The sequence below is a fragment of the Bifidobacterium parmae genome, from assembly GCF_002860365.1.
In the GTDB taxonomy this organism is placed as follows: domain Bacteria; phylum Actinomycetota; class Actinomycetes; order Actinomycetales; family Bifidobacteriaceae; genus Bifidobacterium; species Bifidobacterium parmae.
The window spans coordinates 1-44,966 of record NZ_NMWT01000006.1 but is presented as its reverse complement, the minus strand read 5'-3'; the positions used below and the strand labels follow the sequence as shown (position 1 = coordinate 44,966).

The window sequence follows — 44,966 nt, the reverse complement described above, 5'->3', positions numbered from 1 at the left end:
GGGGCTTGACTGCGAGACCGACGGGTCGAGCAGGGACGAAAGTCGGAACTAGTGATCCGGTGCCGGTGTACGGACGCGGCATCGCTCAACGGATAAAAGGTACCCCGGGGATAACAGGCTGATCATTCCCAAGAGTCCATATCGACGGGATGGTTTGGCACCTCGATGTCGGCTCGTCGCATCCTGGGGCTGGAGCAGGTCCCAAGGGTTCGGCTGTTCGCCGATCAAAGCGGCACGCGAGCTGGGTTCAGAACGTCGTGAGACAGTTTGGTCTCTATCCTCTGCGCTCGTCGGAATACTGAGGAGACCTGCCCATAGTACGAGAGGACCTGGGTGGACGAACCTCCGGTACGCCGGTTGTCACGCCAGTGGCACCGCCGGTTGGCTGCGTTCGGAAGGGATAACCGCTGAAAGCATCTAAGCGGGAAGCCCGCTCCAAGATAAGTATTCCCAAGGAGCCTGCGGGTTCCTGAGACCCCCCATGAAGAACACGTGGTCGATAGGCCGGACGTGGAAGCCCCGCAAGGGGTGGAGCCGACCGGTACTAACGGGGAAGCGCGACACACAACCCACACCCCCCAGGGGTGGGGAGAGCATCGGCGAAGACTGCGCGAAAACACGCGACACGGAACAACGGTCCGTGACCACAAAACAAACGACAGGCAAGCGTCCACCATCCGGTCCCCAAACCACCAGCCGGGGAACGACCCCCCCAAGCGGGGCGGGTCCCACAATCGAAGATTTGCGGCGGTCATGGCCCAGGGGAGACGCCCGGACCCATTCCGAACCCGGAAGCTAAGACCTGGCACGGCGATGGTACTGCACCCGACAGGGTGTGGGAGAGTAGCACGCCGCCGCACCACAACGAGAACAGGACCCCGGTCGAGCACACGCTCCCGGGGTCCACCCATACACGGACACCGGACAAGCCACACGGGGAGAACCACACCGGGAACCAGTCCCACGACACCCACAAGCCGTCCGGAGACCACCCCCGCGACCACCCACCGACGCTCACGCGCCACCACCCGCCAACGGGAGGAAAACGAGACACTATCGGACGGGGCGGGCGATGCGGCCCAGGGCGATCGCGGTGGTCAGCACGTAGGCCTCACGGGGATTTGGGGGAAACAGAGAGAGGGGACGCCGTTGTCCGATCCTGTTGGAGCATCTGATTGATCGACATGACCGTTGGGCGATCATGTTCGGCATCGAAGGCGATGCATCCTATCGATGCGCGACGTGCGGCAGGAAGACGGCTCATGCCATCCATGCCGCTGCTGTATCGTTCTTAGGCTGTTGCGGTTCAGCGGTTTTCGATGGCTTCGAATGCCTTGGTGGTGGCCTCGCTGTAGCCGGCTTGGGCGAGGGCGTTCATGCCGCTGGCCTCGAAACCACGCATAACCGCTGCCATGAACTTCTTCTTGCTCATCATGATGATGTCCTTTCGTTGGTGCGCCTGCGGCGCATGTGGGCGGTATCTCCGTCCATCGCCGCCTAGCATAACCCCATGCGCCGACTTTTGTAAAGTCACTTTGTAAAATGCGTGTTTCGTGGTTCTCCGCTCGACGTCCTGTGAGGTGGGGTATCCGCTCAAGGAATTGCTGAGCGTTCATAAGGTATGCAAAAAAGTATCAATTCTTGCCATCTAATGCGAGGAAACACCGGTGTTTCTCACGGGAGAATTGTATTAACGCTTCAACGAGGAGCGATAAAGACAACGAAGTTCAGGTAAGGAGACAACGTGGCTCGGGGATTGATGAGAACACTGCTGCCGGGGTTCCTGGCCATCGCGGTGTTCATGACGGGAGACGGCTTCGAGCTGACGTTCCTGTCGAAGTATGTCGTGGATCAGGGATTCAGCTCGTCGCAGGCATCGATGCTGTTCACCATGTATGGTCTGGTCGCGGCGTTGGCCGGATGGTCGTCCGGAGTGCTTGCGGAGATGTTCGGCGCCAAGCGCATCATGCTGGTCGGCGCGGTCTCGTGGATCGCTCTGCACCTGGTGTTCATCGGTGTGGCGTTGCCGAGCCACATCTATCCGCTGATGCTGGTGTCGTACATGCTGCGCGGCATGGGCTACCCGCTGTTCATCTACAGCTACGTGGTACTGCTCGCACAGACCGTGGACCCGAGCAAACTGGCCTCGGCCATGGGATGGTTCTGGACCTCGTACTCCTTCGGCATCGGCGTGTTCGGTGCTTACCTGCCCGCGTTCATCACGCCGGTGATCGGCGAATACTACTCGCTGTGGGTGTCGCTGCCGTTCTCGATTGCCGGTCTGCTCATTTGCCTGTGGTTCGTGCCGAAGACACGCAATGCCGATCTCGACGCGATGAGCACCGCCGACAAGCTGCGTGAACTCTCCCGCGGCGTCACCATCCTCAAGGAGAACCGCCAGATCGCCTTCGCCGCCGTGCTGCGCGTGATCTGCAACCTCACCCTCTACGGATTCCCGGTCATCATGCCGCTGTACCTCGCCACGCATACCAACGGCGGCGGCGCATGGTTCAAGGTCACCGAATGGTCCACCATCTGGGGGCTGCTCTTCGTCGTCACCGTGTTCGGCAACGTGTTCTGGGGTCGTATGGGCGACCGGTTCGGCTGGATGCGCCAGATGCGTTGGTGGGGATGCTGGCTCTCCGCCCTCGGCACGCTCGCCATGTACTACGTGCCCCAGTTCTTTGGCCGCAACCTGCCGCTCATGTACCTGTGCGCGGTGGTGCTCGGCATGGGCATCTCCGCCTTCGTGCCGATGGGTGCGGTGTTCCCCGCGCTGGAGCCCGAGCACAAGGGGGCCGCGGTCTCCGCGCACAACCTCGCCTCCGGTCTGACGACCTTCTGCGGTCCGTTCATCGCCACCGTGCTGCTGGAGACGGTCGGGTTCGCCGGCGTGTGCTGGGCGTACGCGATCTGCTACATCGGCGGATCGGTCGTCTCCCTGTGGATTCGACCGAAGCAACCCGGTTTCGATGAGAAAGGTCGTCGCATCGATCGGAGCGTGTCCACGGAGACGATGCCGGCGATGGCCTCGCAGTCCTCGGCCGTGGTCTGATCCGTCTTTCCCATCCATATCAACCAACAACCATCAACAACCATCCAATCAAAGGAGCATCATCATGAAGGCAGTCGTTCTCGAGAAGCAGGGCGTCATCAACGTGCGCGAGGTCCCGGACGTCCAGGCGCCCGGTCCCGGCGAACTGCGCATCGCGCCGCATACCGTGGGCGTGTGCGGCTCCGACCTGCACTACTACACGCACGGACGCGTCGGCAAGTACGTCGTCGAACAGCCGATGATTCTCGGTCATGAGGCCGCGGGCACCGTGCTCGAAGTCGGCCCCGGCGTCACCGATTTCAAGCCCGGCGACCGCGTCGCCCTCGAACCCGGCATCCCCGACATGACTTCGCGCGCCAGCCGACTGGGCATGTACAACGTCGACCCGGCCGTGCGCTTCTTCGCCACCCCGCCGATCGACGGTTGCCTGTGCGAAGAGGTCATCCACCCGGCCGCGTTCACCTACCACCTGCCCGACAACATGAGCTTCGGCGAGGGCGCGCTGCTCGAGCCTACCGCCGTGGGCATGTGGGCCGCCACCAAGGCGCGTATCAAGCCCGGCGACGTGTGCGTCGTGACCGGATCGGGCACGGTGGGCATGCTCACCGCTTCCGCCGCGCTCGCCGGCGGCGCCTCCAAGGTGCTCGTCTCCGACGTCTCCGCCGTCAAGCTTGGCATCATCGGCCAGATTCCGGGCGTCATCCCGGTCGATCTGACGAAGGAGGATCTCGTCGAGCGGGTCCGCGAGGAGACCGGCGGCTGGGGTGCCGACGTGGCGTTCGAATGCTCCGGCGCACCGAAGGCCTACGAGACGTTCTGGAAGCTCATCGCCCCCGGCGGCTGCGCGGTGCTCGTCGGCATCCCGGTCGATCCGGTGTCGATTGACATCACCGAGCTGCAGGCCACCGAAGTGCGTATCGAGAACGTCTTCCGCTACGCCAACGTGTACCAGAAGGCCATCGATTTGGTCGCCAGCGGCAGGCTCAACCTCAAGCCCTTCATCACCGACACCTTCGCGATGAAGGACGCCAAGGCAGCCTTCGACCGTATGGACGAGGGTCGTCCGGGTGACATCAAGCTGCAGATCACCGTCGACCGCGACTGATCGCGCGGTTGACAGGTGACCGTCCGACGGCGGCGTGACGGCCGTCCGAGGGGCGCCATGAATAATCGATGACGGGCCGGCGGGATTCCCTTTTTCCGCCGCCGGCGCGCATCGGCATTTCCGGTGTTCCTCGGACGGTCGTCACGTCGTTTTCCGATGCCCGGTGGTATCCGTCGACGGGAGCCGGTGAACGATCGGAGGCCGGACATCGGGCGGCGGACGGTGCGGTATCGTGGAGGAATCGACGAGGAGGTTGGCGATGGATGCGCGTGACGCCGGCATGATCCCATACTCGGATGCTGGATCGCTGGAGGTGATCGTCCCCGATGGGGACGCCGCCATACGCTGGTCGAGCCACGGGTATCCGAGCGCGTTGGCCCGATGGCACTACCATCCGCAGATCGAAATCCACCTGATCCGTGAGGGAAGCGGACAGCTCATGGCCGGGGACGGACTCATGCCGTTCGAGGCGGGGCATGTGGCGATGATCGGCTCGAACCTGCCTCATAACTGGCTGTCGGACATCATCCCCGGCGAACGGCTCGCCCATCGTGACGTGCTGTGCCATGTCCGCCCGCAGACGCTGCGATTGCTGGCGTCGGCGTTCCCCGAGACCGCCGGGTTCGAGCAGGTGGTGCGTCGCGCGTCGCATGCACTCGTCCTGTCGGGAGACTCCGCGCACGAGGCGGGAGGCCTGCTGGAGACGATGGGGGAGCATGACGCGGCGCGGCGCGTGGCCGACCTCATCGCCATCCTCACGGTGTTCCAACAGGCGCCGGCGGATGAGGTTCGCACCGTGGTGACCCCGGGATACAATCCGCAGGTCGCCTTCGGTGCCGAGGACGACGTCAACATCGCCATCGCCTATATTTCGTCGCATCTCGATACGGTCACGCTGTCGGATGCCGCCGAAGCGGCCTCGATGAGCGTATCGACCTTTTCCCGCTTCTTCAAACGGGTGGCCGGCATCGGTTTCGCCGATTTCGTCCGTCGCCTGCGCGTGGGGCGCGCCTGCCGCCTGCTGACCTGCACCGATCTGCCGATCGCACGTATCCAACGGATGAGCGGTTATGACAACGCCTCCAACTTCAATCGCAGATTCCGTGACGAGACCGGCATGACACCGTCGCAGTACCGTCACGCGCATGCATCCTGATGTGCGTCGCTCACGTCATCTCAGCAACGGGATCGTGCGCGTGGGTGAGCTGTTGAGGGGAAGTGTAATGCATGCACGCCGTTGTGTATGCAAGCGCTATGATAATCCAATCACGGCGGAAGCATATTGATATTCCGCAGAATGATATCGCAGTTTTCTTGAGCGTGGCTCATATTGTGCAAGCGCTATTATCGTAGATGTCAACCAATCGGACATCACGATACGCAGCACACGACAAAGGAGTTCACGTGGTAGACCGCAATCTCTTCTCGCTCGGTACGCTTGGCGCGCATCCGGCGATGGACCCGGACCGCATCATCCAGGGCGACCGGTGGCGCATCGGCGTCATCACCGAGTCGCTCATCCGCTTCGAATGGTCCGATTCCGGCCGGTTCGTCGACGACGCCACGCAGTCCGTGCTCAACCGCGACTTCGGCCCGGACGCCGCACCGGAGTTCACCGTCGTCGAACGCGACGGATGGCTGGAGATCGAAACCCCATCGCTTCACATCTCCTACAACCAGGCCCCGTTCAGCAAGGAGGGCCTGTATGCCACCATCAAGAACGTCAAGGCCATCGACAACACGTGGCATTACGGCGACGATCAGATGCGCAACCTCGGCGGCACGGCGCGCACCCTCGACTTCGCCAACGGCCGCATCCCCGTCGGTCCCGGCGTCAACGGCACCGACGGCTGGGCCGTCATCGACGATTCGGAGTCGAACATCATCCGCGAGACGCCGGAAGTCAACGGCAAGGCGAACCCGTTCGGCACGTGGGTGACGCCGAAGCCGGAGCCCACCACCGACTTCTACCTGTTCGCCTACGGGCACCGCTACCGCGAGGCCGTGCACGACCTCTACCGCCTGACCGGACCGACCCCGCTGCTGCCGCGTTTCACGCTCGGCAACTGGTGGAGCCGCTACCACCGCTACACCGAGGCCGAGTACATGACGCTCGTCGAACGGTTCGAGAAGGAGGGCATCCCGTTCACCACCGCCGTGGTCGACATGGACTGGCATCTCGTCGACGACGTCGACCCGAAGTACGGTTCCGGCTGGACCGGCTACACGTGGAACAAGGACTTCTTCCCCGATCCGAAGCGCTTCATGGCGTGGCTGCACGAGCAGGGCATGAAGATCACGCTCAACGTGCACCCGAAGGACGGCGTGCGCGCGTTCGAGGAACGTTACCCGGAACTCGCCGAGGCGATGGGCATCGACCCGAAGACCGAGGAGGCCGTGCAGTTCGACCTCACCGATCCGAAGTTCATGGAGGCCTACTTCGACAAGCTCCACCATCCGATGGAGGACGAGGGCGTCGACTTCTGGTGGCTCGACTGGCAGCAGGGCGGCACCACCCGCCAGCCCGGCCTCGACCCGCTGTGGGGCCTCAACCACCTGCACTACCTCGACTCGGCGCGCGCCGACGGCAGCGACTACGCCGCGCGCAACCCGCGCCCGCTCACCTTCTCCCGTTACGCCGGCCCCGGCTCGCACCGCTATCCGATCGGCTTCTCCGGCGATACGGTCGTCAACTGGGAGTCCCTGAAGTTCCAGCCCGAATTCACCGCCACCGCCTCCAACATCGGCTACGGCTGGTGGAGCCACGACATCGGCGGCCACATGTTCGGCTACCGTGACGAGGAGCTGGAGGCGCGCTGGTACCAGCTCGGCGCGTTCAGCCCGATCAACCGCCTGCACTCCACCGACTCGCCGTTCAACGGCAAGGAGCCGTGGAACTTCCACGGCGACGTGGCGCGCGCGATGACCGCCGCGCTGCGCCTGCGCCATGCGATGATCCCGTACCTGTACACGATGAACCGTAGTGCCGCCTACGAGGGTGAGCCGCTCGTCCAGCCGCTCTACTGGGACTGGCCGGAGATCCGCGACGCGTACAAGCTCGTCGACGAGTTCCTCTTCGGCACCGAACTGCTCGTTGCGCCGATCGTTGATCCGGCCGAGAAGAGCGTGCAGCGCGCGAAGGCCGACGTGTGGCTGCCGCAGGGCACGTGGTTCGACTTCTTCGACGGACGCCGCTACGAGTCGCGTCCGGCCGGTGGTCGCCGCATCGAGGCGTGGCGCGGCCTCGACCGCATCCCCGTGTTCGCGAAGGCCGGCGCCATCGTTCCGTTGCAGGAGGAGAGGGCCGGTGAACCGCTCAACTCGGTCGCGAACCCGCAGTCCCTGCGCGTGGTCGCCTTCCCGGGCGCGAGCGGGTCGTTCACGCTGTGGGAGGACGACGGTGCGCCCGAAACATCCGTGCGTTGGGCATCGACCGAACTGTCACTGCATCTGGGCGAGACGGACGGTGCCGCGACGGCAGCGACGTTCACCGTCGCGCCGGTCGCCGGCGCCGCCGACGTCGTGCCCGAGACGCGCGACTGGACGATCGTCCTTCGCGGCGTCGACGCGTCGGCGGTCGGTGACGGTGGCGCGAACGTGACCGTCACGTCCGACGGCCGCACGGTCGCCGCCGACGTCTCCTACGACGCGGCGACGCTGAGCGCGGTCGTGAAGGTCTCCGGCGTGGCTGCGACGGACGGTCTCACGGTGACGTTCGTCGCCGGTCTGCCGGTCGCCGGCGACACCGTGGTCGAGGACGCGTTCGCCGTACTCAAGGACGCGCAGATGCTCTACCTCACCAAGGAGACCGCCTACGCGATGGTCAAGGAGCTCGGGAAGGACGCGCTGCCGGCGTTGCACACCATCGAGGACCTGCACGGCGTGGACGAGAGCCGCGAGTTCGACTCGCACATGCCCCAGCCGGTGATCCAGGCGCTCGCCGAGGTCCTCACCCGGGCCTGACCGCCTATCGCATGAACAAGCCCCCGAACCGGACAAAACCGGCTCGGGGGCTTGTTCATCCGTTCGGGAAAGGCGTCGAGACCATTCGCCGGACGGTGGCCGTGCGGCCTCCAGCGGGATTCACTCGCCGCAGATCTCGGCCAGATAGGTCTCCACGTAGCGCAGGGCCGCGCCGATGATCGTCTGGTTCTCTGCCTGGTAGCTGCGGCGCAGTGTGAACCGTTCGGTGCCGAACGGGCTGCGTTCGATGACCCGGCGCTTCAGGTCCTCGATGTCGGAATCCTCCAGATACTGGGAGGCCTCGCCGCCGACGATCACGTCGCCGGCGATGACCGAACGTGCGTTGACGATCGCCTGCGCCACGTAGTCGAGCCACTCGTCCATGCGCTCGCGGTGGTGGCGCTCGCCCTGTTCGAGCACGCTGAAGAAGCCGGGGATGGACTCGTAGTCTTCGGGCAGCGATTCGGGCGAGCAATACGGGTCCATGCAGCCGCGGTTGCCGCAGTAGCATTCGCGGCCGTTCGGCACGAGCGTCATATGCTCGATGGCGCCGTTGCACATGTTCGGCCCTTGGTAGAGTTTGCCGTTCACGATCACGGCGCCGCCGGGGCGTCGTTCGAGATAGATGCACACGGCGTCGGTGAGCGAATGGTCGAACCAGAGTTCGGCCATCGCCGAGGCGTCGGAATCGTGGATCATCATGCACGGATGGTGCACGGATTGCGTGATTGTCTCGAGCGTGAGCCCCGTGTTGCGCATGACCTTGCCGAACGTGATCGTCCCGCCGTCGGGGGAGACGATGCCCTGGATGGAGAAGGAGACGCCGAGCACGGGCCCGTGCTTCTTGCCCACTTCTGCGGCGAAGTTGTCGATGATGGCGCCGATGCGCTGGTAGTAGACGTTGGCGTTGCGGTAGGGGAGCGTGCGTTCGAGGCGTTCGACGACGGCGCCGTTGAGGTCGACGGCGCACATGCGCACCTCGCTCGCGCGCATGGCCACGCCGATGGCGGTGCGGTGGTCCGGGTTGAACTCGTAGCCGCGCGCCTTGCGGCCGCCCGTGGACCGCTGGAGTTCGCCCTGGCGGATGATGTGGTCCTGTTCCAGCGCGCGCAGGTTCTGCGTGATGGTGGGCAGGCTCAGGCCGAGTTCCCGTTCGATCTCCTGCTTGGTGACGTGCTCGTGATGGTACAGGTACTGGGTCATGGCGATGCGGTTGTGCGCCTTCACCGCCGTCGATGGCATTGCCTTCATGCGAGACCTCCGTTGGGTGCAATACCGACAGGTGCGATACTATGCGATCGTGGATCGTGCGATCGCGCGATATCGACAGTGTACTTTTATAAAAGTGATTTCGCATATTGCCGGGCGTGCCGCGGCGGGAGCGGCGGAATGGCGCGGTTCGGGATGGGCGACTTTTGGCAATCATGTTTATATATGCGCATGTAGTGTGGCGGCTTTTAGAAAATAACTTTATGTAAGTCATAAGGTATGACTATTTGTTTGGGTGTGATATTCATCAGAAAATGAACAAAAAGTATCAAAATCCGTGGTTTTGAGTGGTTTTGTGTGGTAATTCTCACAGAATCGAACAAAAAAATTGCAGAAACGCTCGCGAAACGCCGTCGATTTTGTGCGCATGCAGGTTGTTTGCGGATTCGTTATATTGTGACCCAGGCCACAGGAAACAACGCAATGTTGAGTTGGCTGACCGATGTCCGCCCCAGCGGCGGGAGAACACAGAACACGAGTTTTGCTTAACGCACATCGAGGAGGATTCATGGCAGAAGCAAAGAAGACCGAGGCTCCCACCAAGCCGAGCCCGGAGGAGAAGCAGGCCGCCGCTCAGGCGGAGGTCGACGCGCTGGTCGCCAAGGGCCTCAAGGCCCTGAAGGAGTTCGAGAAGCTCGATCAGAAGCAGGTCGACCACATCGTGGCGAAGGCGTCCGTCGCCGCGCTGAACAAGCACCTCGTGCTGGCGAAGATGGCCGTGGACGAGACCGGCCGCGGTCTCGTGGAGGACAAGGCCACGAAGAACATCTTCGCGTGCGAGCACGTGACCAACTACCTGGCCGGCCAGAAGACCGTGGGGCTGATCCGCGAGGACGACGTGCTCGGCATCGACGAGGTCGCCGAGCCGGTCGGCGTGGTCGCCGGCGTCACCCCGGTCACCAACCCGACCTCCACCGCGATCTTCAAGTCCCTGATCGCCCTCAAGACCCGCTGCCCGATCATCTTCGGCTTCCACCCGGGCGCCCAGAAGTGCTCCATCGCCGCCGCGAAGATCGTGCGCGACGCCGCCATCGAGGCCGGCGCCCCCGCCGACTGCATCCAGTGGATCGAGCACCCGTCCATCGAGGCGACCGGCGCGCTGATGAAGCACGACGGCATCGCCACGATCCTCGCGACCGGCGGCCCGGGCATGGTCAAGGCCGCGTACTCCTCCGGCAAGCCGGCCCTCGGCGTCGGCGCCGGCAACGCCCCGGCCTACGTGGACGCGGACGTGGACATCGTGCGCGCCGCGAACGACCTGATCCTGTCCAAGCACTTCGACTACGGCATGATCTGCGCGACCGAGCAGGCCATCATCGCCCACAAGGACGTGTACGCGCCGCTCATCGCCGAGCTCAAGCGCCGCAAGGCCTACTTCGTGAACAAGGAGGAGAAGGCCAAGCTCGAGCAGTACATGTTCGGCTGCACCGCCGGCTCCGGCCAGACCCCGAAGCTCAACTCCGTGGTGCCGGGCAAGTCCCCGCAGTACATCGCCAAGGCCGCCGGCTTCGAGATCCCGGCCGACGCGACCATCCTCGCCGCCGAGTGCTCCGAGGTCTCCGACAACGAGCCGCTCACCCACGAGAAGCTCGCCCCGGTGCAGGCCGTCCTCAAGGCCGACACCAAGGAGCAGGCGTTCGAGATGTGCGAGGCGATGCTCAAGCTGGGCGCCGGCCACACCGCCGCCATCCACACCAACAACCAGGAGCTCGTGCGCGAGTACGGCCTGCGCATGCACGCCTGCCGCATCATCTGGAACCAGCCGAGCTCGCTGGGCGGCATCGGCGACATCTACAATGCGATCGCCCCGTCGCTGACCCTGGGCTGCGGCTCCTACGGCGGCAACTCGGTGTCCGGCAACGTGCAGGCCGTGAACCTGGTCAACATCAAGCGCATCGCTCGGAGGAACAACAACATGCAGTGGTTCAAGATCCCGGCCAAGACCTACTTCGAGCCGAACGCGATCAAGTACCTGCGCGACATGTACGGCATCGAGAAGGCCGTCATCGTGTGCGACAAGGTCATGGAGCAGCTCGGCATCGTCGACAAGATCATCGACCAGCTGCGCGCCCGTTCCAACCGCGTCACCTTCCGCATCATCGACTACGTCGAGCCGGAGCCCTCGGTCGAGACCGTCGAGAAGGGCGCCGAGATGATGCGCGAGGAGTTCGAGCCGGACACGATCATCGCGGTCGGCGGCGGCTCCCCGATGGACGCCTCCAAGATCATGTGGCTGCTCTACGAGCACCCGGAGATCAGCTTCTCCGACGTGCGCGAGAAGTTCTTCGACATCCGCAAGCGCGCGTTCAAGATCCCGCCGCTGGGCAAGAAGGCCAAGCTCGTGTGCATCCCGACCTCCTCCGGCACCGGCTCCGAGGTCACGCCGTTCGCGGTCATCACCGACCACAAGACCGGCTACAAGTACCCGATCACCGACTACGCGCTCACCCCGTCCGTCGCGATCGTGGACCCGGTCCTGGCCCGCACCCAGCCGCGCAAGCTCGCCTCCGACGCCGGCTTCGACGCCCTGACCCACAGCTTCGAGGCGTACGTGTCCGTGTATGCGAACGACTTCACCGACGGCATGGCCCTGCACGCCGCCAAGCTGATCTGGGACAACCTGGCCGAGTCGGTCAACGGCGAGCCGGGCCTGGAGAAGACCAACGCGCAGGAGAAGATGCACAACGCCGCCACGATGGCCGGCATGGCGTTCGGCTCCGCGTTCCTCGGCATGTGCCACGGCATGGCCCACACGATCGGCGCCCTGTGCCACATCGCGCACGGCCGCACCAACTCCATCCTGCTGCCGTACGTGATCCGCTACAACGGCCAGGTGCCGGAGGAGCCGACCTCGTGGCCGAAGTACAACAAGTACGTCGCCGACGAGCGCTACCGCGACATCGCCGTCAACCTCGGCATCGACCCGGGCAAGACCCCGGCCGAGGCCGTCGAGAACCTGGCGAAGGCCGTCGAGGACTACCGCGACAACAAGCTCGGCATGAACAAGAGCTTCCAGGAGTGCGGCGTGGACGAGGACTACTTCTGGAGCGTCCTCGACCAGATCGGCATGCGCGCCTACGAGGACCAGTGCACGCCGGCCAACCCGCGCATCCCGCTGATCAACGACATGAAGGACATCGCCGTGGCCGCCTACTACGGCGTCTCCCAGGCCGACGGCCACAAGATCCGCGTCGAGCGCGAAGGCGAAGCCGCCACCGAGGAAGCCTCCGAGCGCTGAACCCGCTAGGCTAGGCAACCTCCCGCAATGATGAAAGCCCCTTCCATTCTTGGAAGGGGCTTTCCTCATTGCCGTACATGCTGTTTCCGCCGATTCAGTCGCCAACTGATGCCGTCCCACGCGATCCTCCCGATAATGGCCCGTGAACAACGTGTCGAACGAGAGAACAAGGAGTACGAGACATGCGTATGGAACGGAAGATCGCGGGCGGCGTGGCCTGCGTGATGGCGGCGGCGATGATGCTGGCCGGTTGCGGCGGCCCGACGGGCACCGGGTCGAATGGCGCGTCCGGCGGCTCGACGTCGCCGGCGGCGAAGCCATTGGACCTCTCCAAGCTCGAGACGAGCGTCGCGTCGACGCCCGTCGACAACCAGCGGCAGGACATGATGTCGTTCACGAACGGCACGGACGTCACCATCGTCGCCGTCGAACTCGCCTACCGGCAGAAAAGCGACGTGACCGACGAGCAGCGGCAGGCGGCGTTCGCCGACCTGCGCCAGGCCGTGACGATGATCGAGGACTCCGACTATGAGGAGCTCAAGACCGAGCCGCTCAAATGCACGAGCAGCCTCGTCGTCAAGCCGGGCGCGACCAGCGAGAACGGGGAATGCACGATCGGCGGGTGGAAGGCCATCGGCGATTTCACATCGATCATGGAACCGGACACGATGTCCGTCGCCTACCTGAAGGGGACGGACAAGATCGGCAAGGCCACCTACGACTTCGTCAACAAGAAGACCACGCTCGACAAGGCCGAACGCAAGGCGAACCAGTGGGGCGACGACGAACTCACCAAGACCCTGCCCACGCCCGAATCGACGATCATCGGCGGCTCGGTGAGCGACACAAGCGTCGGATACAGCGTCTACGGCACCACGCACGACCAGTTCGCCGCCTATGTCGAACAGTGCAAGAAGAAGGGCTTCACCGCAGACGGCGAAGGCGACAACTACGCGTCGATGAAGGGCTCGGACGGTTCCGATCTGTCCGTACACTACTTCCCCAACGACGAGAAGATGACCATCAATCTCAGCACCGCAGACTGAGACGGGTCGTCCAATCGGCCTCCCGTCGTATGAGCAAGGTCACAGGCGATGGAAGTCGTCTGTGACCTATCGTCCTGTACAGTGGTCGGCAACGGACGATCATCGACGAAGGGGCGTGACATGGGACTGTTCGACGGCATCAGGAACATCGTGGGCGGCGTGCTGGGCGATACGGTCGGCGACGTCATCGGGAACGTGGCCGGCGATGCGGCGAACGGCGCCATCGGCAACATCGCCGAACAGTTCGCCGGCGGCGTCGACCTGAGTGCGATCGGCGACCTGCCGGCGGCGGTGACGGAACAGTTCGACGCCGGACAGCTCGGCGAGATCGCGCAGGTCGCAGGCGACCACCTCAACGCGGAACAGCTCGGCGACCTGACCGCACTGGCCGAGGAGCACATCTCCGCCGACCAGATCGGGAACGTGGCCGGCATGATCCAGGAGCAGGGCGCGAACCTCGACCTCGGTGCGATCGCCGAACAGGCCGGTCTGCCCGGCGACGTCATCGGCCAGATCTCCGGCCTGCTCGGCCGCTGAACCGCGGCGGACGCTCAGGCGGCGAGACGGCTGCGGATCGCCTCGGTGACGGTCACGCCGCCCAGCACGGCCATGATGCCCGCGGACACCAGACTCAGGATGCGGCGCGAACGGCCCGACTTGAGCCTGCCGGCGAAGAACGCGGCCATGCAGGCGAGCGTGACGAGCACCAGCATGCTCTCGACGAAATGGATGAGCCCCAGCGAGACGCCCATCCGCAGATGGTCGACGCCCGGCACGAGGAACTGCGGGATGACGGCGATGTAGAACACGCCGATCTTCGGGTTGAACAGATCGGTGAGGAACCCGCGCACGAACGAGGAGACGATGGGGGAGGCGAGCGGGCCGTGCCCGGTACCCACGGCCGAGACGGCCGCCGCCGGTGCCGCCGCGCCCGACTTCGCCGCCGGTTCGGCCGCGCTCTCCTCCGTTGCCTCGGTCCCGCCGTCCTTCGGCTTGCGGACGAGGCTGAACGCCAGATAGAACAGGTACAGGCCGCCGAGCAGCCTGATCGCGTCATAGGCGAGCGGGAACGCGTTGATGATCGCGGCGAGACCGACCGCCGCGGCCACCGCCCACGCGAGCACGCCGAACGAGATGCCGCACGCGGCGGCGATGCCGCGCCGACGCGTCGAATTGATGGTCTCGTTGACCACCATCATCATGTCCAATCCCGGCAGCAGGGCCATCGAACCGGCCACCAGCGCGAACCCCAGCAACGCCTGCACGTACGTCATGGCGCGTCTCCTCTCCCTGTCGGACATCCGCTTCCCGGACATCCCGCGAATCCGTCGGTTTCCGGACACTGTACCGCCCGTACGTTGCGGCGGACGTGTCGCGTCTCGCCGGACGGCGCGGGTGTACGGTGTCGCGTATGAGCGTTTCCCCCGTGAACCGTCCCGTGCGTCCCACGTATGACGACGTGATCTTCGATTTCTGCGACGTGCTGGTCGACTGGCGGCCGCGCGCCGCCGTCGACGGCGTCGTACCGGCCGACGTCGCCGACCGGCTGTTCGACCGCGACGATCCATACGGATTCTGGCATTACGACGAACTGTCCGACCTCGGATGGAGCGAGGAGCGCATCCTCGCCGACTACGCCGCGCATCACGCGGCGGAACGGCGAGGGATTACGCCGGACGCGGCTGATGCGGCTGATGCGGCCGACGCGGGCGAACCGGGCGAACCGGGCGAACCGGGCGAATCGTCGGAACTCGCGGCGTTCCGCACGTATTTCGCACGCCAGCGGCTCGCGCTCACCGGCATGCTGCCCGGCATGGCCGATCTGCTGTGTGACCTCGACGCGGCCGGCGTGCGCTGCTGGGGACTGACCAACTTCACCGTGACATACGTGGACGCCGCCTGCGAACTGTTCCCCGCGCTGGGACTGTTGCGCGACGTGGTCGTCTCCAGTGCCGAACGTATCCACAAGCCCGATGCGGCGATATACCGCCGCGCCGTCGCCCGGTTCGGCGTCGACCCGGCGCATGCGGCGTTCGTTGATGACAAACAGCGCAACGCCGACGCCGCGGCCGCCGCCGTCCCCGGCCTGACCGGCATCCGCTTCACCGACGCCGCCTCCCTGCGCGCGCGGTTGTTCGCGTAGCCTAGGCCGGAACATCGCAGCGGAACGATGCCATGGTGAGACGTTGCTCCGATAGGCGGGTTCAGGAAGATTGACGATGGGAGACAGGGAATGACACGGAAAATGGTGCTGGAGACACAACGGCTCGTCATGCGGCCGTTCACGCTTGATGATGAGGACATCATCTCCGAACTGTACGGTGATTCCGACATCATGATGTTCATGCCGTGCGGCCGGCTGACGGATGAGGAGATCAGGGCGCATACGAGGCAGGTGGTATCCGATTGGGACGCGCGCCCGCAAATGAATTATGAGATGGCGGTGATCGCCAAGGCCGATTCGAGGAAAATCGGACGGGCGAGAATCCACATGGATTATGGGAACGACACCGCGATGCTCGGATGGCTGCTCGTGCGATCCGAGTGGGGCAAGGGGTATGCTACGGAAATCACCAGATCTTTGCTCGGATACTGTTTTGACGTGATGCGGGTTCATCGCGTATGCGCGCTTTGTCATCCGGACAACATCGGCTCATGGAAGGTGATGGAGAAATGCGGTTTGCGTCGAGAGGCCCATTACGTCCGGAAAGTGAAATATCTGAGTGATGACGGAACGCATTGGGAGGATGAGTTGGAATACGCGATGCTGGACGAAGAGTTTCGACGGATGTGAGCCGACGGAACCCTTCGCCCAGTCCGGCACGCCGCTATGCCGCTACTGCAGACAGGCTTCGATGTTGTTGCCGTCCGGGTCGTGGATGAACGCGGCGTAGTAGGTCGGGCCGTAGTTCGGCCGCGGGCCGGGCTGGCCGTTGTCCGTGCCGCCGGCGGCGAGACCGGCCGCATGGAACGCCTTGACGGCGTCCTGATCGGCGGCGCGGAACGCCAGATGCGCCGGAACTATCGGGTTGCCGCCCTTCGGCGACTGAATCCACACGCTGTCGCCGTCCGCATCGTTCGCGAAGCACACGGCCCCCGGGAACTCGTGCTTCTTCGCATATCCCAGCGGCGCCAGCAGCTTCTCGTAGAATCCCGCGCGCTCGTTCGCGTCCTTGACGAACAATCCGACATGATCGATCATGACAGCCTCCTTATGACTACGACCGACGTTCGATGCGCGGAACCGCACAGGGTATCGTGCACAGGGTATCGTGCACAGGTTATCGTGCGCGTGCATCGCATCGACATATCCCACCCGGTTCCGTCCCCCCAGTGTAGTGCCGGAACGGCGAGGCGTCTCCTACGTATCGCGCATGGATATGAATCCTGGGAAAAGCTTGTGTTTCCAGCCGGTACGGAGAATGGTGACGATGCTTCTTGGGGCCAATGACAGGCCGGTGTCCGATAAGACACTGGCGGCGGTGGGGGAAGACGTAGGAATTCAGCGGGCGGGGAGAGCGTAAGGACAGCGGGCGAGGAGAGCGTAAGGATTCGAGACCATGTTGGTTACGCGATGGCGGGTGCCTGTGAAGAGTTGTGCCTTCGCACGGGGATGGGCGGCCGATATGCCTTCTATTGTTGACGGGAGCAAACCCGGCAGGCGGTGGAAACCAGCGATCATCAGGTGTTGCAACAATCACTAGAACCCGCCAACCCGCACCACCCAGACAACCCCCTCTCATATCCCGCATATGGAAGGCGCTGCAACAACCCCGAAGTCCGACTTTTCGCCGCACAGACTGGCGAAGACCCTTGTTCATCGATGCCATCGATGAACAAGGGCGCGATTGATGGCTGCTGAGTGGTCGTCGTCGCGTTTCAGGAGATGAACGGTGTTGTGTCTTATCGGACACTAGGTTGCCAGCGCTGTGACTTTGTTTTGTGACCTACCTACTAATCGCTATCCCTGTATCCGTATCCCGTATCGCAGGACACAGATCATTGGCATCAGACGGTATGAGCTGGAACACGACGACGTATGCAACGCGTAGTGTCCCGCCCGTGGCTTCCGTTCGTTCACTTTCCGACATGGTCCTTGAACAGGCCGACGATGATTCCGGTGATGGCGCACAGCAGGCCGCCGATCACCCACGACATCCAGAACAGCGACCCGGGGACGAGGAACAGCAACGTCAGACCGACGATCGTGGCGACGAGCATGATGATGCCACTCAATGCCCCGGACAGTTTCGCGGATCGCGGCACGTCACCGGAACGTTGACGCCGATTCCGCTCGATTTCCTTGTTGTAGCCGTCGATGTTCAACATGGCGCGCCGTATGCCGCAGTAGACGAATCCGAACACCGCGGCCGCGGACAGCAGCAGCATGACTGCGTTAGGCCATCCCGCGGTGACCTCCCGCACCTCGTCCATGTATACGACGACCGCGATGCCGATCAGAATCGCCGCCACGCCCACGACCACGCCACACGCCAGAAGACGTGATTCCCCGCGGCGGTCATCCTCGGTGTAGAAGTCCTTGACGTATGGGTGATTCCGCCTGAACTCGGCATGCATCATGGCACCCGGGACCAACAGAACCAGTCCAATGACCACGCCCACGCAGATGCAGACGAACATCAGGAAGTCATTGAGCGGATTGACGCCGATGATCGAATGTTCCGGGTCGAACAGGCTGGCGACGCCGACCGACGCGATGATCGCCGTCACACCGGATGCGATCAGCATCGAGAACCGGAGGCGGTGGGCATCGTATCCGGTGATATCCTTCGGCAGGGGCGCGGTCGGACCGCCTTCCCGTTGCTCGACCGCGTGAGGCTCGTCGGCGATGGTCGGGGCGGTCTCGGTCGTTCCCGTGGGGATTGTCGGTCGGTTCACGTCGCCAAGCACCAGATCGTCAAGCGTGCATCCGAACAGGTCGCAGATTGCCAGCAGCTTGTCCATTTCCGGATACGCCTTCTCGGATTCCCACTTCGAGATCGCCTGCCGGGAGACGCCGAGCAGCATGGCCAGCTGCTCCTGCGTCATGTTGCGCCTTGCACGCAGGGTCTGCAGATTGGTGCGGAAAGTCATCGTCATCATCCCCTTGGTCGGTGGTGTCGGCTCATCACGTCCGAACGATGATTCCACTGTGGCACGGTAGCGCCGCTTCCGCCACCATCTTGCGGTTGCCATGGCGAAACGCAACCGGACAATGCCTTGACCACGGCGCAACCGGTGGTTGCATGGGCGTTGTTCCGCCGTTTTCTCGCGAACCTCAAGTATGAGGAGAAGAACGGCGATTCACCGTTTGCCGCGCAGATTGTAGGGGTCGTAGGTGTCGTCCGTCTGTGCGCGGCGTTCCTCGCGAATCTCCTCGGCCGTCTCGCGGGTAATGCGCCTCAACTCTTCTCGTTGCCGGTCGATCGTCGTCTGGTCCTCGCTCCGCCATGGTCGCTCGAGACCGATGATCTCCGTCAGCCGCACCGCACCGGCAGCGATGCTCGTGGCCGAGACGATCGTCATGTCCGCGTGCCAGCGGGCGGCGATCCACGGCAGGGAGAACGGCAACACGATCCTGGCGGCGATCAGCGGCCATGGCATCGGCGAAATGATGCGGTTGGCGGCCCGGCGCAGTTCATAGTCGCAACGTGAATCAATCAGCGATATCCCGATCCATGTAATCGCCAGCATTGCGGCGAGCGTACCGCCATCGAACACGATGCGCGCGATGAAGCGCAGCCCCAGCCATGCAATGATCAGACTGATCGGGAACGATACGATGGCATCCAGCAACAGGTGGCCGACGAATGCGTGGGCGTATCGGGGCCTGTCTGAGCCGGTTGATCGGTTGTCGGTATCGTCGCCATTACGGCCGTCCATATCGAACCTTTCGCTATGGCGGATCGGAACGAAACGTCAGTTCCTGGTCGGGTCCTTCTGGAGGGTGAGGAAGACGAGGGCGACGGCGAGGAGGATCGCGATGGAGAGGACGCCGAGGCTCGCGTTGCCGGTGATCGACGTGGTCGTGGCGACGAGGAACGTGCCGATGATGCTCGCGGTCTTGCCGAAGATGTCGTACAGGCCGTAGTACTCGTTGGCGTGCTCCTTGGGGATGATCTTGCCGTAGTAGGAGCGCGACAGCGCCTGGATGCCGCCCTGGAACATGCCGACCAGGATCGCGAGGATCCAGAACTGCACGGCCGAGCGCAGGAAGAACGCGGCGAAGAACACGATGCACATGTACGCGATCACGGCCGCGACGATCATCGGCTTGCAGCCGAACCGGCCGGCCAGACGCCCGTAGAGGATCGCGCACGGGAACGCGACGAACTGGGTGACGAGCAGCGCCACCACCAGCTGCGTCGAATCGATGCCGAGCTCGGTGCCGTACGAGGTGCTCATCGAGATCACCGTGTTCACCGCGTCGATGTAGAAGAAGAACGCGACCATGAACATCCACAGCGGCTTGTTCCTCACGAGCTTGCGCAGCGTGCCGCCGAGTTCGGCGAACGTGCCGCGCACCGCCTCACGCGTATGGTCGCGGGTCGCGCGGTAGTGCACCTGCCGGTAGCTGGTCAGCAGCGGAATCGTGAACGCCACCCACCAGACGGCGGTGATGACGAACGTGGCGCGCGTGCATGCGGCCGTCGACCAGCCGAACAGCGCCGGACCGCCGAAGATCAGCGCGATGCACGCGATGAATGGCACGGTCGAACCCACGTAGCCCCAGCCGTAGCCGTGCGACGAGACCTTGTCCATGCGTTCGTTCGACGTGGTGTCGATGAGCATCGAATCATAGAAGGTGAGCGAACCGTTGAGGCCGATCGTCGCCAGCACGTACACGATGAGGAACGGCAGCCAAGTCAGCGGCAGCGCGAGCGCCGCGCACGTGACCACGCCGGTGCCGAAGAACCCGAGGAAGAACTTGATCTTCATGCCCTGCACGTCGGCGATCGAGCCGAGCAGCGGCATGAGCAGCGCGATCACCAGCGAGGCGATGGTCTGCGCGTAGCCCCACGCGGACACGATGTTGCCGTCCGCCGGCATCAGCGACTTCGCGTAGATCGGCACGACGGCGGTCGACAGCAGCACGAACGCGGAGTTGCCCACGTCGTAGACGATCCACTTCTTCTCGCGCGGCGTGAGCTTCGCCGTGGCGGACGGCGTCGCGTTCACTGATTGTTCGGACATGATGGGACTCTCCTCGACGATGGAAACTGCAATCCATCGTAGGGGAGTCCCCATGCCGCCCGGTGCGCACGCCGGTGAACGCAGAGTGAATTATCGCGCGTGTCCGTTGCCGTGCCGCTACCGCGCCGCGACGCCGGCCAGCGTCACCGCCTCCCTGTAGCCCGGGCAGACGGGCACGCCGGCCCGATGGCGTTGGATGGCGAGCGAGGCGGCCGCATTGGCGATGTTCACCGCGTCGGCCAGCGACCATCCCTTCGCGAGCATCGCGCACATGACGCCCGTGTGGCAGGAGCCGGCGGAACGCGTGTGCACGCCCTTCGTCGGATAGCCCTCCACGTGCTGCACCTCGCCGCCGGGCTCGCGCACCCATGCGCCGCGCGAGCCGGCGCGCACGACGAGCGGCGCCCGCAGCGTGTTGCCGAGCGCGTCGCACAACGCGTTCATCGCCTGGTCGAATCCGCCGCCGACGGTCAACGCCCCCGCCTCGCCGAGGTCGACGCCGAGACGTTCCGCCAACGTGTTCGCCTCCTGCCGGTTGCACGACCACGTGGGCCGCGCGAGAACGAGATCCTCGAGCAGATGGTCGTTGACGAGCTTCAGCGTGTTCGTCGGGTTGATGACGAGCCGGTAGGGGCGCGCCTTCGGATCGTCGCCGGCCCGGTGCATGAACTCGTCGATGCCGGCCGCCGTATGGTCGAGCAGTGTGTTGCCGCTGACATGCACGACGTCGCCCGCCTCCGGTTCGACCGCGTCGAACGTGTGCGCGTCGCCCTGCGCCTCCACGCCGTAGCGTGCGACGAACGTCTTGCGCCCGTCGCCGTCGTGGAAGACGAGACGGAACCCGGAATCCGCGTCGAGCCGGCTCGGCCCCACGTGCGCGATGCCGTCGTGTTCGTACGCTTCGCGGATCATCGTCGCCCACACGCCGTTGCCGACGACGCCGGCATGCTCGGCGGGCACGCCCATGCTGCTCACCGCGTCCAGCACGCGGTAGCTGCCGCCGACCACCGGGCGGGCGGCGTTGGAGACCGCGAAGCCGCCGGGCGCGGGCAGTTCGTCCACGTCCATCATGATGTCGACCCACACCTGCCCGAGCGAGATCACCGACGGGACGTGCCCGCCGTCCTGCGTCGATGCCGGCGCCGGCGCCGTCGAGGACGCCGAGACGGCCGCGGCGTCCTCGACGTCCGACTCAGCCACGGCCCGGTCGATGCGCCGCTCCTCCCGACGCTGTTCGATGAACTCGCCCAGCCTCGTTCCCTTCGTCTCCCCGTTGATGTGCTTCGACAACATGGCGTCCTCCTTGAGCGCTCGACTGCACGCGTCCGACGCGATGCACTGCCACCATTCTATGGCCGACATCCCGGCGTATGGTGGATTGTAGGCCGTCCGGGGCGTGGCGCAACGGGCATCGGAGGCGGCTCTGCCGCGTATCTGTGGCGTATCCGTGGCGTATCCGTGGCGTTCCCGCCATGCTTCCGGCCCGCGTCGGCCACGGTTCCGCCGTGCGCGGAACCGCATAGGATACCACGCGTGTTGCGTTTGTCAGGCCGGTGGGATATATTCGTGAAGTTGTGTGTTCGGCTAAGCGTGTTCGCATGCCCGGTCGAATCGCGAAAAAGACTTGATAGTCAAGGTTAAAGGGAGTCCATCATGGCAGCTCGTTGTGACGTGTGCGGCAAGGGTCCGCAGGTCGGATACACCGTGTCTCACTCGCATATCCGCAACAAGCGCACCTTCCGTCCGAACCTCCAGTCGGTCCGTACCACCGTCGAGGGCGAGAACGTTCGCCTGCGCGTGTGCGTCAAGTGCATCAAGGCCGGCAAGGTCCAGCGCGCGGTTGCGTGAGTGCGCGGATAGCGTCAACGTATCGAAGCCTCCATCGGTTCGCCGATGGAGGCTTTCGTTTTAACCGTCGCGCGGGTCATCGCGTGTGGGAGAATGGGACGTTATGAGCATCACCTGGGACACTCCGATCGCCGCGCTATTGGCGAACAAACGCCGCGCGTCCACGCTCAAGTCGTTCGGCATCGTCACCATCGGCGACGCGCTCACCTACTATCCGTTCCGCGTCGCCGACCCGGTGTCGGCGCGCGCGCTCGGCGAGGCGCGCGTCGGCGAGGCGATGGCGTTCGCCGGCACGGTACGCTCGGCGCGCACGTTCCACGGTTCGCGCAACATGCGTCTCGTCGTCAACGTCGATGATGACGGGTTCGCCGCCTCCCGCGGCATACTGCCGTCGGGCGCGCAGTTCGTCTTCTTCTCCGGCAAGAAGGGGTATCTCGACTGGATATCGCGCCGTCTCGCCCCCGGCACTATCGTGGTCGCCTCCGGCGCGCCCGGCGAATACATGGGACAGTTGCAGTTCAACCACCCGCAGGTGATCACCGTCGCGCCGGAACCGTCGACGCCGTGGGCGAACGGCTACGACGCGCCGAACGTCGCCGAGGCGATGGCGCGCGTCACCCGGCCGCGCCCCGTCTACCATGCGTCCGCGCGACTGTCCAGCGAACGCATCCACGAGACGATCCTGAGCCTCATGTGGGCGCTCGGCGGTCGCGACATGCCCGCGCCCGGCACCGACGACATCACCCTGCAATCCCACGACGACGAGGAACGCTTCTCCAGCACGCTCGCCGACGCCATCCCCGACGTGCTGCCCGAGACCATCCGTGCGGAACGCGGACTCATGCACCGCGCCGAGGCGTTCCGCGCGATCCACGAGCCGAAGACCGTCGCCGACTTCCACAAGGGCATCGCCACCCTGCGCTACGAGGAGGCGTTCGTCTGCCAGACCGCGCTGCTTGAGGCGCGTCGCAGCGCGCACAAGTCCGCGGCGCACCCATGCCCGCTGCCGGACGCGGATTCCCTGCGCGACCGGTTCGTCGAATCCCTGCCGTTCACGCTCACGAACGGACAACGCGAGGTCATCGACGACATCGCCGCCGACATGACGCGCGACACCCCGATGCAGCGCCTGCTGCAGGGCGAGGTCGGCTCCGGCAAGACCGTGGTCGCGCTCGCCGCCATGCTCCAGGCCGTCGGCGCCGGCTACCAGGCCGTGCTCGTCGCGCCCACGCAGGTGCTCGCCGAACAGCACGTCGCGACCATCACGCGCATGATCGCTGCGATGGACGACGCCGTTGGTGCCGGCGACAGTGGCGATGACGGCACGGACGGCGGCGACGCCGGTCCGTCCGTGCCGGTGACGCTGCTCACCGGCGGCATGAAGCTCGCGGCGCGGCGCAAGGCGCTCGCCCAAGCCGCGAGCGGCACGCCGGGCATCATCGTCGCCACGCACGCCGCCTTCTCGAAGACGTTCCAGGCGCCGAGGCTCGCGCTCGTCGTCATCGACGAGCAGCATCGCTTCGGCGTCGAACAGCGCGAATCGTTGAACGCGAAATCGACGGACGGCACCGCGCCGCACCTGCTCGTCATGACCGCCACGCCGATCCCGCGCACCGCCGCGATGACCTGGTTCGGCGACCTCGACATCTCGTGGCTCACCGAACTGCCCGGCGGGCGCAAGCCGATCCGCACGATCGTCGTCAACGAGGCGGACGGGCGCACGATGGCGCGCATGTTCGCGCACATCCGCGCGCGGATCGACGCGGGAGAACGAGCCTACATCGTGTGCGCGCGGATCGACGCGGATTCCGACGACGACGCGGAGGCATCCCGCGGCGGGCGCGGCTCCTCGCGCGGTGGACGGGGTTCGCGCGGCGATATGACGGTGCTGGACGGCATCGACGACGTGTATGAGACGCTCGACGAGAACGGCGAGACGATCGCGCGGCCGCCGCTGCACTCGGTGGCGGAGATCACGGCGCGGCTCAAGGCATTGCCGCAGTTCGCCGGCGTCCGGTTCGCGACGCTCACCGGACGCGACAAGGACGACGTGAAGGCCGAGGCCATGGCCGGCTTCGCCTCCGGCGAGACGCCGATCCTCGTCTCCACCACCGTGATCGAGGTCGGCGTGGACGTCAAGCAGGCGAGCTGCATCGTGATCTTCGACGCGGATTGCTACGGCCTGTCCCAGCTGCACCAGCTGCGCGGGCGCGTCGGCCGCGGAGGCACCGACAGCTGGGCGTTCCTCGTCTCGCGCGCCGAAGCGGGCACGACGGCCGAGGCGCGGCTTCAGGTCATCCACGATTCGTTGGACGGCGCCGAGATCGCGCAGGCCGACCTGGAGTTCCGCGGCGCCGGCGACGTGCTCGGCGACGCGCAGTCCGGCGCGAAATCGAGCCTCAAACTGCTGCGCGTCATCAAGGACGCGGATCTCATCACCGACGCGCGGGCGCGGGCCGAACGGCTGCTCGCCGACGACCCGACGCTCGACGGGCATACGCAGCTCGCCGGCGCGGTGCTCGACTTCACACGCGGCAACGAGACCTTCCTCACCTCCAACTGACGCGCTAAAGTCGATGACCATGCGAGTGATCTCAGGACGATTCAAGGGCGTGGCGCTGGCCACGCCGAAAACCGGCACCAGGCCGACCACCGACCGCACCAAGGAGGCGATCTTCTCGCGTCTCGACGCGTGGGGCGTGCTCGACGAGGCGCGCGTGCTCGACCTGTTCGCCGGCACCGGGGCGCTCGGCATCGAGGCGCTCTCGCGCGGGGCCCGCGAACTGATCGCCGTGGAGGCGTCGAAGCCGGCGGCTGCGCTCGTCGTCAAGACCATCGCGCAGCTCAAGCGCAACCGCTCATGGTCGTCGGACCTCGCGGCGCGCGTGCTCGTGCGCAAGGCGGAGGCGTATGCGGCCTCCGGCGCGGGCGCTGCCGGCGCGTTCGACGTGATCTTCATCGACCCGCCGTACGCGTTCGAGACGGAGGCGTGCGACCGGCTGCTCGCCGACCTCGCGGCGAACGGGTTCGCGGGGGAGGGGACCGTGATCGTGCTGGAGCGTTCCGCGCGGTCCGAACGTCCGACGCCGCCGGATGGCTGGGAGATCACGGACGATCGCGACTACGGCGAGACGGCCGTGTACTACATTGAACGGATCGCGGACTGAGGCCGGGGTGGGTCATCGGTCTGGGGCGCGCCACGCCGAAGATACCTCGAATCGTGACATGCATGTATAGTCATATCTCGAAACGAGATATTGTGGATGCCGCATGGGCATCCGGAACCACGAACGAAAAGAGGAATTTCATGTCCTTCGTCACCGCCCTTGAAACCCGTCGCTCCCAGTACGCGCTGACCGACGCCTCGCCGATCAGCGACCAGGAGATCGCCGACCTCGTCAAGAAGGTCGTCGTCGACGTGCCGAGCGCCTTCAACTCCCAGCCGCAGCGCGCCGTCGTCCTGTTCGGCGATGCCAGCCAGAAGCTGTGGGACATCGTCAAGGAGACCCTGCGCAAGGTCGTCAACGACGAAGAGGCCTTCAAGTCCACCGAGGCGAAGATCGACTCCTTCGCCGCCGGCCACGGCACCGTGCTCTTCTACGACGATGAGGACGTCACCAAGCAGCTGCAGGAGAACATCCCGGCCTACGCCGCCAACTTCCCGGGCTTCGCCCGCGACGCCGCCGGCATGCTCCAGCTCGCCGTGTGGACCGCCCTCGCCGAGAAGGGCCTGGGCGCCTCCCTGCAGCACTACAACCCGCTGATCGACGAGGCCGTCGCCGCCGAGTTCGGCCTGCCGAAGAGCTGGAAGCTCCAGGCCCAGATGCCGTTTGGCGTCGTCGCCCAGCCCGCCGGCCCGGTCGAGAAGCAGCCGGCCGACGATCGCGTCAAGGTCTTCGGCCTGTAAGATTTCCTCGCCCCCGCCGGCGGGGGCTGTCGGCCGGTGACGATGCCGTTACGGTACGTCACATTTCGTCGCCCCCGCTGGCGGGGGCTGGCGGCGAAGCCGACTGGGGGTGGGCGCCTAAGGTGCAAACCCATGGGACCACCCCCAGTCAGCCTACGGCTGACAGCTCCCGCCAGCGGGGGCGAGTCGTATCTGTGGGCGCCTTCAGTCGGTTGTATCTGTGGGCGCCTTCAGTCGGTTGTATCTGTGGGCGCCTTCAGTCGGTTGTATCTGTGGGCGCCTTCAGTCAGCTTATGGCTGACAGCCCCGCCGGCGGGGGCGAGGCGTATTTACTGTAGTTTGCGGGGGTGAGCGGCGGAGACCTCCCAGCCCAGAGCCATCAGGGTCTTGCGGTCGGCCTTGTCCAGGGCCTTGCAGTCCAGCTGTTCGATGAGATCGGGGCGGATCTCGTCCGTGCGCGCCAACGCCTCGTCACGGCGGTAGCGGTCCACCTTGCCGTGATCGCCGGAGAGCAGCACGTCCGGCACCTTCAAACCGCGCCATTCCGCCGGCTTCGTGTACTGGCGGTGTTCGAGCAGCGCGTTCGCGCCCGTGTAGGATTCCTCGACGATGGAGTCGGCGTTTCCCATGAACCCCGGAATCAGACGCGTGATCGCCTCCACCATCACCGAGGTGGCGACTTCGCCGCCGTTCAACACGTAGTCGCCGATTGAATACTCGCGCACGTCCACGCCGCGCGAACGGTAGTACTCGGGGATGCGCGCGTCATAGCCCTCATAGCGGCCGCAGCCGAACAGCAGATGCTCCGCGTGCGAAAGCTCCGTCGCGTCGCGCTGCGTGAACAGCGGTGCGGACGGATTCGGGAAGATCAGCACCGGCGTGTGTTCCTGCGACGACTGGCAAGCCGGTGTCCCATCGGACACCATAGGTGAGTCCTCAAGGGCGGATGATTCCGCGTTTCCGGCGGTCCTGGTTCTGGACTCACCAGCGGTTCCACACGTGGAAACACGTCGAATATCGGTATCTGCCGGTGTCTGAATATCGGTATCTGTCGGTGTCTCATCGGACACCGTCTTGCCAGTGATGGTATGCGTGGCCGTGGCCGTGGCCACGGCCACGGCCGTCGCCGTCGCGGCATCAGCGGGTGCATCGGCGTCTTCCTGCGGCTCCAGCCCCAGCAGTTCGTCGAGACATTCGGCCCAGACCGCCGGCTTCATCACCATGCCGGCGCCGCCTCCCACCGGGGTGTCGTCCACCGAATGATGCACGTCATGCGTCCAGTCGCGCAGGTTGTGCGCGGTGATGGTCAGCAGGCCCTTCTCCTGGGCCTTGCCCATCAGACTCAATCCCATCACGTCGAAGTATTCGGGGAACACGCTCACGATATCGATCTTCATAAGCAACCACCCTATCGTGCGGTGCGGAACCACACGATAGGGTGGGACGGGTCGGAGACCGGGGAGGAATCCGCTATGGTCGGGACGGTGTATGAGACGGAGAATGCAGAGTCTAGAGTCCCGGAATCAGTCCGCCGGGCGGGTCGAGCGTGAGGTAGCCCTCCTCCACGTCGATGTCCGGCACGAGCTCGTCGACGAACGGCACGAGCGCGGTCTTCTCCATGACCGGCGTGCCGTCCTTCGCCGTGCCGACCTGCACCGGCTCGGCGAGCCTGATCTTGAGCAGCGACTGGGCGGGCGAGTCGAGCACGTCGACCACCTTGCCGACCACGCGGCCTTCCTCCGCGCCGAGGCCGTTGCCTTCGGCCATGCGGGCTTCGAGTCCGATGAGGTCCTTCGGGTACCATTCGTCCGCTTCGAGCATCTCGTCCGGATCGTCGGCCTCGCCGTACAGTTCGGTGCCGTTCAACGCCTCGGAGGCGTCGCGGTCGTCGCAGCCCTCCAGTTTGATGATCCAGCGCTTCTTGAACGTGCGCGAGGACTCCACCACGTATTCGGTTTCGCCGTCTTTCGAATAGAGCACGGAACCGGGTTCGAAGCGCCATTCCGGTTCGTCGGTGAACACCTGGACGGTGACCTCGCCCTTCATGCCCTGGGCGCGCCCGATACGACAGACCCTCAGCAGTTCGAGCTGCTGAGGGTCGTCATGCATATTCTGATCTGCCATGCCAAGCAGTGTACCCCATCGAGTACCTAGTCGTCCGTCGACCTCGCCTGTCGGCTCAGTGGCGCACATCCATGATGTCGACGCGCACCTTGTGGTCGGACAGCGCCTGGATCACGGTGCGGATCGCGTTGGCGGTGCGTCCGGAACGTCCGATGACGCGGCCGATGTCCTCCGGGTTCACGCGCACGCGAAGCAGTTCGCCGCGCGCGTTCTCATGGGATTTGACGGACACGTCGTCCGGGAAATCGACGATGTTCTTGATGAGATGTTCCACTGCCTGTGCGAGCATTTCGATCAGCCTTTCTATGCAGCATTGCCTTCGACCACGGGTCGCTGATTACTCAGCCTACCGCGTCGAAGGCAATGTCGTCGTCAGTACGCCTTGCGGCGTGGCTCACTCGGCGTCGGCCGGAGCAGCTTCCTCAGCCGGGGCCTCTTCGGCGGCGGCAGCGGCCTCAGCCTCGGCCTTGGCCTTCGCCTCGGCTTCGGACTTGGCAGCCTTGAGCTTCTGGGCCTCGGCCTCGACGGCCTCGACGCGGGCGGCGGCATCCGGGCCGGCCTCAACGGTCTTCAGGGTGCCCTCGGCACCGTCGAGACCCTTGAACTTCTGCCAGTCGCCGGTGATGTTCAGCAGCTTGTAGACCTGCTCGGTCGGCTGGGCGCCGACGCCGAGCCAGTACTGGGCGCGCTCGGAGTTGATCTTGATCGTGGAAGGCTGGGTGTTCGGATCGTAGGTGCCGATCTCCTCGATGGCGCGGCCATCGCGCTTGGTACGGGAATCCATGACGACCACGCGGTAGAACGCGTAGAACTTCTTACCCATGCGCTTCAGACGAATCTTGGTTGCCAAAGTGGCTCTCCTTAAAAATATCAGGGTGTGTGTTCGGTTCGCATTGTGGGGCGCAGCTCGCCGAGCCCACGTGTTCCTCGCGGCACGGGGTGTAGAGGGCGCCACGCACCAGCGAATAACCGATTCATTATAGCGCCGTGCCCCGGACGCGCGACACGCCTACGCGTGTGCGCTCGGACGGGTGTCTCCGAGTGCGTGCCTACGCGCGCACCGTGATTCGGGCGGTCAGCGCGAGATGGTCGGTTTCGGGGATCTCGAACGATGCGACGTCCGTGAAATCCGCCCCGCGCGTGGCGAGGATGTGGTCGAGTTCGATGCGCGGCCACTTGAGCCAGCGGGGGAACGTGAGGTTCGGTCCCTGCGCCTGGGTGAGGCTCGCATCACGGAATCCGGCCTTGAGCAGCGCGCGGAAGCTCGGATGCTCGGTGGAGGAGTTGAGGTCGCCGAGCACGACGGCGACGGCATGGTCCTCCTTGCTCGCGGCCTTGGCGAGCCCGCCGAGACCGATGATGCCCGCCGACCATTCGCGGCATCCGCGCATCGGCGACTTCGGGTGCGCGGACGCGAACGTCACGTCGCGTCCGCCCGCCATCGGCAGGGTGATCGACGGCACGTCGGCCGCAGGGATGTCGATGGCGCGGGGGACCGCGGCATCCGGCTCGATGTGGGAGAGAATCACGTTGAACCCGCCGTTGTCGGTCGCCTTCGATTCGCCGGACTGGCGGTAGGGGAGCAGGTCGGCGATGCCGGCCGCGTCGAGACGTGCGAGCAGGTCGTCGGTCGCCTCCTGCAGCGCGAGCACGTCGACGCCGCGCGTGCGTGCCTCGCGCGCGATCGCGTCGGCGTCGGCGCGCCCGTAGCGGCAGTTGAGCGTCATCAGCGTGAGCGATGACGGCGGTTCGGCGGCGACGTCGGCCGATACGGCCGGCGATGTTTCACGGGACGTTCCACGCGCGGTGGAATCTGTTTCACGCGATGTTTCACGGGGTGCGTCATGTGCCGTGACCGTGGTACGGCGTTCCCGCCGGGGATGCGGATCCGTACCCCAATACGCGATGCGGCGGGTCGACGCGGACAGGGCGACGCCCAGCAGGCAGCACATCGGCCCCCACGCGTGGATGATTCCGGCGACCACGGCGCAGGCGACGAGCGGCACCCACAGGAACGGGATCAGGGCGATCATGTACGGGAACGGCATGCGCGCCTCCACGCCGGCGGGCAGCTCGCTGAGCAGCACCCACAGCATGCCGACGATCATCACGCCCCACAGCAACCAGACCAGCATATGCAACCTCCTATATGCAATGAAATGGCTCCCCATGGTGCGCATGGGGAGCCACGACAAGAGACGGATCAGCGCAGCAGGCCGGCCAGGCCGCCGCCGAGGTTCGGCGGGAGTTCGCCGCCGTTCGCGTCCAGCGCCTGCTGGAGGCCGGCGGGCAGGGCCGGATTCTGCGGCTTGGCGAACGCGGAACCGCCCGACTTCTTGCCGGACAGACGGTCGCGCAACGCCTTCTCCTCGGCCTCGCGCTTCATCGGGTTGCCGGAGCGCCCCTTCTTGTTCTTGTTCTTGCCCTTGGCCTTCTTGTTCTTCTTGCCGCCGCCCATCGAACCGCCGAAGCCGGGCACGCCGCCGCCCAGGCCGGCCTTGTTCGACATGCGCTTCATCATCTTCGCGGCCTGCTCGAACCGCTGGAGCAGCGCGTTGACGGCGGAGACCGTGTTGCCGGAACCGTAGGCGATGCGGGCGCGGCGGGAACCGTTGATGATCTTCGGGTTGCGACGCTCCTCGGGCGTCATCGAGCGGATGATCGCCTCCGTGCGGTCGATCTCGCGCTCGTCGAACTGTTCGAGCTCCTTGCGGTGGGCCGCCATGCCCGGGATCATGCCGAGCAGCGACTTCATCGAACCGAGCTTGCGGACCTGCTGCAGCTGCTCGAGGAAGTCGTCGAGACCGAACTCGCCTTCGGCCATCTTCGCCGCGGCCTCGCGCGCCTGCTTCTCGTCGAACTGCTTCTGCGCCTGCTCGATCAGGGTGAGGATGTCGCCCATGTCGAGGATGCGGGAGGCCATGCGGTCCGGGTGGAAGACCTCGAAGTCCTTCAGCCCCTCGCCGTTCGAGGCGAACAGAATCGGCTTGCCGGTCACGGACGCGACCGACAGGGCGGCGCCGCCTCGCGCGTCGCCGTCGAGCTTGGACAGGACCACGCCGGTGAAGTCCACGCCCTCGTCGAACGCCTTCGCGGTGCGCACCGCGTCCTGGCCGATCATCGCGTCGATGACGAACAGGATCTCGTTCGGGTTCACGGCGTCGCGGATGTCGCGCGCCTGCTTCATCAGCTCTTCGTCGACGCCGAGACGGCCGGCGGTATCGATGATGACCGTGTCATACAGCTTCTGCTTGGCGAAGGCGATCGAATCACGCGCCACCTTCACCGGGTCGCCGGTGGTCTGGCCGGGCGCGGACACCGCGTCGCCGCCGTCCGACTGCACGCCCTTCTCCGGGGCGTACACCGGCACGCCGGCGCGTTCGCCCACCACCTGGAGCTGGGTGACCGCGTTCGGACGCTGCAGATCGGCCGCGACCAGCAGCGGGGTGTGGCCCGCGTCCTTGAGCCAGTAGCCGAGCTTGCCGGCGAGCGTCGTCTTGCCGGCGCCCTGCAGGCCGGCAAGCATGATGATCGTCGGCGGGTTCTTCGCGAAGTTCAGCGGACGATCCACGCCCGCGCCGAGGATCGCCGTCAGCTCCTCGTTGACGATCTTCACGACCTGCTGCGCCGGGTTCAGCGCGTCGGACACCTCGGTGCCGAGCGCTCGCTCGCGCACGCGCGCGGTGAACGGGCGCACCACGTCGAGCGCCACGTCGGCGTCGAGCAGCGCGCGGCGGATCTCGCGGATCGTGCCGTCGATGTCCGTTTCGGAAAGCTTGCCCTTGCTCTTCAGATGCTTGAACGCATTCGAGAGCTTGTCAGTCAAAGAACTAAATGCTGCCATAATGGGCAACAGTCTAGCCGTGGCGGGGGAAAACGGCGGGCGGGGAAGACCTCCCTCATTCGCCCCCGCTGGCGGGGGCTGTCGGCGAGAGCCGACTGGGGGTGGCGGCGGCTAGGGAAGACCTCCCTCATTCGCCCCCGCTGGCGGGGGCTGTCGACGATAGTCGACTGGGGGTGGTGTTGGGCGGTCAACCACCCCCAGTCACGCTACGCGTGCCAGCCCCCGCCAGCGGGGGCAACGGAGAATGGTCCCGTCAAGAGGATCGGGCCGTCCGATTCCCGCCAGCGGGGGCAAGGGAGAATGGTCCCGTCAAGAGGATCGGGGCCGTTGCGGTCACTGGTTACTTGAGGCTCCAGGTGGAGCCCTGGGGGCCGTCCTCGATGGCGATGCCGGCGCCGGCCAGGGCGTCGCGGATCGCGTCCGCTTTCGCGAAGTCCTTCGCCTTGCGGGCTTCGGCGCGCGCGGCCAGCTGTTCGCCGATCAGCTTCTCCAGCGCCACATGCTCCGGCGACTCGTCGGCGCCGTCGCCCGCGCCGCCCGCGGCCCCCGCGGACACCCACGGTTCGGCCAGCGGGTCGAGACCCAGGGTGTCGAGCATCGCGCGCACGGCGACGAGCGAGGCGCGCACCTCGGCGCGGGCCTCGTCCGAGTCGGCGTGGTCGGCGAGCTTGGAGAGCAGCGTGTTGCCGGAGCGGATCGCCGTGAAGATCGCGGCGGTCGCGCCGGAGACGTTCACGTCGTCGTTCATCGCGGCCGTGAAGTCGGCCGGCAGGTCGTCGGCGGAGACGGCCTCGATCTCGTCACGCGCGGGCTGGCCACCCAGCGCGACGCCGGCGCGTTCGATGAAGTTCGCGATGCGGTCGTATGCGGCCTGCGCCTCGACGAGCGCCTGATCGGACCATTCCAGCATCGAACGGTACTGGACGGAGCCCAGCGCGTAGCGCACCACCCACGCGGAATGTTCGGCGAGCACGCTCGGCACGGACAGGCCGGTGCCGAGGGACTTCGACATCTTCTCGCCCTTCGCGGTGACCCACGCGGAGTGCATCCAACGGGCGGCCGAATCGTAGCCGGCGGCGCGCGTCTGCGCCATCTCGTTCTCGTGGTGGGGGAAGCGCAGGTCGAGACCGCCGCCGTGGATGTCGAATCCGTCCTTGAGGTAGCGGTGGCTCATCGCCGAGCATTCGATGTGCCAGCCCGGGCGCCCCACGCCGAACGGCGTGTTCCAGCGGGCGTCCTCGGGATCGGTGTCCTTCGGGGCCTTCCACAGGGCGAAGTCGCGCGGGTCGTGCTTGTCGGGGGAGGCGTCGGCCGGGTCGACCGGATTGTACTTGTCGTCGCCGGCGGCGTCGACGGACGGTCCCATGCGGTCGGCCACGGCCGCCGCCTCGTCCACCTCGGCGGTCTGCTTCTGATGCGTCAGCTCGCCGTAGTGCGGCCACGACGCCACGTCGAAGTACACGTTGCCGGTCGGCTTGCCGTCCGCGTCGGTCACCACGTAGCCGTGGCCGTTCGCGATGATGCGTTCGATCAGGTCGATCATGTCGGACATGTGGCCGGTCGCGCGCGGCTCGACCGTCGGCGGCAGCACGCCGAGCGTCTCGTAGGCGTGCGTGAACTCGCGCTCGTAGTAGTAGGCGCGCGCCCACCACTGCTGGCCCGCGGCGGCGGCCTTGTCGAGGATCTTGTCATCGATGTCCGTCACGTTCCTCACGAACGTGACCTTGTATCCGAGCTTCAGGAACCACCGACGCACGATGTCGAACGCGACGGCGGCGCGGATGTGCCCGATGTGGGGCGACGACTGCACCGTCGCGCCGCACACGTAGATGCCCACCTCGCCGGGCTTGATCGGCGTGAACACGCTCGTCGTATGCGAGGCGGTGTCGTAGAGCTTGAGGCCCGCGGCGGCCTTGGCAACCTTCACCGGAGTGAACGCGCTCGGCATCACGGAAGTGCTGAAATCATGCGGTTCTTGGCTGTTTCCCATAAGTCAACAGAGTATGTGCGGACGGCGACGGGCGCAACCGGACATCCGGCGCGCCCGTCGTTTACGTGGGTCGTGCCACAATAGGAGACATGACGCCACAAGTGCTTGTTCTGCAACATGTCCCATGGGAGAAGCCCGGCCGCATCGCCACCGCCTTCGACGAGATCGGCCTCGGCTATCAGATCCTCAACGTGGTGGACAAGAAGAAACCCGACCTTCCCTCGTTCGACGAGGTCGCCGGTCTGGTCATCATGGGAGGTCCGATGGGGGCCACCGACTACGACAAGTACCCCGGTCTGAAGGCGGAGGCGAAGCTGGCGCGCGCCGCCATCGCCGTGAACAAGCCGGTGCTCGGCGTGTGCCTCGGCCACCAGATCATCGCCACCGCGCTCGGCGCGAAACTGCACCGCGGCGAGAAGCCGGAGATCGGGTTCGCGCCGATCAAGCGCGTCGACAAGCACGACTACTTCTCCATGTGGGACAAGCAGATCAACGTGCTGCACTGGCACAACGACGTGGTCGGGCTTCCCGAGGGCGCGCAGCTGCTCGCCCGCTCGCCCCTCACCAAGGTGCAGGCGTTCCGCGCCGGATCGGCGTTGGGCCTCCAGTTCCATCTCGAAGTGAGTTCCGCGCTGATGGAGGAGTGGCTCGACGAGCCGAGCATGGTCAAGGATCTGAAGGCCGCAGGCGGCTCCAAGTCGAAGCTGCGCGAGGACTTCGCCCAATACAACCCGCTGCTGCATCCGCTCGCCGACCAGGTGTTCACCGGCTTCGCCGCCCGCTGCAACAGCTACGCGCGCCGCCTCGTCCGCGAAGCGCAGAAGGGCGCCCCCAAGGACCCGGTCATCTGCTAATCCCCGCTCCCATCCCTTTTCTCACCCACCCCACTCCACCTACATCCCGCCCCCTCTCCCATGGTGCGGTAAAACCCCCATGGTGCGGTAGACGGGAATGGCGTCATTCCGCCGTTGTGGAGAAAGTGTGTTGCCGCACCATGGGAGAAGGGCGCACCATGGGGTGCGGGGGAGGACGACGCGGGGTGCGAGGAAGTGGGGGGGGATGCCCGGTGGTGGCGCTAAGTTAGTGGCTTATGCCGACTTACGATATTGGACTGGAACACGTTTCGCTCGCCTTCGCCACCAAGACCATCTTCACCGACGTGACGCAGGGCGTGTTCGAAGGGGACCGCATCGGCATCGTCGGCCGCAACGGCGACGGCAAATCCACGCTGCTCCACCTGTTCCGCGGCACGCAGGAGCCCGATTCCGGCCGCGTGACGAAGCGCGGCGGACTCACCTTCGGCATGCTCGACCAGCGCGATCCGCTCGACGACGACGCCACGATCCGCGAGGCCGCGTTGGAAGGCCGCGCCGACTACGAATGGGCGTCCGACAACACCTCCCGCGAGATCGTCGAGGCGCTGCTCGGCGGCATGAGCCTCGACGCGAAGGTCGGCTCCCTGTCCGGCGGCCAGCGCCGCCGCGCCGACCTCGCCCGCCTGCTCCTGAAGGACTGGGACATCCTCGCGCTCGACGAGCCCACCAACCACCTCGACGTCGTCACCATCCACTGGCTCGCCGAACACCTCAAGAACCGCTGGTCGAAGGGCGCTGGCGCGCTGCTGCTCGTCACCCACGACCGCTGGTTCCTCGACGAGGTGTGCGAATCGATGTGGGAGGTGCACGACGGGGTCATCGAACCGTTCGAAGGCGGCTACTCCGCATACATGCTCCAGCGCGTCGAACGCGACCGCCAGGCCGACGTGCGCGAGACGAAACGCCGCAACCTCGCGCGCAAGGAGCTCGCCTGGCTGTCGCGCGGCGCCCGCGCCCGCTCCACCAAGCAGAAGTTCCACGTCAAGGCCGCGCGCGAGCTCATCGCCGACGTGCCGCCGATGCGCAACACGCTCGAACTCAGGCAGATGGCGACCTCGCGCCTCGGCAAGCAGGTCGTCGACCTCGTCGACGTGACGCAGATCTTCGAGAAGACCGCCATCGACGTCGATCCGGACGCGGCTGCGCTCGCCGACTCCGCCTCCCGCGTGGACGTGGTGGAGCCGATGTACGCGGAACCGCAGCCGCACGGCTCCGTCGAGGTGGCCGTGACCGACATGACCGACTCGCGTCTCGTCGACGCCGGCGTGCCCGAGGCGGTCGCCGCCGCCGAGGAGGCGCGCGCGAAGGCCGAGGCGGAAGGCGGCGCCGCGACGTCGGGCGACGACCGCGCCGTGCGCCGCAGGAACACCGGCGGCGAGTCCATCGGCGTGGACGCCGCCGCGGCTGCGGACGCGGCCGACGCTTCCGGCGACGGCACGTCCGCCGCACGCAAGGTGACCGTCTCCGGCCGTGAGATCCTCGACGACGTGACCTGGCTCATCGGACCGGGCGACCGATTCGGCATCGTCGGCGCGAACGGTGCCGGCAAGTCCACGCTGCTGAAGCTCATCGACGGCACGCTCACGCCGACCGTGGGCCGCGTGAACATCGGCAAGACCGTGCGTTTCGCCGTGCTCTCGCAGCGTCTCGACGAGCTGGAGAAGCTCGGCAAGTACAAGATCAAGGAAGTGCTGTCCCGCTACAAGCCGAGCTACATCGTCGACGGCAAGGAGGTCACGCCCGGCCAGCTCATGGAACGTCTCGGCTTCGAATCGGCGCAGCTGATGACCCCGATCCGCGACCTGTCCGGCGGCCAGAAGCGCCGCATGCAGCTGCTGCTCATCCTGCTCGACGAGCCGAACGTGCTCATCATGGACGAGCCCGGCAACGATCTCGACACCGACATGCTCGCCGTGATGGAGGACCTGCTCGACACGTGGCCGGGCACGCTCATCGTCGTCTCCCACGACCGCTACCTGCTCGAACGCGTCACCGACCAGCAGTTCGCGCTGATCGGCGGCAAGGTGCGCCACCTGCCCGGCGGCGTGCAGGACTATCTCGACATGGTCGAGTCGATCAAGAACGGCAAGGGCCTGCCCGAAGACACCCCCGGATTCGCCGGCACCGGCGGCAGGGGTGGTCGGAAGAACGCCTCCTCCTCTGCTCCCTCTTCCTCCCCCTCGCAGGGGGCGGTGTCGCAACGCGACGGAGGGGGTAGTGCCGCCAAGGAAACTGAAGGCGAGACCACCCCGAAGCTCACCGGCAAGGCGTTCCATGAGGCGTCGAAGCGCGTGAAGACCATCGAACGCAAGCTCGACAAGCTTGAAACACGCAAGACGGAGCTCGAGCAGGAGATGGCCGCGCATGATCCGAGCGACTACGAGGGTCTCAACAAGCTCAACGAGCAGCTCAAGGCCGTCGCCGACGAATCCGACGAGCTCACCATGGAATGGATGGAACTCTCCGAACAGCTCGAACAGTAGTCCGTGGTTCCCTCCCGGATGGTCGCATAGGCCAGTCAGACGATGTCCGACCGCGCCGACGCGACCGTCTCTCTGCCGCCGCTCGACCTGTGAGCGGACGGCGGCGGTGTGGTGCGCATCCGGTGCTTGCGCGCTACCGGCAGCCGTCAGCCCGTGTGCTCCCACGGATTGACGAGTGTGACCCCGGTGCCCTCGAAATCCTTGATGTTGCGCGTCGCTACGGTCGCGCCGTGCGCCCGTGCGATCGCCGCGATCATCGCATCCTGCATGCCTATCGGATGCCCCGATGCCCGTCGTGTGGCGACGATGGCGGCGTAATGTGATGCGGCTGCGGTATCGAAGGATAGCGTCCTATGCCGGAAATTGTCGATGATCGCCGACGTGGTCTGTTTGAGTGTTTCCTTTCTGTGTGATTCCGGTAGCAGGGCGACGCCATACAGCAGCTCGGCGATGGTGATACTTGTGGTGTGAAGGGTCTGAAGACGCTGCGATATGACCCAATCGCGGACGTTGGCGTCCATGGGGCTTCTGCTGGTGACCTCGCTGATGACGTTGGTATCAAGGACGGTGATCATCGTCGTCCCCGCAATCGTCATCGTCGTCTCCAAGACCGAGGTCTACGGGACGTGGACCGAAATCGTAGGTATTGCGCGGCGGGCACAGCTCCTCGTCCGGCCCGAGGCCATCGCCATCGAGCAGGCGCTGCATTTCCGCCACGAGATCGGCGGAGGTGGTGATGCGGTGCGCCAGATATTCGGTGGTGCAGTCCTCCAAGAGCGAACGCACCTCCGCCTCCATGGAGCGGTTGTTGTCCTTCGCCATCCTCTTCAGCGTGTTCAGACAGTCCGCGGGCACCTTGCGGACGGTGATGGTGCCGGTCGTCTCACTCGTGCTCATCGTTGCCTCCTCGCCGTTTCGTTGTGGCAGCGCTCTCGTGCTGTCATTATGCAGTCATATATGCAAGCACGATGCTAGCAGATGAAGGCAAGGGAAAGGGATTCGGCGCCTGAAACGCCGGGACGATACGATGGTGGCAATCGGCACGATGAGGGGCCGCGGCGTCATGAGACGGGCCGGGAGCGGCTCGGGAATCGAGGAGACATGAGGATCGGAACGACCGGGCACCAGCGCATCCCCGACGAGGCGAAAGCGTATGTGGAGCGCGGGCTTGACGAGCTGCTGCGCCGCTATGACGGCGAGGACGTCGTCGGCCTGAGCTCGATGGCATGGGGCGCGGACCAGCTGTTCGCGGACGCGATGCTGCGCGCCGGGCATCAGGTCGTGGCGATCATCCCCTGCCGTGGATACAAGGCCACGTTCGACGAGGCGGGCCTCGCCGAATACGACAGATTGATGACGCAGGTGCGCACCGCCGTGACCCTCGACTTCCCCGAACCGGGCGAGGACGCGTTCCTCGCCGCCGGCAAGCGCGTGGTCGACGAATCCGACCTGCTGGTCGCCTTCTGGGACGGGATGCCCGCCGCCGGCAAGGGCGGCACCGGCGACATCGTGGCCTACGCGAAGGCGAGGCGCAAGCCCGTCATCGTGATCTGGCCCGAAGGGGTGCGCCACTAGAGAGCCGAATCGCCGAGCCGGAAGTATCGTACGCGGAGCATCGTATCCGCGTACGATACCGGAAACCAAGGCGGCGGCAACGGCGTGACACTCAGCGGCCGGTGATCTCGGAGCCGAGGACCTTCTCGCTCAGCGCCTTCGGGCCGCGGGTCACGGCGACCGCGCCGGAGCGCACCAGCTCGATCACGCCGTAATGCTCCAGCAGGCCGAGCAGCGCGTCGATCTTGCCTTCCGCGCCGGTCGCCTCGATGGTGAGCGAGGCGGGGTTCACGTCGACCACGCGCACTCGGAACAGACGCACGATCTCGAGCACGTCGGAGCGGTTGGACTCGTCGGCCGCCACCTTGATGAGCACGAGTTCGCGCTCCACCGTGGTGTTCGGGTCGAGTTCGACGATCTTCAGCACGTGCAGCAGCTTGTTGAGCTGCTTGATGATCTGTTCGAGCGGCACGGCCTCCACGTCGGCCGTGACGGTCACGCGCGAGATGTCCGGACGCTCGGTAGGGGAGACGGACAGCGAGTTGATGTTGAACGCGCGACGGGCGAAGAGCCCCGCGATGCGCGCCAGCACGCCCGGGCGGTTCTCGACCAGCACGGACAGCGTATGGCGTTCGGAGCCGGGCTTGGAAGCGGGATAATTCGCGGGCATGTCAGTTCTCCTTTCCATCCGACGCGGCGGCGGCCTCACGGGCCTCCTCGGCGGCGTTCACGTACGCGTCGCCCTCGGTGTCGTCCAGCAGGGGCTTGACGCCCGGCTTGTACGTCACCTCGTCGTTCGACTTGCCGGCGGCGACCATCGGCCACACCATCGCGTCCTTCCACACGCGGAAGTCGATGAGCACCGGACGGTCGTTGATCTCGTTCGCCTTGGCGATCGCCTCGCGGGCCTCCTCCTCGGTGAACACGCGGAACGCGACGCAGCCGTAGGCCTCGGCCAGCTTCACGAAGTCCGGCACCTCGAGCGGCAGCTCGCCGGCGGCCGCCTGCGCGTCGCCCTCGGCGCCGTGCGCCTCGCCGTCGAGCAGGTTCGTCTGCGAGTAGTGGTGATCGTAGAACAGGGTCTGCCACTGGCGGACCATGCCGTACACGGAGTTGTTGAGCAGCGCGATCTTCACCGGCGTGCGCGCGAAGAACGCGGCCGCCAGCTCCTCGCTGGTCATCTGGAACGAGCCGTCGCCGTCGATGAGCCACACCGGCTTCTTTCCGTCGAACTCGCGGGCCGAGCCCACGGACGCGCCGATCGCGGCCGGCAGGCCGTAGCCCATCGTTCCCAGGCCTCCGGAGGAGATCCACGACTTCGGGTTCTTGAAGTCGATGAACTGGGACGCCCACATCTGGTGCTGGCCCACGCCGGTCACCCAGATCGTGGACGGGTCGGCCATGTCGGAGAGGGTCTTCACGACCCACTGCGGGGCGAGCGAACCGTCGGTCGGCTCGTCCCACGTCATCGGGTACTGCTTGCGCCAGTAGGCGATGCGGTCCCACCACGGCTTGTGGTTCGGCTTCGGCGTGATCGCCTGCGCGCGTTCGATCTCCGGGATGAGATCGTCGAGCACGGTCGCCACGTCGCCGACGATCGGCACGTCCGGCGTGCGGTTCTTGCCGATCTCCGCCGGATCGATGTCGATGTGGATGACGCGCGCGCCGGGCGCGAACGCGTCGAGCTTGCCGGTCACGCGGTCGTCGAAGCGCGCGCCGATCGCGACGAGCAGGTCGCAGCGCTGCACGGCGCCGGTGGCCGCCACCGTGCCGTGCATGCCGAGCATGCCGAGGTTGTGCGGGTCGGAGTCGGGCACGATGCCGCGCGCCGGCAGCGTGGTGACGATTGGGGAGTCGGTGCGTTCGGCGAGGCGCTTCACCTGCGCGCCCGCGTCGGAGCGCATCGCGCCGCCGCCCACGTACAGCACCGGGCGGTACGACTGGTTGAACAGCTTCGCCGCGTCGGACAGCACGCGGCCGTGCGCCTTCGTCGTCGGGTTGTAGCCGGGCAGGATCATGCGCTGCGGCCACGAGTAGTACATGTCGCCGGTCTGGGCGGTCTTCGTGAGGTCCACGACGACCGGGCCGGGGCGGCCGGTGGCGGCCACGTGGAACGCCTCGGCGAGCACGCGCGGGATGTCCTGCGCGCGCGTGACGAGGTACGAGTGCTTGGAGACCGGGTAGGTCATGCCGACGATGTCGGCCTCCTGGAAGGCGTCGGTGCCGATCGCCTGCACGCCCACCTGTCCGGTGATGACGACCATCGGCACGGAGTCCATGTTCGCGTCGGCGATGGCGGTGACCACGTTCGTGGCGCCCGGGCCGGACGTGACGATGCACACGCCCACCTTGCCGGTGGCGATCGCGTAGCCCTCCGCCGCGTGGCCGGCGGCCTGCTCGTGGCGCATCAGGATGAAGCGGAACTTCAGGTCGTCGTTGATCTGATGGTAGACGGGCAGGATGGCCCCGCCCGGGATGCCGAACACGTCGGTGACGCCGAGATCCTCCAGCGAACGGACCAGCGCCTGCGCGCCGGTCATCTTCTCACCGTCGACGATGGTCTGCTTGTCGCTCACGGGCGTTTTGGGCACGCCGCTGAAAGCCTGCAAAGGCGTGGGTAAAGCCATAATCCCTCTCACACTTCACTTACTGGTCCATGGCCGCCCTTCTCCGGGCGTGTGGCCCGAACCGCAGGCGGCCCCGTTGCATGGAAAGCCGGGTCGTGCCCGGCTTTCGCGCGTGCTACCAGTCTATTCGTTCCGTGGATGTTTGCGAGATATGGCCCAATGGGCGGAACACGGGCGTCGCGCGGCGCGAGTCCGCGTTCCGTGCGGAACGTCCGGAATCAGTCGGACAGCTTGTGCCAGGCGATCTCCGCGGCGGCCAGCTGCGCCTTGCGCTTGCTGGAGCCGCGCGCGGTGCCGAGCACCGTCTCGTCGTCGCCGAGCGTGACGCGCGCGGTGAACACCTGCGCGTACTCCGGTCCGGAGACGGACATGTGGTAGACGGGCTCCGGCCGGCCGAGCTCGTGCGCCTTCACCGTCAGCGAGGTCTTCCAGTCGAGCGCCGGGCCTTCGGTCGCGACCTCGGCGAGCGTGTCGTCGACGAGACGGTGCACGACCTCGCGCGCGCCGTCGATGCCGTGCTCGACGAACGTCGCGCCGATCAGCGATTCGACGATGTCGCACAGGATCGAGCTCTTCGACGCGCCGCCCTGCGCCGCCTCGCCGCGGCCGAGCAGGATGTACGGCTCGACGTGCAGCTTGGTGCGGGCGATGGCGCTCAGCGCCTCCTCGCTCACTGCCTTGGCCCTCATCTTCGCCAGCTGGCCTTCGGTCATGTCCGGGTGGACACGGAAGAGGGTCTCGGTGGCGACGAGTTCGAGCACGGCGTCGCCGAGGAATTCGAGACGCTCGTAATGCTTGACGCCGGGGTGCTCGTGCGCGAAGGAACGGTGGGTGAGCGCCTGCACGAGCAGGTCGGGGCTGATCGTCGTGCCGAGGCGCTCCAGCAGTTCGTTTGCCGCGTCGGACGGGCCGGCCGTGCGGGTGGATGTGGTTTCGGTCATCATATGCTCCTTGATGTCCTTGGGGGATTTCGCCGTCCTCCGGGCCGTTCGTCGGCGGCCTTATGGAAACGGTGCGCAGCTATGCGAAAGCCCCGCCACCCGTCGATGGCAGGGCTTTCTTCATGCCGTTGTGTCGTGGCTATGCCGCGTGGATCACTTGGCGTGACCGGCGCGGATGGCCTCACGGTAGATGCGGCCGCGGAAGGAACCGCAGCTCGGGCAGGCCATGTGCGGCAGGGCCGGCTCGCCGCAGTTCGGGCAAGTCACGGTCGCCGTAGCGGTCGCCTTCCAGTTCGCGCGACGCGAGTGCGTGTTGGCGCGCGAGGTCTTGTACTTAGGCAGTGCCATTTCAGTATCCTCTGTTTCGTTCGAACATTGAGCTTAAGCGTTCAGTACTGTAACGCACCGCCTGTACAAAGACGGTGCGCACGTCGCCGCGTGTCGTGCGCGCGCGGGCCGCGGCGCGCGGATCGGCGGCGTCGCGTCACTCGCCCTTGCCGTCGCCCTGCCCGTCGGCCTCCAGCTGCGCCTTCAGCGCGGCGAGTCCGGCGAAGCGGATGTCGGTGGTCTCGTGGTGGTGGTCCGGATGCTCGTTCAGGTCGACGCCGCACTGCGAGCACAGGCCCTTGCAGTCCTCGCGGCACAGCGGCTGCAGCGGCAGCTTCTCGACGAGCGTGTCGCGCAGCAGCGCCTCGAGATCGGCGAACGCGCCGCCCTGGAGCAGCGGGTACGTGTCCTCCGACTCCTCCTCGCCAGCGATGATGTCCACCTCGCCCTTGCCGTCGTCGCGGCCGCGGTTCGCGTCGCGCTCGGACTCGTAGGGGAAGAACGCGGTCACGTCCACGCCCCAGTCGCGCCTGATCGGCTTGAGGCAGCGCGTGCACTCGGCGTGCACGGGCGCGGTGACGCGCGCGGTGAGGATGAGGCCGTCGACGATCGAGTCGAACGAGCCGGTGACGCGCACCGGCGCTCCCTCCTCGACGCCGATCACCTCGTCGCCGATGCCGCTCGGCGCGGGGAAGTCGGCGTCGACGGTCTTCGACTGGCCGGCGCGCGACGCGACCTGTGCGACGGGCACGGCCCATGGGGAATCTTCGGGACGGGGCATGATCCAAGCCTTTCTTTCGGTATGTCTGTGTCTGTTGTCGTTCGATTTGTCCGGGGCGACCGCCGGTCAGCGCGACTCGGGATAGTCGCTGATGTCGAGGTGCGGCATCTGCTCGCCCGCCGACTTGCGGCGCTCGTAGAGCACGTTGAGGCCGGCGTCCACGTCGCCGCTCATCTTCGCGAGCTGGGAGCGCAGCGACTCCATCACCTTCGTCGAATACTCGTCGGCGCCGCGCGTGAGCCTGTCGGCCTTCGTCTGCGCCGTGTTGAGGATCGTGCGCGCCTTCTGCCGCGCGATCTCGGTCACGTTCTCCTGCCCGGCGAGGAACTGCGCCTGCTCGTTCGCCTCCTTGACGATGTCGGCGGCGCGGCTCTGCGCGGAGGCGACGATCGCGTTCGCCTGCGTCTGCGCGCCTTCCAGCCGGCGTTCCGCCTCGCGCATGAGCGCGGAGGCGCGTTCCAGCTGCACCGGGAGCATCTTCTTGAGGTCGCTCAGCTCGCCGGCGAACTCGGCGCGGTCGATCTTCACCTGGTCGGGGAAGAAGATGCTGCCCTTCGCCTCCTCCAGCACGGCCTCCAATCGGTCGATGATGTCGTAGACGGTGGTGAACTCGTCGCGGCTCGGATCGACGTCGTCCTCGTCGTCGTCGCCTTCGCGCAGGTCGGGCAGCGGGAACGGCGACTTGAGCACGCGCTCGTCGTCGCCGACGTCGCTCCCGTCGTCGCCGACGTCGCTCCCGTCGCCGTCCGCGCCGTCGTCCGCCGGGACGGTCGCCGCGGCGACGGTGGGGGAGGG

38 protein-coding genes, 2 rRNA genes and 2 pseudogenes are annotated in these 44,966 nt (G+C 65.9%); 19 read left to right on the top strand and 23 right to left on the bottom strand.

The features are described 5' to 3' along the window. Positions 1–568 (top strand): 23S ribosomal RNA (locus Uis4E_RS03140); the annotation flags it as partial. A gap of 175 nt (positions 569–743) precedes the next feature. After that, positions 744–860, top strand: a 5S ribosomal RNA gene (rrf, locus tag Uis4E_RS03135). Between the two features lie 446 nt (positions 861–1,306). On the opposite strand, the gene Uis4E_RS12300 is transcribed toward rrf, so the two are convergent. After that, on the bottom strand, positions 1,307–1,435 hold the full coding sequence (locus Uis4E_RS12300; RefSeq protein WP_279324950.1) for a hypothetical protein: 129 nt from the start codon (positions 1,433–1,435) through the stop codon (positions 1,307–1,309). 309 nt (positions 1,436–1,744) lie between these two features. Here Uis4E_RS12300 and Uis4E_RS03130 point away from each other — a divergent pair, with 309 nt between their 5' ends. The 4 genes from Uis4E_RS03130 (at position 1,745) to Uis4E_RS03115 (ending at position 8,123) form a co-directional block, all read left to right on the top strand. After that, on the top strand, positions 1,745–3,055 hold the full coding sequence (locus tag Uis4E_RS03130; protein ID WP_101621810.1) for an MFS transporter: 1,311 nt from the start codon (positions 1,745–1,747) through the stop codon (positions 3,053–3,055). Positions 3,056–3,119: 64 nt separating this feature from the next. Continuing rightward, positions 3,120–4,160, top strand: coding sequence for an NAD(P)-dependent alcohol dehydrogenase (locus Uis4E_RS03125; protein WP_034529630.1), 1,041 nt, complete (start codon positions 3,120–3,122; stop codon positions 4,158–4,160). A gap of 259 nt (positions 4,161–4,419) precedes the next feature. Next, a complete protein-coding gene (locus tag Uis4E_RS03120; RefSeq protein WP_101621809.1) occupies positions 4,420–5,316 on the top strand; it encodes an AraC family transcriptional regulator in 897 nt (298 codons plus the stop codon). A gap of 299 nt (positions 5,317–5,615) precedes the next feature. Further along, complete coding sequence (locus Uis4E_RS03115) at positions 5,616–8,123, top strand: glycoside hydrolase family 31 protein (RefSeq protein WP_243394298.1); 2,508 nt, start codon at positions 5,616–5,618, stop codon at positions 8,121–8,123. A 120-nt stretch (positions 8,124–8,243) separates the two neighbouring features. Here Uis4E_RS03115 and Uis4E_RS03110 read toward each other — a convergent pair whose 3' ends face one another. Next, positions 8,244–9,374 carry an ROK family transcriptional regulator gene (locus Uis4E_RS03110; RefSeq protein ID WP_101621807.1) on the bottom strand — a complete coding sequence of 377 codons (1,131 nt, stop codon included), beginning with the start codon at positions 9,372–9,374 and terminating at the stop codon, positions 8,244–8,246. A 526-nt stretch (positions 9,375–9,900) separates the two neighbouring features. Here Uis4E_RS03110 and adhE point away from each other — a divergent pair. From adhE to Uis4E_RS12145, 3 genes are all read left to right on the top strand, one after another. Next, entirely contained in the window at positions 9,901–12,630 is a 2,730-nt protein-coding gene (gene adhE, locus Uis4E_RS03105; protein WP_101621806.1) for a bifunctional acetaldehyde-CoA/alcohol dehydrogenase, read from the top strand. Between the two features lie 188 nt (positions 12,631–12,818). Next, entirely contained in the window at positions 12,819–13,676 is an 858-nt protein-coding gene (locus Uis4E_RS03100) for a DUF6591 domain-containing protein (RefSeq protein ID WP_101621805.1), read from the top strand. A gap of 120 nt (positions 13,677–13,796) precedes the next feature. Beyond that, complete coding sequence (locus tag Uis4E_RS12145; RefSeq protein WP_243394297.1) at positions 13,797–14,213, top strand: hypothetical protein; 417 nt, start codon at positions 13,797–13,799, stop codon at positions 14,211–14,213. A gap of 14 nt (positions 14,214–14,227) precedes the next feature. On the opposite strand, the gene Uis4E_RS03090 is transcribed toward Uis4E_RS12145, so the two are convergent. Next, positions 14,228–14,950, bottom strand: a complete 723-nt coding sequence (locus Uis4E_RS03090) for a LysE family translocator (RefSeq protein WP_101621804.1) — start codon at positions 14,948–14,950, stop codon at positions 14,228–14,230. A 137-nt stretch (positions 14,951–15,087) separates the two neighbouring features. Here Uis4E_RS03090 and Uis4E_RS03085 point away from each other — a divergent pair, with 137 nt between their 5' ends. Beyond that, complete coding sequence (locus tag Uis4E_RS03085; protein ID WP_101621803.1) at positions 15,088–15,819, top strand: HAD-IA family hydrolase; 732 nt, start codon at positions 15,088–15,090, stop codon at positions 15,817–15,819. Between the two features lie 102 nt (positions 15,820–15,921). Then, positions 15,922–16,470: a GNAT family N-acetyltransferase gene (locus Uis4E_RS03080; RefSeq protein WP_207764535.1), complete on the top strand. Its 549-nt coding sequence runs from the start codon at positions 15,922–15,924 to the stop codon at positions 16,468–16,470. Positions 16,471–16,512: 42 nt separating this feature from the next. On the opposite strand, the gene Uis4E_RS03075 is transcribed toward Uis4E_RS03080, so the two are convergent. The 5 genes from Uis4E_RS03075 to Uis4E_RS03055 form a co-directional block, all read right to left on the bottom strand. Further along, the gene (locus tag Uis4E_RS03075) at positions 16,513–16,878 is read right to left on the bottom strand and encodes a VOC family protein (RefSeq protein WP_101621802.1); all 366 of its coding nucleotides are present in this window, start codon (positions 16,876–16,878) and stop codon (positions 16,513–16,515) included. 875 nt (positions 16,879–17,753) lie between these two features. Beyond that, positions 17,754–18,770 carry a helix-turn-helix transcriptional regulator gene (locus Uis4E_RS03070; protein ID WP_101621816.1) on the bottom strand — a complete coding sequence of 339 codons (1,017 nt, stop codon included), beginning with the start codon at positions 18,768–18,770 and terminating at the stop codon, positions 17,754–17,756. 210 nt (positions 18,771–18,980) lie between these two features. Continuing rightward, a complete protein-coding gene (locus Uis4E_RS03065) occupies positions 18,981–19,559 on the bottom strand; it encodes a hypothetical protein (protein WP_101621801.1) in 579 nt (192 codons plus the stop codon). Positions 19,560–19,595: 36 nt separating this feature from the next. Then, positions 19,596–20,870, bottom strand: coding sequence for an MFS transporter (locus tag Uis4E_RS03060; RefSeq protein WP_101621800.1), 1,275 nt, complete (start codon positions 20,868–20,870; stop codon positions 19,596–19,598). Between the two features lie 117 nt (positions 20,871–20,987). Further along, positions 20,988–22,163, bottom strand: a complete 1,176-nt coding sequence (locus Uis4E_RS03055) for a PfkB family carbohydrate kinase (RefSeq protein WP_101621799.1) — start codon at positions 22,161–22,163, stop codon at positions 20,988–20,990. Between the two features lie 360 nt (positions 22,164–22,523). Here Uis4E_RS03055 and rpmB point away from each other — a divergent pair, with 360 nt between their 5' ends. The 4 genes from rpmB to Uis4E_RS03035 all read left to right on the top strand — a co-directional run bounded on the left by rpmB (position 22,524) and on the right by Uis4E_RS03035 (position 26,625). Continuing rightward, positions 22,524–22,718, top strand: coding sequence for a 50S ribosomal protein L28 (gene rpmB, locus Uis4E_RS03050; protein ID WP_034529605.1), 195 nt, complete (start codon positions 22,524–22,526; stop codon positions 22,716–22,718). A gap of 103 nt (positions 22,719–22,821) precedes the next feature. Continuing rightward, positions 22,822–25,281, top strand: coding sequence for an ATP-dependent DNA helicase RecG (locus Uis4E_RS03045; protein ID WP_101621798.1), 2,460 nt, complete (start codon positions 22,822–22,824; stop codon positions 25,279–25,281). A 19-nt stretch (positions 25,282–25,300) separates the two neighbouring features. Further along, positions 25,301–25,885 (top strand): 16S rRNA (guanine(966)-N(2))-methyltransferase RsmD, encoded by a 585-nt coding sequence (gene rsmD / locus Uis4E_RS03040; RefSeq protein ID WP_101621815.1) that lies wholly within the window; start codon positions 25,301–25,303, stop codon positions 25,883–25,885. A gap of 140 nt (positions 25,886–26,025) precedes the next feature. Next, positions 26,026–26,625 carry a nitroreductase family protein gene (locus Uis4E_RS03035; RefSeq protein WP_101621814.1) on the top strand — a complete coding sequence of 200 codons (600 nt, stop codon included), beginning with the start codon at positions 26,026–26,028 and terminating at the stop codon, positions 26,623–26,625. Between the two features lie 329 nt (positions 26,626–26,954). Here the strand turns inward: Uis4E_RS03035 and Uis4E_RS03030 are convergent, their stop codons facing one another. The 7 genes from Uis4E_RS03030 to cysS all read right to left on the bottom strand — a co-directional run bounded on the left by Uis4E_RS03030 (position 26,955) and on the right by cysS (position 34,583). Next, complete coding sequence (locus Uis4E_RS03030; protein WP_101621797.1) at positions 26,955–28,022, bottom strand: tRNA (guanine(37)-N(1))-methyltransferase; 1,068 nt, start codon at positions 28,020–28,022, stop codon at positions 26,955–26,957. A gap of 112 nt (positions 28,023–28,134) precedes the next feature. After that, positions 28,135–28,734, bottom strand: a complete 600-nt coding sequence (rimM, locus tag Uis4E_RS03025) for a ribosome maturation factor RimM (protein ID WP_165784823.1) — start codon at positions 28,732–28,734, stop codon at positions 28,135–28,137. 70 nt (positions 28,735–28,804) lie between these two features. Continuing rightward, positions 28,805–29,038, bottom strand: a complete 234-nt coding sequence (locus tag Uis4E_RS03020; protein WP_034530099.1) for an RNA-binding protein — start codon at positions 29,036–29,038, stop codon at positions 28,805–28,807. Positions 29,039–29,143: 105 nt separating this feature from the next. Further along, positions 29,144–29,599: a 30S ribosomal protein S16 gene (gene rpsP / locus Uis4E_RS03015; protein ID WP_101621795.1), complete on the bottom strand. Its 456-nt coding sequence runs from the start codon at positions 29,597–29,599 to the stop codon at positions 29,144–29,146. A 199-nt stretch (positions 29,600–29,798) separates the two neighbouring features. Beyond that, on the bottom strand, positions 29,799–30,881 hold the full coding sequence (locus Uis4E_RS03010) for an endonuclease/exonuclease/phosphatase family protein (protein ID WP_101621813.1): 1,083 nt from the start codon (positions 30,879–30,881) through the stop codon (positions 29,799–29,801). 71 nt (positions 30,882–30,952) lie between these two features. Next, positions 30,953–32,593, bottom strand: a complete 1,641-nt coding sequence (ffh, locus tag Uis4E_RS03005) for a signal recognition particle protein (RefSeq protein ID WP_101621794.1) — start codon at positions 32,591–32,593, stop codon at positions 30,953–30,955. A 340-nt stretch (positions 32,594–32,933) separates the two neighbouring features. Further along, positions 32,934–34,583 (bottom strand): cysteine--tRNA ligase, encoded by a 1,650-nt coding sequence (gene cysS, locus Uis4E_RS03000; protein ID WP_101621793.1) that lies wholly within the window; start codon positions 34,581–34,583, stop codon positions 32,934–32,936. Between the two features lie 89 nt (positions 34,584–34,672). On the opposite strand from cysS, the gene Uis4E_RS02995 reads away from it, so the two are divergent. The 3 genes and pseudogenes from Uis4E_RS02995 to Uis4E_RS12390 all read left to right on the top strand — a co-directional run. After that, positions 34,673–35,437, top strand: a complete 765-nt coding sequence (locus tag Uis4E_RS02995) for a type 1 glutamine amidotransferase (protein ID WP_101621792.1) — start codon at positions 34,673–34,675, stop codon at positions 35,435–35,437. A 236-nt stretch (positions 35,438–35,673) separates the two neighbouring features. Further along, positions 35,674–37,584, top strand: a pseudogene (locus Uis4E_RS02990) (ABC-F family ATP-binding cassette domain-containing protein); the annotation flags it as partial. A 120-nt stretch (positions 37,585–37,704) separates the two neighbouring features. Then, positions 37,705–37,941, top strand: a pseudogene (locus Uis4E_RS12390) (ABC transporter C-terminal domain-containing protein); the annotation flags it as partial. A gap of 146 nt (positions 37,942–38,087) precedes the next feature. Here Uis4E_RS12390 and Uis4E_RS02985 read toward each other — a convergent pair. Both Uis4E_RS02985 and Uis4E_RS02980 read right to left on the bottom strand, forming a co-directional pair. Next, positions 38,088–38,537 (bottom strand): type II toxin-antitoxin system VapC family toxin, encoded by a 450-nt coding sequence (locus Uis4E_RS02985; protein ID WP_243394296.1) that lies wholly within the window; start codon positions 38,535–38,537, stop codon positions 38,088–38,090. Continuing rightward, entirely contained in the window at positions 38,500–38,838 is a 339-nt protein-coding gene (locus Uis4E_RS02980; RefSeq protein ID WP_101621790.1) for a FitA-like ribbon-helix-helix domain-containing protein, read from the bottom strand. The genes Uis4E_RS02985 and Uis4E_RS02980 overlap by 38 nt, the downstream gene beginning before the upstream one ends. 204 nt (positions 38,839–39,042) lie before the next feature. Here Uis4E_RS02980 and Uis4E_RS02975 point away from each other — a divergent pair, with 204 nt between their 5' ends. Next, positions 39,043–39,516, top strand: coding sequence for a hypothetical protein (locus Uis4E_RS02975; RefSeq protein ID WP_101621789.1), 474 nt, complete (start codon positions 39,043–39,045; stop codon positions 39,514–39,516). Positions 39,517–39,607: 91 nt separating this feature from the next. On the opposite strand, the gene ilvN is transcribed toward Uis4E_RS02975, so the two are convergent. From ilvN to Uis4E_RS02945, 6 genes are all read right to left on the bottom strand, one after another. Beyond that, on the bottom strand, positions 39,608–40,165 hold the full coding sequence (gene ilvN / locus Uis4E_RS02970; RefSeq protein WP_034530113.1) for an acetolactate synthase small subunit: 558 nt from the start codon (positions 40,163–40,165) through the stop codon (positions 39,608–39,610). A 1-nt stretch (position 40,166) separates the two neighbouring features. After that, positions 40,167–42,122, bottom strand: a complete 1,956-nt coding sequence (locus Uis4E_RS02965) for an acetolactate synthase large subunit (protein WP_101621788.1) — start codon at positions 42,120–42,122, stop codon at positions 40,167–40,169. A gap of 218 nt (positions 42,123–42,340) precedes the next feature. Further along, positions 42,341–43,063, bottom strand: coding sequence for a ribonuclease III (gene rnc / locus Uis4E_RS02960; RefSeq protein ID WP_101621811.1), 723 nt, complete (start codon positions 43,061–43,063; stop codon positions 42,341–42,343). Between the two features lie 153 nt (positions 43,064–43,216). Beyond that, on the bottom strand, positions 43,217–43,411 hold the full coding sequence (rpmF, locus tag Uis4E_RS02955) for a 50S ribosomal protein L32 (RefSeq protein WP_101621787.1): 195 nt from the start codon (positions 43,409–43,411) through the stop codon (positions 43,217–43,219). 136 nt (positions 43,412–43,547) lie between these two features. Further along, complete coding sequence (locus Uis4E_RS02950) at positions 43,548–44,171, bottom strand: YceD family protein (RefSeq protein WP_101621786.1); 624 nt, start codon at positions 44,169–44,171, stop codon at positions 43,548–43,550. A gap of 66 nt (positions 44,172–44,237) precedes the next feature. Next, positions 44,238–44,861: an ATP synthase F0 subunit B gene (locus tag Uis4E_RS02945; RefSeq protein ID WP_165784822.1), complete on the bottom strand. Its 624-nt coding sequence runs from the start codon at positions 44,859–44,861 to the stop codon at positions 44,238–44,240. Positions 44,862–44,966 lie beyond the last annotated feature (105 nt).

What these genes read in the sequence shown, in the direction of transcription:
- rimM (WP_165784823.1), bottom strand. Translation starts at nt 28,734, where the DNA reads ATGCATGACGACCCTCAGCAGCTCGAACTGCTGAGGGTCTGTCGTATC.
- rsmD (WP_101621815.1), top strand. Translation starts at nt 25,301, where the DNA reads ATGCGAGTGATCTCAGGACGATTCAAGGGCGTGGCGCTGGCCACGCCG.
- rnc (WP_101621811.1), bottom strand. Translation starts at nt 43,063, where the DNA reads ATGACCGAAACCACATCCACCCGCACGGCCGGCCCGTCCGACGCGGCA.
- ffh (WP_101621794.1), bottom strand. Translation starts at nt 32,593, where the DNA reads ATGGCAGCATTTAGTTCTTTGACTGACAAGCTCTCGAATGCGTTCAAG.
- Uis4E_RS03020 (WP_034530099.1), bottom strand. Translation starts at nt 29,038, where the DNA reads ATGCTCGCACAGGCAGTGGAACATCTCATCAAGAACATCGTCGATTTC.
- ilvN (WP_034530113.1), bottom strand. Translation starts at nt 40,165, where the DNA reads ATGCCCGCGAATTATCCCGCTTCCAAGCCCGGCTCCGAACGCCATACG.
- Uis4E_RS03070 (WP_101621816.1), bottom strand. Translation starts at nt 18,770, where the DNA reads ATGACTTTCCGCACCAATCTGCAGACCCTGCGTGCAAGGCGCAACATG.
- Uis4E_RS12300 (WP_279324950.1), bottom strand. Translation starts at nt 1,435, where the DNA reads ATGATGAGCAAGAAGAAGTTCATGGCAGCGGTTATGCGTGGTTTCGAG.
- Uis4E_RS03100 (WP_101621805.1), top strand. Translation starts at nt 12,819, where the DNA reads ATGGAACGGAAGATCGCGGGCGGCGTGGCCTGCGTGATGGCGGCGGCG.
- cysS (WP_101621793.1), bottom strand. Translation starts at nt 34,583, where the DNA reads ATGGGAAACAGCCAAGAACCGCATGATTTCAGCACTTCCGTGATGCCG.
- Uis4E_RS03075 (WP_101621802.1), bottom strand. Translation starts at nt 16,878, where the DNA reads ATGATCGATCATGTCGGATTGTTCGTCAAGGACGCGAACGAGCGCGCG.
- Uis4E_RS03090 (WP_101621804.1), bottom strand. Translation starts at nt 14,950, where the DNA reads ATGACGTACGTGCAGGCGTTGCTGGGGTTCGCGCTGGTGGCCGGTTCG.
- Uis4E_RS03055 (WP_101621799.1), bottom strand. Translation starts at nt 22,163, where the DNA reads ATGTTGTCGAAGCACATCAACGGGGAGACGAAGGGAACGAGGCTGGGC.
- Uis4E_RS02980 (WP_101621790.1), bottom strand. Translation starts at nt 38,838, where the DNA reads ATGAGCACGAGTGAGACGACCGGCACCATCACCGTCCGCAAGGTGCCC.
- Uis4E_RS03110 (WP_101621807.1), bottom strand. Translation starts at nt 9,374, where the DNA reads ATGAAGGCAATGCCATCGACGGCGGTGAAGGCGCACAACCGCATCGCC.
- Uis4E_RS02950 (WP_101621786.1), bottom strand. Translation starts at nt 44,171, where the DNA reads ATGCCCCGTCCCGAAGATTCCCCATGGGCCGTGCCCGTCGCACAGGTC.
- Uis4E_RS03120 (WP_101621809.1), top strand. Translation starts at nt 4,420, where the DNA reads ATGGATGCGCGTGACGCCGGCATGATCCCATACTCGGATGCTGGATCG.
- Uis4E_RS02975 (WP_101621789.1), top strand. Translation starts at nt 39,043, where the DNA reads ATGAGGATCGGAACGACCGGGCACCAGCGCATCCCCGACGAGGCGAAA.
- Uis4E_RS03045 (WP_101621798.1), top strand. Translation starts at nt 22,822, where the DNA reads ATGAGCATCACCTGGGACACTCCGATCGCCGCGCTATTGGCGAACAAA.
- Uis4E_RS03035 (WP_101621814.1), top strand. Translation starts at nt 26,026, where the DNA reads ATGTCCTTCGTCACCGCCCTTGAAACCCGTCGCTCCCAGTACGCGCTG.
- Uis4E_RS03065 (WP_101621801.1), bottom strand. Translation starts at nt 19,559, where the DNA reads ATGGACGGCCGTAATGGCGACGATACCGACAACCGATCAACCGGCTCA.
- Uis4E_RS02965 (WP_101621788.1), bottom strand. Translation starts at nt 42,122, where the DNA reads ATGGCTTTACCCACGCCTTTGCAGGCTTTCAGCGGCGTGCCCAAAACG.
- Uis4E_RS03115 (WP_243394298.1), top strand. Translation starts at nt 5,616, where the DNA reads ATGGACCCGGACCGCATCATCCAGGGCGACCGGTGGCGCATCGGCGTC.
- rpmB (WP_034529605.1), top strand. Translation starts at nt 22,524, where the DNA reads ATGGCAGCTCGTTGTGACGTGTGCGGCAAGGGTCCGCAGGTCGGATAC.
- Uis4E_RS03080 (WP_207764535.1), top strand. Translation starts at nt 15,922, where the DNA reads ATGGTGCTGGAGACACAACGGCTCGTCATGCGGCCGTTCACGCTTGAT.
- Uis4E_RS03085 (WP_101621803.1), top strand. Translation starts at nt 15,088, where the DNA reads ATGAGCGTTTCCCCCGTGAACCGTCCCGTGCGTCCCACGTATGACGAC.
- adhE (WP_101621806.1), top strand. Translation starts at nt 9,901, where the DNA reads ATGGCAGAAGCAAAGAAGACCGAGGCTCCCACCAAGCCGAGCCCGGAG.
- Uis4E_RS02985 (WP_243394296.1), bottom strand. Translation starts at nt 38,537, where the DNA reads ATGACGATTGCGGGGACGACGATGATCACCGTCCTTGATACCAACGTC.
- Uis4E_RS03030 (WP_101621797.1), bottom strand. Translation starts at nt 28,022, where the DNA reads ATGAAGATCGATATCGTGAGCGTGTTCCCCGAATACTTCGACGTGATG.
- Uis4E_RS12145 (WP_243394297.1), top strand. Translation starts at nt 13,797, where the DNA reads ATGGGACTGTTCGACGGCATCAGGAACATCGTGGGCGGCGTGCTGGGC.
- Uis4E_RS02995 (WP_101621792.1), top strand. Translation starts at nt 34,673, where the DNA reads ATGACGCCACAAGTGCTTGTTCTGCAACATGTCCCATGGGAGAAGCCC.
- Uis4E_RS03125 (WP_034529630.1), top strand. Translation starts at nt 3,120, where the DNA reads ATGAAGGCAGTCGTTCTCGAGAAGCAGGGCGTCATCAACGTGCGCGAG.
- Uis4E_RS03060 (WP_101621800.1), bottom strand. Translation starts at nt 20,870, where the DNA reads ATGTCCGAACAATCAGTGAACGCGACGCCGTCCGCCACGGCGAAGCTC.
- rpmF (WP_101621787.1), bottom strand. Translation starts at nt 43,411, where the DNA reads ATGGCACTGCCTAAGTACAAGACCTCGCGCGCCAACACGCACTCGCGT.